Raw genomic sequence first — 57671 nt, forward strand, 5'->3', positions numbered from 1 at the left:
GAAATTACCAAAATGGACTGTCCTTCAGAGGAAAATCTAATCCGAATGAAATTGGACGGAATTTCAAGTATTGCGAATTTGGACTTTGATATTCCGAACCGAAAACTGACTGTTTTTCACAGCGGGGAAACCGACCAAATCGAAAAGTCCGTTATCGAACTAAATTTAGGCGGAAAGAAAATCTCGACCGAACAAACCGACCAAACGGAATTTAAAGAAAATGCAAACCAAAAAAAGTTACTTTGGTCTGTACTTGCCATAAATTTTGCCTTTTTCATAATCGAAATGACAACAGGAATAATCTCAAAATCAATGGGACTTGTTGCCGATAGTTTGGATATGCTTGCCGACAGTTTTGTTTACGGAATTAGTTTGTTTGCGGTTGGCGGAACATTGATTAAGAAAAAGCGTATTGCCAAACTTGCTGGATATTTTCAAATTACACTTGCAATTATCGGATTTGTGGAAGTTTTAAGAAGATTTTTCGGAGACGAGAAATTACCCGATTTTTCGACAATGATTATCGTTTCGATTTTTGCACTTATCGCAAACGGAATTTGTCTTTACATTTTGCAAAAGTCAAAGAGCAAAGAAGAGGCACATATGAAAGCGAGTATGATTTTCACCTCAAATGACGTGATTATCAATTTAGGAGTAATAATCGCTGGACTTTTGGTAAATTGGTTGAGTTCGAGCAAGCCTGATTTGATTATCGGAACAATCGTTTTCATTTTGGTAATTCAAGGAGCGTTTCGGATTTTGAAATTAAGTAAGTGAATAAAAAAGCACTACTTACAACAATGGTAACCGTTGCACAAGTCCCTGATTTGTAAGCTTCCCTTAGATAGAACTGCTTATTTTTCCAATTTCAACAGGGTTTGTATTTATTTTCTTCCCCAAAAATTCATATTGCACCAAAAAACGTTAAATTTTTTGTACCAAAATAAAAAAGTTTGGATTCTGTACCTATTCTGTACCCATGGCAAAAAAGAAAGGCCCCCGATTTCTCGGAGGCCTTGCCCGCTCTAGTAGCGGGGACTGGACTCGAACCAGCGACCTTCGGGTTATGAGCCCGACGAGCTACCTACTGCTCTACCCCGCGATGTGGACGGCAAATATACAAACAATTCACGATTCTATGCAACAGAAATTTAGTTTTGTTTTTGATTGCCTCATAATCAGCGATAAAAAATATAAATCAAGCAATAGGTAATATCATTATCCTTTAGTCAAGCTCAAGATTTGTAATCTGAGGGCTTTGTTTCGAGTAAAAAATACCTCGCCAAAAGCTCGTCCCTTCTCCTTGATATTTCCATACAACCTTAACTTGGGGAGTAACTTCCCAATAACCAAAATCCCCTTCACAAATTAATGTGTTTCCGTTGGGTAAACGGTATGCACCACTTATTCTTGGATGATAGAGAGCGTCATCCGTGAATTCGAAAATGAGGTTTGGATCTGATCCTATCAAAGTTAAGCCATTTATTTCCGGCAATGAGAATTCCATTGCACTTGATCTTTGGGCCATTTGATTGTTATTATAAATTAATAGACTAGTGCTGCCTTGATTTTTGACGAAAGTAGGATGATGGTTAAAATCAAAAATGTTCGTAGCGTTCATGTTTCCGAAAACTCTTTGATTTCCAAAACGATACAATAGATCACCACCTCGGCCAAATTGCCCTCCCGATCCTGTCTTTGCTTCTTCTGTTGTTGTGCTATGATCAATAATCCACACTTCGCTAAAGAAATTTATACTAAGTGCGATGATGTCTTTTTCTGGAAGATAATCCAAACCATTAGCGTGCATGATATCTCCGTCCTCAACAAATTGATGTACACTATTGTTGGCATATAGAATGTTGATTTTGTTCTTTAGTGTATCTGGGTCACCATAACTGGCTAAATTTTCATTGTAATTTTGAACAATATGTTCCCAACTTCTCCATTCCCATACGATGGAATCGGTAATAGGGTCTATTTCCACGATTTTTTCTGTAAATATATCTGTGGTATTGTTCAATCCGACTGCTGTTGCCTCCTCGTTGGATATGCGCTCCCATACCAAAACCAGGATGTTGCCATTGGGTAGTTGGGTTAAATCATGATGCGCGATTTCGTTCTCCGAAGCGAGTACATATTCCCAAATAAGTGTTCCTTCCTTGTCCAACATTCGTACCAATCCGCTCTGTCCTCCAAAACCGATTTGTGGAGATTCTACTTGAAACAAACCAAGAAGGTTTCCATCTGGAGTAATTTCGATGTCTTGACCTAGGTTTGCATCAAATTCCCAGTTGTATATTTTATTTCCTGAATGATCTAATAGATAACAGGTGTTCTGACCACTTTCTATGGCAAAAATATAGCCTGAGGTATCAACTAATTCTTCATCTAGTTCTAAAACGTTCTCATTTAAAGAGTTCTCTACTTCATTAAAGTTGGCATGAATTTCAAGAGCTTGGTCTATAGAAATGGCTAGGGTTGTTGTCTCCGAATTTAAATCCCCACTCCATCCGCTAAATTCAAACCCTTCCAATGCATAGGCAGTTATGGTAAGAGAGGTGCCTTCTAGATATTTCCCTGATGCAACATCAACCGTTCCTCCTTGATCAGAGGTGATTCTGAGGGTATGGTAAATTTCTTCAGGCGCATTATCATTATTGCAGGCAATAACTATCATCGCAGCAAAAAGACTAAGGATTTGGCTTAAATAATTTCTCACAAAAAAAAGTTTTAAATACTGAAAAGATACTTAAAAATGAGAGGTGTGTTATGATACTTATGTTAAGTTTTAGAGGGAGGCCTTCAATAGGTGATAGTTTAAGGATTCAGTCTTGACTCAAAATGCTTATCTTCGAAACTTTTCAGTTTATGGACGCAATCAACGATTTTATATCCTCACTTCTGCCCTATACTGAGTGGCCCATGTTTATTCTGCTTATTGGTGGCGGGCTGTTTTTGGCCTTTTATTCCAAATTTGCGCCCTTTCGTCATTTTGGACATGCCATTGCAGTGGTTTCCGGTAAATACGATGACAAAAACGCAAAAGGGGATGTAAGCTCGTTCCAAGCATTGTCCGCAGCAGTGGCCGCTACGGTAGGATTGGGAAATATATCCGGGGTCGCCATTGCCATTCACGATGGAGGACCGGGAGTGGTTTTCTGGATTTGGATGACCGCACTCTTGGGTATGGGCATCAAATTTTATTCAGGCAGCTTGGCCATCATGTATCGGGGCACTGATTCCGATGGGCACATGCAAGGAGGTCCCATGTTCTACATCACAAAAGGAATGGGCAAATGGGCAAGGCCCATGGCTGTTTTCTTTAGTATTTGTGGACTTTTTGGTTTTCTGGGCGTTTTTACAGCCAATCAGTTTACTGAAGCATTTATGGGCGTTGTACAACCTCATGAGACCCTTTTGGCCACAAGCGAATATAATTGGAAACTTGGAATTGGCTTTTTTCTGGCCATCATCACATCCATCGTGATTTTTGGAGGATTGACCAAGATTGCCAAGGTAGCTTCCGCAATAGTGCCATTTATGGTAGGGATTTACCTTTTGGCAGTGATTTTTGTGATGGCAAGTCACGCAGGCGAAGTTTGGCCCGCCCTAAAAATGATTCTGGTCGAGGCGTGGAACTTTGACACAGCAGTTACCGGAGGATTCTGGGGCTTGGTCATCGTCGGGGTGCGGAGGGCCATGTTCTCCAACGAGGCAGGTCTCGGTAGCGCACCCATGTACCACGGGCAATCCCGTAACGACGAGCCTGCAAAAGAAGGACTGGTGGCGATGCTCGGACCATTCATTGATACCATTTTAGTATGTACCTTTACCGCAGTGGTCATTATTTTAAGTGGCGCCTACCTAGAGGATGGTAGCGGAATTACCATGACGATGTCTGCTTTTGAGACCACATTGTATGGAATAGGGGATATACTTTTGATGGTCATCGTGGCCGCATTTGCATTGTCGACCCTGTTTACGTACTCGTACTACGGTGTGAAGAGCTTGTCGTTTTTGACGAATGCTAAAATCGGAAAATGGTACAATGTATTTTTTATCATCATGATTGTTTTTGCCGCAATCGCATCGTTGAAATTGGTAAAAAACTTGATTGACCTATCATATGCATTGATGGTCATTCCCAATATGATTGCAGTGTTGTATCTTTCACCAAAGGTAAACGCAGCATCCAAACAGTATTTTGAAAAAAGAAAGAAAGGTGGCTCATAAAGCAGGATTTGTAAATATTATCGGGAATCCCAATGTGGGCAAGTCCACATTGATGAATGCCTTCGTGGGCGAGAAACTGTCCATTATCACTTCTAAGGCGCAGACGACCCGCCACCGTATTTTGGGAATCGTCAACGGAGATGATTTTCAAGTGATTTTATCCGACACCCCGGGTATCATCAAACCAGCCTATGAGCTGCAAACCTCCATGATGGACTTTGTGAAATCGGCTTTTGAGGATGCCGATGTACTACTCTACATGGTGGAAATAGGGGAGAAAGCCCTTAAGGACGAGGGCTTCTTCAAAAAAATACAGAATAGTACGATTCCCGTGTTGTTACTCCTCAACAAAATTGATAAGTCCGACCAGGAGAAGTTGGAAGAGCAAATGCAATATTGGCAAGAGCAATTGCCCAATGCAGAAATCCATCCCATATCCGCTTTGGAGAATTTTAATGTGACCGAGGTTTTCAACCGTATTTTGGAATTACTGCCGGAAGCACCGCCGTATTATCCAAAAGACCAAATGACGGACAAACCCGAACGCTTTTTTGTGAACGAGACCATCCGTGAAAAGATTTTACTCCATTACAAAAAGGAAATCCCTTATTCCGTTGAGGTAGAGACAGAGGAGTTTTTGGAGGACGAGGACATTATCCGAATCCGTTCGGTAATTATGGTAGAGCGCAATACCCAAAAAGGGATTATCATTGGGCACAAGGGCAGTGCCATTAAAAAAGTAGGCGTTGAAGCCCGAAAAGACTTGGAGAAATTCTTTGCTAAGCAAGTGCACATCGAACTTTACGTGAAAGTGAACAAAAACTGGCGAAGCAATTCGCAGCAGCTCAAACGTTTTGGATATAATGGCTAGGTATCGCTATTGATACGTTCAAAAGGCGCAATGGTGTCCCGAACAAATTGTTTCAGCTGCTCCATTTGTGGTTTCCCTTTGGCTCTTCCCAAACGGCCAAAGGCATAAAGTACGAACCAAATCACTACCAATAAGAACATGCCCACCAACCAGAAGGTAATATCCTTGCCCAGGGAATAGTTGGAATAGGCAAAAATCCCCATAATGATAAAAATGGTGCCCACGCCAAAATGGAGGAACATAAAAAAGGTCCAGAGGGTAGGGTTGGGGCCAAAGACTCCACGAATATTGCTCACACCTTCTTCGAATGACGAAAGCTCCAAATGAAGCTGAGGCGTCCAAAAGGTGGTTTCCGTTTTTTTGAACTTGACAAAAATATGCTCGTCCATCCTTTTGATCAAAAAGGGATTGGTCGAAGCATGATCAAAAATGGACTCCAATTGTTCTAAATTTGCCTTCAGGGAGACACGAAAACGGGGCCGTAAAACTATCTCGTTGGTCAAGTCGCTCATAATCATTTGAAAATGATGAAAAAAGGTATCATTTTTTCTTCATAATAAATGGTATTTTTGCCAAAAATTAAACCTAATGGGAGCTATTGTAGCCATTGTAGGAAGACCCAATGTTGGGAAGTCCACTTTTTTTAACCGACTCATTCAACGCCGTGAGGCGATTGTGGATGCCGTAAGCGGTGTTACACGCGACCGTCATTACGGTAAAAGTGACTGGAACGGCAAAGAGTTTTCTTTGATCGATACCGGTGGTTACGTAGTGGGCAGCGACGACGTTTTTGAAAAGGAAATCGACAAACAGGTCGAATTGGCCATCGATGAGGCCGATGCCATCATTTTTATGGTGGATGTGGAATCTGGTGTAACGGGAATGGATGAAGATGTGGCCAAGCTCCTTCGCAGGGTGGATAAGCCTACTTTTTTGGCGGTCAACAAAGTCGACAATACCAAGCGTATGGCTGATGCCGTAGAGTTTTATTCATTGGGATTGGGCGAATATTACACCCTTTCGAGTATCAATGGAAGTGGAACCGGTGAGTTGCTGGATGCTCTTGTTGAGGTATTGCCCGATGATGTAGAAGAAGAAAGCGAATTGCCTCGTTTTGCTGTAGTTGGACGACCCAATGCAGGGAAATCATCTTTCATTAATGCCTTGATAGGGGAGGATAGGTACATTGTGACCGACATTGCAGGGACAACACGAGACAGTATCGATACAAAATACAATCGTTTTGGGTTTGAGTTCAATTTGGTGGATACGGCAGGTATCCGTAGGAAATCCAAAGTAAAGGAAGACCTGGAGTTTTACTCCGTAATGCGCTCCGTTAGAGCCATAGAACACTGCGATGTATGTATTGTTATGTTGGATGCCACTAGAGGTTTTGACGGACAGGTGCAGAATATATTTTGGCTTGCACAGCGCAATAACAAGGGAATCGTGATATTGGTGAACAAATGGGATTTGGTCGAAAAAGAGACCAATTCGGTAAAAGAGTACACCAAAGGCATCAAAGAAGTGATTTCCCCTTTTGAAGATGTACCGATTTTGTTTGTTTCCGTTTTGAACAAACAGCGTATTTACAAGGCCATTGAAACAGCCGTTGAAGTCTACAATAACCGTTCAAGACGCATCCCGACCCGAAAGTTGAACGATATAATGCTTCCTATTATTGAAAAAACACCACCTCCATCTACCAAAGGGAAATATGTGAAGATTAAGTTCTGCACCCAATTGCCCACACCATATCCGCAATTTGCCTTTTTCTGCAACTTACCGCAATATGTGAAGGACCCTTACAAACGATTTTTAGAGAACAAACTCAGACAGAACTTTGATTTTACAGGGGTTCCGATGACCATTTTTATGCGTAAAAAGTAATCACTCGCCCGAAGCAGAACGAACTTCCACTACCTGTTGAATACGATTCCCCTGATTGTCGACGGCCGTCAGCATATATTCTCCAGCATCGATGGGTAAGACAAGCTCATGAAAATTCTCGGTCTTGCCAATGAATAATTCATCCAAATACCAATAAATGATGGCGTTGGATTGTTGATGGGCCAGTTTGAGAATGATTTCCATACTTTTTTCACCCAAATCCTTCGGAAGCAGCACCGCTTCGTTTCTTTTGGGGTAGATAAATTCCATCAGATTGTTTTCCAAAGCAGAACAACCTTCCAAATAATGAGGTAAAGGCTTATAATTTGGATTCGAAGACGCATAATAATATTCCAAAATAGGAGGGAGCACCAACCAATTTTTGGCGACCATATCTTTCAAAGGATAGCATTCAGAATTTACTCTAAACCGTTCTGAAGCGTCCAAAAATACTTGTTGATGATAGGGGCAAGGACCACTTCGTGTTCCGTGTGTGGGCACCCATTCTTTTTTAATATCATCACAGTACACCGAAGCACGAAAACCACTTTGGGCACAAACTTCTAACTCCACAAGGTCATCAAAAGGTTCTTGGAACCAACCGCTTTGTGGAAGTGCGTCCAAAACATCAAAAAGAAGTGGAGCGGCCGCTGTGATTCCCGTAAGTCCGGGCCTGCCTTCGCCATCAGCATTACCTGCCCAAACCCCAATGGCATATTTTGGCGTAACCCCAACGGCCCATGCATCCTTAAAACCAAAACTGGTCCCTGTTTTCCAAGCGATGGGTTGGGAGGAGTCAAAAAACTGCCAATTTTCGTCTCCTTCGGGTCGGTTGACCTTATACATGGATTGAAACGTGCTATAAATGGAACCTGCGCCAAAAACCAAAGGGGCAAATTGTTCGTTGCCAAAGTCCTTGGTCTCGTTTTGCAAATAGGTAGCCTCCCCGAATTCTTGACTTCTGTACGTGCTGGAATGGGTCAAAAAATAATTCAGAGTGGAGGCCATCGAGGCATAGGTAGAGGTCACTTCCCAAAGGGAACTTTCCGCACCCCCGAGAATCAAGGATAGCCCATAATAGGATGAAGGTTTGTCCAAAGATTCCATCTTCATTTTGTGGAGCTTGTTATAGAATTTTTGAAGTCCATATTCCCGTAACAATCGCACAGCAGGTACATTCAAGGAACGTGATAAGGCCTTGCTTGCAGGTACGGCGCCCACGTGGTTTAAATCAAAATTTTGGGGATGATACCCGTTGATCAAGGTCGGAACATCCTCTACCAGACTATGCGGCAACAATTGGCCTTCGTCCAACAAAGAAGCAAACAAAAAAGGCTTCAAGGTACTACCCGTACTTCTTTTTTTTGTGATAATGTCCACATAATTGGCGTGTGTCTCATCCGAAGGGGAATTTCCCACATACCCAAGCACTTTTCGTGTTTCTACATCCAGCACCAAAATGGCCAGATTATGGATTTCATTGCTTTGCAATTGCTGATAATGACGTTCTGCCAAAAGATTCAATCGTTGCTGTAAAGGTCTTTGCAGCGAAGTGGTCACACGCTGGCCCGGATGTTCGTTTCGAATGTGTTCGGTAAGATGGGGTGCCACATCGGGCAGTGGAAACGGTTTTTGAGGTAGTGGTTCGGCTATGGCCAATTCATAGGTGGTTTCATCAATGACCTCTTTTTTCCATAATTTCTTCAATAATCGGTTTCGTTTTTCCAGAAAGGACTGTTCATTCCTTCCGGGAAAAATGAGGGCGGGGGCATTGGGCAAAACGGCCAAAGCAGCTGATTGTCCCCAGCTCAATTCGTGGGCAGGAATTCCAAAATAGCGCCAAGCCGCGGTTTCCAAACCCACAACATTGCCTCCGTAGGGGGTGTGGGAGGCGTAGAGCTTTAAGATGTCTTCTTTGGAGTGGCGAAGTTCCAAACGGGTAGCCATAAACACTTCGATGAGCTTTTCCCAGTATGTCCGACTTCGGTTCTTTCTGCTCAAGCGTATCACTTGCTGTGTGATGGTACTTCCGCCCCTTCGGGTATCTTTGGTCAGGTTGTGCCCAATTGCTTTGATGATGGAAATGGGGTTGAACCCAGGATGCTCATAGAAATACTCGTCCTCAAAAAGTAGAATACTTTGCTTAAAGCGTTCAGGAACGGAATCAATCTGGGGAAATCGCCATTGACCATCATCGGCAATACGGGCTCCGATAAGAGAACCTTCGGAACTGTCCACAACCGTTGATGTTGGATTCTCGAACAGATTTTTGGGCAGGCAAAACAACCATAAAATCAAAACGGCGAAAAATACACCGAACTTGATTTTATGGTTAATAAGGATTCTTTTTGCTGGCGATAAAAATTTACTCATTCAACATTACTGAACTATTTTCACCCACTGTCCTTTGTTTCGGGCTTGGTAATTGTTGTCATACATCGCTTCAGCCTGGGCCCCGGGCAGATAATAATCGCCCAAGAACGATGCATTCAATTTGATGGTAAAGACTTTTGATTTTTTAGTGTCCAAATCAAAATATAGATTGGTACGATCGTCCCGTGTATCCACATAATCCGCTTTGGATGCATTTTCATTGTCCCCGCTTACAAAAGAGGTGTCCACAATTTCCCATCCGCTGGGTACAATGTGCGTAAGGGCAACATTGTCGATATAGTCATCGGAACTGTTGAAAATAGTCACTTTTGCTTCAAACTCTGTTCCTTGTCGCAATTCGTTCACATTGACCGAATTACCGAGCGGGTCCACATAGTTGACAGACAATCGTAGGTTTTGCTGTTGTCCCAATTCCTCGCCCACCGGTAATTTGCCCGTTTGGGTAAGGGTAGCGTAAATGATGTTTCCTTGATTGTTTTTCACTTCGATTTCTTCTTTAAACGAAGTGACGGAAAGTTCTCGTTGTGCTATGGCCCGATCAGTTTTTACATTGATGCTTTTTCCATTGTTGGTAAAAGTAAGGTCGATGGACCTGCCGCCATTTTCCATTACCATTTTGGACATGGCCAAGAGCGCAAATGCAGTCTCTTGGGTGCTGTACCATCGTTGCGATGATAAATTCTTGGCCAAAGAAACGGCTAGTTCTCTTTGTTGTGCGTCGCCCAATATGACCATGGTTTCCAACGCCATGGCTCGGTTTCTGAATACGGAACCATAGGTTCTGTAATTGTAATTGTTGGCGGTAAAGTTGATGTTCGCCTTTTGGGCAATGGCTTCTGCCACCTCTTTTTTACCTACCAAGGCATAAGCGGCAGCCAACCGCCATTTGGCCTCGTTGCTGAGGTTTGCGGTTTCCCGTAAACGGTTCATTGCGGCCAGTTCGGGTTGCTGGGCCAAAGCCAAAGTGTACAAACGGTAGGCTTGTGAAACATCGTCGTTGTAATAAGTGCTTTGGTTGCTCCATTGACGTGCAGCATTCTTTTGGTATCTCAACCAATTGCTCAGGAAAGTCAGGGGAAGTTGATATCCTTCTTTTTTGGCTTCCAACATAAAATGTCCTGCGTATGAAGTTCCCCAATCATCCGCATTTCCGTAAGCTGGCCAATAGCTCAATCCGCCATTGGGAACTTGGAAATCGCCAAGTCGGTCAATAGCAGCTTTGATGTTTTTCTCAATCTCCTTCTTTTTATCAAAAGTGATATCCAATACATCTGCCAAGAATAATTGCGGGAAGGCCGCAGAAGTGGTTTGCTCCACACATCCGTGCGGATATCGCAACAGATAATCCATGCGTTTGGAGAAATCCATCGGTGGAAGCGTTGAGAATTCTATGAATGCCCCGTTGGTGCCCGATGTGCCAAAAGTTTCCATTGAAATGGACTGTGACGCATTTGGGTCGAGGGTGAACAGTTCACTTTTGGTAGTAACGGGATTTGGGTTTTCCACAACGATTTCGGTCTCGTTGGATGCGCTTTCCCCAGCGCCCGTAGCCGTAACTTTTATGGTTTGGAACGATGATGTTGGATTGACTTTAAACTCAAAATTGACGATTTGCTCCCCAACCGCATCGAAAGTGATGTTTTTGGATGTGCCGTTGATGGGTTCCAAAGCTTTTCCTGTATCAATATTGACCTGTACGTTTTTTACTTTGGGTTCCATGGCAAATACGGTAACTGGGATGGTCACGGTTTCGCCCGGAGATAGTTTTCGTGGAATGGAGGTCAATACCATCAAAGGCTTGCGCACGGGTGTGGTTTTCTCTGCATTGCCGTAAGCACTGTTCGGATTCCCTGCAACGACCATGGTTCGGACCGAACCTACATAGTTTGGCATATCGATGGTATGCGATGCCTTTTCTCCTGCCTTTAAGGTAAATGGCCCCAAATAAGTGACCACAGGTTTGAAACGTTGTGCCTTTCGGTTTTTGCCACCAGCACCAATTCCACCACCACCGATGGCGTAGATGTTGTCCACACTTACCGAGTAGGCTCCCATCACATCATCAAAAATGTCGAAGGTCTTTACGCCCAAAGCTTGTCTGGCATAGAAAGCACTGTGAATGTCGGGAGTATTGAAACGTGTCAGGTCCAAAAGCCCATCATCTACCACGGCCAAAGAATAGGTCATTGGTTTATTGTTGGCTTCAGACACCGTGACCTTATGTGATGTTTCTGGTTGCAGTACTTCGGGCATACTGATTTGCGGTTCCAAGAATGTCGCGGGATTTTCCACCAAGAGCGGAACAACCCCGTACAATCGGATGGGCAAATCATTTTTAACCTGACTATGCGGTTGCAACAAGGAAATGTTCACGTAGGCATTTGGTGCCATTTCCGCGGTAATCGGAATACTGGCCTGAGTTTCTTTGGCTGAGGTCTCCATCCATTGCTGGGAGAGCACCTCTGTACCATTTTCAATGCTGACCAAGGCACGACCGCCTTTGTCCGATGGAAAAGTTACGGTCGCTTCTTCCCCAAGGGTATATTTTTCCTTATCGGTGGCGAAAATCAAAATTTTGGAGCTTTCGGCATCAGCGGATGCAGGTCTACGCCACCAATTGCGATAAAAATAGGCGGTACGCCCTGTTGCGTGGCCCGAGACTTCGTCCATCACACGGATAAGGTAACGTCCTCCTTGCTCATCGGGAACATTGATGTTGAAATTGGCCTTTCCATCGCTTCCCGTAGTAACCTCCATTTCTTTGAAAGGTCGGTGGACGGTGGCATTTTCGTAGCGTGACAGGTTATCGTAACCACGGTTCCACCACCAACGCCATTCTATTTTGAATACTTGAACCTTTAGTTTTCGATTACCAGATGGATTTCCCTGCGCATTCACGGAAACTACGTCAAATGTATTGTTATCGTCCGTTAAAAAGGAACCATACCGTTTTGCTTCTGGCGAGCGTAGTCCCACAAAGTTGGAAAATGGCGCCAAATTTTTCGAGAACACATCAATGGAAAAGTCGCCGCCTCCTTCAAATACCTTTGTGGTAAAAGTTGCTTGCAGCATTCCAGGAGCGTTGCCGTTCACATCTATTTTTTTGTTGATGTTAAGCACACCATTGGCATCCAAATTTGATGAGATCCACTGTAGTTCCGTCTGGTTGAAGGTGCGAACAGGATCTTGGAAAACATAATCTTGATACTTTGGAAAGGCTGTTGAGGTCTCGCTCAAGGTGGCATTGATGTCAATCTTCAGATTACGTGCAGGAGCTCCGTGCAACCACTTTACTTCGGCTTTTCCTCGGTTGAAGGAGTTGGCCTCGAGTACCTCGTCGTCAAAAGCGAAATCCACTTTTAATCGATTGGGCTTTACCGTAGCTACTTTTAATGTTTTACTGAATTGTGCTCCTCCCACAATCACTTTGGCCGACCAATTTCCAGTAGGGGCTGTAGCTTCTGTTGGAATGGGGAAGTAGTAAAAATTCTTTTCTTTTTTGGCATATAAACCATCAGCAACGGGAATACTACCTCCTTTTGAAATAGTTCGCTGCACCAATTTTCCTCTTGCATCACTGACTTCCAAAGCCACGGGATGTCCTTGGGGCAAGGGATTGGCATTGTCATCCAAAACAAAGGTCAAATGGATGGCGTCTCCTGGTCTATGTACGCCTCTTTCGGTATATAAATAGCCTTGCAGCCCTTTTTGAAGTTGCTCTCCTGATACATCAAACTTACTGAGGGACAATGCATTGCCGTCCGCAAGTTTGGCGTAGGCAAAATTGTTGTTGTGCTCGGCCACGGCGAAGGCAATTCCCTTATCGCTATCGTAAACGGAAAGACCCTTGGCATCCGTAGTGGTCTCGCCAATGAGTTGTTGTTGGTAGTTATAGAGCTTTATTTTGGCGCCCGCTACGGGTTGAGTGGTAAGCAGATTGGTCACAGCAAAATGATGGGAGCGATTGGTTCCTTTTTTGACGATGAGTCCCAAATCGCTGCCCAGTAGATTTGTTGCCGCTATCCTATCATAATTGAAGTAGGCAGAATGGCAAGGATTGTCACGCTGTTCCCAATTGTAGTCGTAATTTCTGTAATTGTAGATTTCATTGTTCCAATAGCGCTCTTCTTGTGAGGCTTCATCAGAGCTTTGCTCCAAGGCATATTCGGTTGTGGATTCATCGGTTTCAGTGCTATCCCCACAATCGTAAGTGGTGTGTTCTTTTTTGAAACTGAACTCGACCCGATATAACGAACCTGGATTTATTTTAATCAATTCTGACAAATCGAGTCCGTGTGCCTGCCAATAGCTGGTGTTTTTGTTTCCATCTTCGGTCAAGGGAATTACTTTGTAAGCGACCCTGCGCCCAACGGGTCTAAAATCTGGATTGTAATTTTCGGTAAGGTCATAGTTTTGGAGGTATTGGAGCATGTTGTCCTGATACACTTGAATTACACGAACTTCAACGGCAGCAAGGTTGACGGTCTCAAAATAAAGGGGCGTTGAAGCCGCGTTGGGTAAAATGGTTCCCTTGGAAATCAATCGCACAGCCGGTTTCAGCTGTTCAAAAGAGACCAGTTCGGAGAAATTGTTCTTTAAAGTAAACCCATATTCACTTTTGATACCTTGAAAGGCATTGATGCGTACTTCGCCCAAAATCCGGTTGGATGGGTAGACCCTCAAAACATTTCCATTGATTTCATAACGAAGACTTTCAGCATTTTCAATGGTTACCAGACCATTGAGGTTTTGGTCTTGTTGCAACGGTTCGGAGAAGTTGAGGGTTAGCACGGCATTGGGTGCGGATGTGGTTTTGGCATCAACAATCACAAATTTGTTCTTGCCCGGTATGGGATAGGTTTCAGCGCCTTGGTTTTCAATATCGTAGTCATCGCCTGTCCAATTGATGGTTAGCTCGCTATCATCCGTTTTTCTGGAAATGCTATCAATTTTAAAGCTGAAGTATTGTGCGTTGTCCGACGTATTGTCCCATTTCACGGGAATACTTTTCTCTCCCTGCTTTACGGAGAGCACCGTTTTTATTTTTGATGCATCCAGGATGTCCGAAGCATCCAGGGTGCCCGTTAGGTATTGCCAATCTTTACTGTACGACTGTAAATCTCCGAGATTAATCCTGAAATTCGGTGCAATGGTCTTAAAACTGAAAGTATAGGTCCTGAACTCACTCGGGATTTCTTCGAAAAGTTTGTTGAGCTTCAGACTGATGGTGTATTCTGTATTGGGTTTTAAATATTCTGTTGGCTGGTAGGTAAGTGCCCTTCCGTTTTCAATGATCAATTCGCCATCTACTTTTGGTGAGATGTCCAAGTATTCCGAGGGAAGCTCTTGGGTCAGTTCAAACTGTTCCAATTGTTGGGCCAAGGCTATGGTAATGGGAGTGGAAATGCTTTGGTTGCCGTTGGTATGATAGCTGATATAATCCTTGAACTTGAAAAGATTATCGGTTTCGGAGTCGTTCTTTTTTTTACAGGATGTGACGAGGATCAGTAGTGCAATAGGTAGTGCTTTGAATAACCGGGACATAGAAAAAGGGATGTTTTAATTCATCAATGATAACCTAAAGCAAGATAGTTAAAATTGGCTTTAAAAATTTTTCAGTCTATGGGGTTGCACTGGGATATTTTTTAATATCTGAAAAAGATGTGTGATTTTGATAATTTTTTACAGATTTTTTGCTGAAAATTGATTTTCAATGATTTTTTTCTAAAAATTTAGTTAAACGACATGGGAGCGTTTTTTCAAAACAATACTTTGGTCCTCAATTCAACCTAATCAAAAAACTAACCATCAATTGAAAAGATTTTACGCTTACCTCATTTTTATTTCCCTATTTATTTCTTTTAACTCATACGGACAAGAATTTTTGGTCAAAGGTAAAATTGTGGATGCCGCTACGGGTTCGCCCATTGAGGCAGCGACTATTTATGCCGAGACTTTAAGGGATAGCAGTTTGATTACCTATACCATAACCAATGCCCAAGGAATCTTTGCTTTGGAAGGTAAAACGGCTTACAAGAAAGCCCGATTGGCTTTTTCTTCCAATGGATACCAATCGCAAACCAAGGAGGTTACCTTGGAGCCTGTGATTGAAATGGGTACCATTAAAATGGAAGAACAAGTGCAGTTACTGGAAGGGATTGACCTTATTGGCGAACGTGTTCCGATTACCATAAAGAAAGATACCCTTGAGTTTAATGCGGATTCCTTCAAGACCCGACCAGATGCGACTGTGGAAGATGTACTGAAGAAGCTGCCCGGTGTGGAAGTGGACAGCGACGGAACCATTACGGTAAATGGCAAAGAGGTCAACCAAGTATTGGTAAACGGCCAGGTCTTTTTTAGTACCGACCCAAAAGTGGCCACAAAAACGCTTTCCAAGGACATCATCAGCAAAATCCAAATCACGGATACCAAGACAAAGGAGCAAGAGTTCATTGGAGAAGAAGGCGATGGCGAGAACAAGACCATTAACTTGACCCTCAAAGAAGATAAGAACAAAGGGTATATGGGACGTCTTTCGGGAGGATATGGTACAGATGACCGCTACCAAGCCAATGGTTTGGTCAATTATTTTAACGATACCCAGCGAATAAGTGTTCTGGGAAGCTCGAACAATATCAATAATCCTGGTTTTTCCTTTGATGAAATCTATGAAATGGTGGGTAATGCCAGAGGTGGTGGAATAGGGTTTAACAGAAATGGAGGGTTTACCATAGGTAATATGTCCTTTGGATTTGGACAAGGAATCACTACATCCTCGACATTGGGTGCGAGCTATGCCGATCAGGATAAAGGAAAGTACCGAGTGGATGGCAATTACTTTTTCTCTTATAGTGACTCCTATAATGATGAAAAAATTTCCAGGGAGAATATTTTGCCCGATGGCAGATTTTTTACCGATACAGAAACCAGTTTCGTGGGAACTACCAACTCCAATCAAGGTTCAGCCAATTTGGAATTTGATATTGACAAAACCACTCGGATTACGGTTCAACCTAATTTGAGTGTGAACAATACGAATTCCACCAATGCGGAAAATACCGAGTCACGCGATGAGGATGGTAATTTGATCAACCAGAACAATTCCTTGGAGACCACAGATGGCTTCCGTAGAAATTTCAGCAATCGGGTTGAGTTGATGAAGAAATTGGATACGGTTGGGGGATATGTGAGATTGTATTTCAACAATAACAATAGTGTTAACGATTCAGAATCCTTTATCAATTCCCAGAGCAGTATTTTTGGCGATGACCCTAGCGAGCAGGAGTTGGAACAACAGACCATAATCGATAATTCGAATGACAGCTATGAGGTTGGAGCAGCTTTTCGCCAACCCTTGAACAAGGATTTGTACTTGGATTTCAGGTATAGCTACGAGAACAACGAGCAAAAGAATGAACGTTCCGTTTCCAATTTTGATGAAGTCAGTGGGGCGTACGTTTACAACTCCATGTTGAGTTCCGATTTTAATTTCAATACCAATAAGCATGCGCCCGAAATTAGATTTGGTTCCAACGGTAAAAAATTCCGCTTCAATGTAAGGGCACGATTGGAGCAAATAGCTTTGGACAATGAGGATTTTATCCAGTCCACCACTTTTTCAAAGGACTACAGTAAAGTGCTTTTAGGTTCGTTCTTCAATTACAATGTGGGAAGCAAACGATTGAGCATCCGGTATAACTCAAGGCTCAATTTACCTTCGGTAAACCAATTGCAGCCCGTGCCCAATGTGAGCAATCCGTTGAACATCATTGAGGGTAATCCCAATTTGGGTCCAGAAGTGAACCATAGTGTTTACATGAATTTCAATAACTATAACTGGAAAGACAGAACGGGCTTGTTTGCCTATTCGGGAATCAATTTTGAGCAGGATAAAGTGGTTTCCATTACCACTACGGACGAAAATTTCATCCGAACCACCACCTATGAGAATGTGAACGGCAATTACAATGGATGGATGGGCGTCAATTATTCCAAGCAGATCAAAAAGGATAGTGTCTATACATTAAAATATACCATAAGACCGGGAGCCAACATTAGCAAACAAGTAGGTTTTACCAACGGCAGAAGATTGGAAGCTAAGAACTTTAGTTTTAATCCAAGTGTTGGACTTTTGTTCAATTACAAAGAGATGCTCGAGATAGAGCCTGAGTATCGTATCGGAATAAGTTCTACGCGGTATAATCTGGACAATGTGGAGGATGTTGATTTTACAACCCACAATCTTGCGGTCAAGGTAACTTCGTATTGGCCCAAAAATGTAGTTTTTGGAAATGATATTACCTACAGCTATAATGGTAATTTAGGGGATGGATTTGACAAAGACGCTATATTTTGGAACATGAGCCTGGGCTTGCAAATGTTTAAAAAGAAAGCGACCTTAAAGGTATTGGCCTATGATTTGCTCAATCAGAACATCAATACGCGAAGGACTACTGGGCAAGACTTTATTCAGGATTTTCAAGGTACAGTTCTCAAACGTTACTTTATGGGCAGCTTAACCATCAAGTTTGATTCTTTTGGCGGTAAAGGAGCACCTAATAAAGGCGGCGGCCCTAGGTTTATGAGGCTTTAATCGAGATTTGGAATATAGACCGTACTGAAAATTGTAAGTGCGGAAGGTTCCACCAACTCATACGAGTAACCATCAATGTTAAAACTCTCCAAGGTTGTGTAGGGACCACAACATTCCCCCACTCTTGGGGAGGCTTGTTTCAATATCCATAGTAAATGAATCGGCTTCCTCAATAGCTATTGTGAATGATTGTTGCATGAATGGTCCCCTTGAGACAGGAATGGCCAAAAACATCCCCATATCGGGATATTCTTCAATTGTGAATGTTATTTCTTGGTTGTTTTGATTGAAAACCTCAATAAGGTTGGCATCGATGGCACCATTGTCCAATAAATCATCATCGTTTTCAGGATTTAAAAATCGAAGATAGATGGTGTCATCAACTGTTGCACAAAGTACTGTCGCACAATTTAAATCCATGGAATCATCATCCGATTTGCATGAGGCCAATAAAACCGGGATAAACAATAAAAAGAGCTTTTTTGGCATAGCGTCTTTACCAAAAAGATGATAACATGATGTTTAGGTTGCTTTACAACTGATTTACCATCCTCCTGAGGCACCACCGCCCCCAAAGCCACCACCACCGAAGCCGCCACTAAAACCACCGCCTCCGCCAAAGCTTCCACTGCCAAATCCACCGGAGGAGCCAGAACTACGGCCCATGTTGCTCAGTATGATCATGTCCCAAATGTCGAGTCCACTGCCCCTACGGCCACCTCGGCCACCACCGCCTTTGTTTTTGCGACTCCATAAAATAATGATGATGACAATAAAAATGATGATAGGGAAAAGGGCATCAACGGGAAATTTTTTGCCGTTGCTAAAAGAGCGGTCCTCTTTAAACTCGCCCGTCAATACCTTAAAAATGGCATCGGAACCTTTATCCAAGCCACCGTAGTAATCCCCTCTTTTAAATTCTGGGATGATTACGGTTTCAATGATGCGCTTTGACATTAAATCGGTAAGGCTGCCCTCCACACCATAACCTGTATTGATGGCGATTCTACGGTCGTCCCTTGCAAGGAGGACAAGTACGCCATTATCCTCGTCAGCTTGTCCAATACCCCACTTTTGGCCCCATTGTGCGCCTAGATAGTTGATGTTTTCCCCTTCGGTGGAACTGATTATGGCCACAACAATCTGAGTGGATGTACTATCGGAATACCGAACCAACTTTTGCTCCAAAGCATTGCTCTGCGGGGGCGATAACAAGTTCACATAATCGTAAACACTTGTTTCTTTCTGTGGTTTTTCGGGTATGTTGAATTGCCCCCAAGCTAGGGAGACACATAAAAAAAACAGTAAAAAACTAGCCTTTGGATATTGCATCGTTCAGTTCATTGGTGTCGTCGTGGTTCCAAGGGAAATGGGCTTGCAGTTCCTTACCTGCCATGAGAATACCTTCAACGATACCTTGTTTGAAATTTCCTTTTTTAAAGTGGGCGGCAATCACATCCTTGGTAGTGTCCCAGAATCCTTTGGGAACGGCCCTGTCAATGCCCTTACCACCATAGATAACAAATTTTCTATCATCCACTGCAACATAGAGCAGCACCCCGTTGCCCTCCTTGGTGTTGTCCATTTTCAGAAAATGAAATACCTGCTGCGCTCTACTAAAGTGGTCTATTTTTGAAGATGCTTCAATGTGCACCCGTATTTCGCCTGAAGTATTGTTTTCAGCTTCAACAATGGCATTGACAATATCACTTTCCTCCTCAGCAGTCAAAAACTCTTCTACGTGTGACATATTTAGTTGAATTCGAAGTTCACATCGGGAGCGTTTTCCGAACCAGGGTCAGCTTGGTATCTTGGCATTTCCTCAAAACCAAACCATCCGGCCAAGATTTTTCCTGGAAATTTTGTAGTGTGCACATCGTAAATGTTGACTTTTTCGTTATACCTGTCCCTGGCCACGTTGATACGATTTTCAGTTCCTTCTAATTGAGACTGAAGTTCCAAAAAGTTTTGATTGGCTTTTAACTCGGGATAACGCTCCACGGTAACCAGTAATCTGGATAGGGCGGAGGACAGTCCTGTTTGCGCTTGTTGAAACTCAGCCAACTGTTCTGGTGTGATGTTGTTTGCATCAATATTGGTGGATGTTGCCTTGGCACGGGCTTCGATAACATCCGTCAAAGTACCTCTTTCAAAATCCGCGGCACCCTGTACCGTTTTTACCAAATTTCCGATGAGGTCGTTTCTACGTTGGTAAGAACTCTCCACATTGGCCCAAGCTGTTTTGGCATCAGCTTCGTATTGTACGGCTGTGTTGTTAAAGCCCACTGCCCATCGGTACAGGGCGAAGACAATGACAACGACAATAATCAAGGGGATTAACCATTTTTTCATTTTGATATGGTATTAGCGTTTATAGTTGTTCTTTTATTTTCAGTAGTTCTGCTTTTACTTTTTGTAGTTTTTGAATCACCTCAAAATTGGAAAGGGCCTTTTGTTTCTCTTCTTTCAGATGGATTTTGGCACCTTCCAAGGTAAATCCACGTTCCTTTACCAAGTGATAGATCAGTTGCAGGTTTTGGATATCCTGTGGCGTGAACTTACGATTGCCTTTGGCATTCTTTTTTGGCTGGAGCACATCAAACTCTTTTTCCCAAAAACGAATCAGGGAGGTGTTCACTCCAAAGGCCTTGGCCACTTCGCCAATGCCATAATATCGTTTTTCTGGAAGATCTACGTGCATTTAATCCAGCGATTGGTTCTCTTGGTTCGCCAACCTGAGCATATTCTCAAATTCTTCAGCGGACAAACTTCCGTAGTAGAAGTTAATGGGGTTGATGCGTTCCCCATCCTTGAACACTTCGTAGTGTACGTGTGGTGCTTGGGAACGTCCCGTACTGCCCACAAAGCCGATAAGGTCTCCCCTTTTGACTTTTTGGCCCACGGTAACATTGTATTTGCTCATATGTCCGTACAAGGAAATATAGCCGTAACCATGATCGATACGAACGTGCTTTCCGTAACCTGAAGATCTATTGTCTGCACGAACCACTTTTCCATCGCCTGATGCATAGATGGGAGTTCCTCGCGGAGCTGTAAAGTCCATCCCCCAGTGCATCTTACGGGCTTTGGTAAATGGGTCGGAACGCCATCCGTAACCAGAGGCCATCCGCGTAAGGTCTTCGTTACTTACGGGCTGAATGGCTGGAATGGAAGCCAATAGTTTTTCTTTTTCTTCCGCCAGTTTGGCGATTTCATCCAAGGATTTGGATTGAATCACCATTTCCTTCTGGATGATGTCCAGACGTTTGGTGGCATCAATAATAATTTCGGAATTGTTGAAGCCCTCCAAGTCTTTATAGCGGTTTACCCCACCAAAACCAGCTCTACGCTGCTCTTCGGGTATCGGGTTCGCTTCAAAATATAATCTGTAAATATTGTTGTCCCTATCCTCGATATTGGCCAAAACCTGTTCCATTTGGTCCATTTTTCGGTTTAGGATATCGTATTGCAGTTCATAATTACGAACTTCACGCTCCAACGAAAGTTCTTTGGGCGTGTTTACCCATCTAGTGTTCAACAGGATGATCAGTCCAAGGAAGCCGAACAACGCGGAGCCCAGCAAGAAAAGGAATATATTCCTATATCTCTTGGATTTTTTTGGCTCGATCTTTCTGTACGAAAGTGTATCGGGATCGTAATAGTACTTTACTTTAGACATGAATGGATTTTATCCTATTTTTGCTCACTCATTTTAAACAGAACAAACAAATATAAAAATTGTTTTGCTTAAACTGTTAAATTTAAGAAAACCCTAGGAATTCAATGACATCCCAAGAAGTTAGAAACCAGTTTTTAAACTTTTTCAAAGAAAAGAACCACAAGATTGTACCATCGGCGCCCATGGTCATGAAGGACGACCCTTCCTTGATGTTCACCAATGCAGGTATGAACCAGTTCAAGGAGTACTTTTTGGGGAATTCCGTTCCAAAGAGCAAACGCCTTACCGATTCCCAAAAATGTTTGCGGGTCAGCGGAAAGCACAATGATCTTGAGGAGGTAGGGAAAGATACCTATCATCACACGATGTTCGAGATGTTGGGAAATTGGAGTATCGGGGATTATTTTAAAAAGGAGGCCATTGCGTGGGCATGGGAATTGCTTACCGAGGTATATAAAATAGACAAGGACAGTTTGTACGTTTCTGTGTTTGAGGGAAGCGAAGATGATGACCTGCCACTCGATCAAGAAGCCTATGATCTCTGGAAAGCGATTGTGCCCGAAGATCGAATCATCAAAGGGAACAAAAAGGACAACTTTTGGGAAATGGGCGATCAAGGTCCCTGCGGACCCTGTTCCGAAATCCATGTGGATATCCGCTCCAAAGAAGAGAAAGCCAAAGTTGATGGAGCTTCCTTGGTCAACCAGGATCATCCGCAGGTGGTGGAAATCTGGAACCTGGTTTTTATGCAGTTCAACCGTAAGGCCAATGGCAGTTTGGAACCACTTCCCGAAAAGCATATTGATACCGGAATGGGTTTTGAACGCCTTTGTATGGTGCTTCAAAACAAGCAATCCAATTACGATACCGATGTGTTTACCCCGTTGATTCGCGAGGTGGAAATCATTACCGGAAAAAAATATGGCAACAATGAAGAAACCGATATTGCCATTCGTGTAATTTCCGATCACGTGCGCGCAGTGGCTTTTTCCATTGCCGATGGGCAGTTGCCAAGCAACACGGGTGCAGGTTACGTCATCCGAAGGATTTTACGCCGTGCCATTCGCTACGGATTTACCTTTTTGGATACCAACAAACCATTTATCCACAGATTGGTTAGAGTCTTAAGCGAACAAATGGGCAAAGCCTTCCCAGAGTTGAAGGAGCAATACCAGTTGATTGAAAACGTGATCAAAGAGGAGGAAAGCTCTTTCTTGAGTACTTTGGAGCAAGGGTTGGTGTTATTGGATTCTGTGATCAAATCATCAAAAAATAAAACCATTGATGGGGATAAGGCTTTTGAACTCTACGACACCTTTGGATTTCCGATAGATTTGACCGCGCTTATTTTGGAAGAGAAAGGCTATCAATTGGATACGGAAGGATTTGAAAAAGCATTGAAAGCACAAAAAGACCGTTCCCGGGCAGCATCAGAAGTGTCCAAGGACGATTGGAACATATTGATGACCGATACCGAACAGGAATTTATCGGTTATGATAGTTTGGAGGCCAATGTGAAATTGGTAAAATATCGTAAGGTTACCAGTAAAAAGGATGGTGATCAGTACCAATTGGTGTTCAATCTAACTCCATTTTATGCCGAAGGCGGAGGTCAGGTCGGGGATAAAGGCTATCTGGAAGCTCCCAATGGCGATGTTACCTATATTGTGGATACCAAAAGGGAGAATAACGAAATCGTTCATTTTGCCAAATCGTTGCCCAAAGAGGATTCCGGAACCTTTAAAGCAGTGGTGGACGAAAGGCAACGTCGAAGAACCGAGAGCAACCATACCGCTACGCACTTATTGCATCAGGCATTGCGAGAGGTTTTGGGAACCCATGTGGAACAAAAAGGTTCCGCTGTTCATTCAAAATACTTGCGATTTGATTTCTCCCATTTTTCAAAATTGACCACGGAAGAACTACGGGAAGTTGAAAACTTCGTCAATGCCCGTATCGATGGACATCTTCCTTTGGAAGAAAGTCGCAATGTTCCCATGAAAGAAGCTATGGAACAAGGGGCCATGGCGCTCTTTGGAGAAAAATATGGAGATACGGTGCGAACTATCCGCTTTGGACAATCCATTGAACTTTGTGGTGGAACGCATGTGAAGAACACGGCCGATATCTGGCACTTCAAAATTGTTTCCGAAGGCGCAGTTGCCGCTGGAATCCGAAGAATTGAAGCCATTACTTCAGATGCTGTTAAAGAATTCTACTTCAACAATAACCGTATGCTTTTCGAGATCAAGGATATGTTGAAGAACTCCCAAGACCCTGTAAAATCAGTAGCTATTTTGCAAGAAGAGAATGCTGCACTAAAAAAACAGGTGGAGCAATTATTGAAGGACAAAGCCAAGGGACTCAAGAACGAACTGATTGCCGAACTGGAAGATTTGGGCGGTGCCAAGTTTTTAGCTAAAAAAGTGGATTTGGATGCAGGTGGCATTAAAGATCTTGCCTTTGAAATGGGCGGTCAAGTAGATAATCTATTCCTGTTTCTTGCTTCGGAAAAAGACGGCAAGGCCATATTGTCGTGCTACATTTCCAAAGATTTGGTAGCAGAAAAAGACCTAAACGCCGGGACCATTGTTCGCGAACTGGGCAAATATATCCAAGGGGGCGGCGGCGGACAACCGTTTTTTGCCACTGCTGGGGGTAAAAATCCTGATGGAATCCCCGAAGCGTTGGATAAGGTAAGGGCTTATGTGTCTTAATTAATTCCATCATTAACTCAGCCTCTCTTGAATATTATGTATGAAAAAAATCTTATATATATTTCTGATTTTTCAAGCCTGTGCTGAAAATGAGAGCAAAACAGAAGAGGTAAGCCTGTCTGAACCTGAAAAGGTTGTGTTATCAGCTGATGATTCAATAAAAATTGCAGAATATTGGCAAAAAGCAAATGAAGTCCCTGTATATTCTGTGGACAGGCAGCGCTATTTGGATTCTGCTTTGATGATTAAACCTGATTCAGCTTATTTCTGGCAGCAAAAAGCAATGCCATTATATAAGGAGCGTAAGTTTTCTTTAGGAAAACCTTTTTTGGAAAAAGCAGTTTTATATGATCCCAAAAGATATTTGGATTACAGTGGGTTTATGAAATGTCTTTTCTCCAATGAGTACCAAGAGTCAATTGATGAATTAAAGTTGGCAAAAAAAAAGTATGGGGATGGTTATGTGATGGACCATACGTATAATTTTTACATAGCGTTGGATTATTTGCAATTGAACCAATTTAAGAATGCTAAAAATTATCTCCTAAAAAGTAAAGAGCAGCAATTCAAAGATTTCCCTAACGACCCTCCTGAGGAGGCATGCCATTATATGGATTGGTTTTACATGGGAGTTGCTGAATATGAACTCAAGAATTACGAAAAGGCAATCGAAAATTTTGATATGAGTTTAAAGGTTTATGAAAATTTTGGAGACGCTTTTTATTATAAGGCCATATCACAATATAATTCAGGAAAAAAAGAAGAGGCTAAAAAAACAATTGAATTAGCATGGGAAAACAACCAAAACACAATCAATGAAGATCAAGTTTATTATGTTGTTTATCCTTATCAAGTCTTTCATAGATTAAGTCCAAGATCTAGAAAAAAATAGATACCAACCCATGGAACTACAAACCAAGATACCTTTAACACCAAGCGATAATCCTATCGATTATCAAAGTAAGTTGGTGCTGTTGGGGTCTTGTTTTGTGGAAAATATAGGGGCTAAGCTGGATTATTTTCAATTTCAACAATTACAAAACCCCTTTGGGATACTGTTTCATCCTCTGGCCATTGAAAATTTGGTGCAAAGAGCCACTGCAGGGGAAAATTATCAGCAAGAGGAAATTTTTGAACAGGATGGGATTTGGCGTTGTTTTGATGCCCATTCCGATTTGCGTTCAGATAATCCCGAAGCCTTATTGAATCTGCTCAATCAAAAGTTGAAGGAAACCAAAGAAAGTCTGGAGACTGCATCCCATATCATCATCACTTTGGGAACCGCTTGGGTGTACGAGTATAATTCTTCAGGGAAAATGGTGGCCAATTGCCATAAGGTTCCCCAAAAACAATTCACAAAAAAACTACTGAGTGTAGCTGAAATTGAATTGAGTCTTAAACACATAATACGCTTGATTCAAAGCGTGAATCCAAAAGCGCAAATCATATGTACGATTTCGCCTGTTCGTCATATCAAAGATGGCTTTGTGGAGAACCAACGGAGCAAGGCGCATTTAATAACTGCCGTTCACTCCGTTTTGTCATCTCGAGCGCAGTCGAGAGAGCTTGCTTACTTTCCATCTTATGAAATCATGATGGACGAACTGCGCGATTATCGTTTTTATGGAACGGATATGCTTCATCCCAATCAGTTAGCAGTAGATTACATTTGGGAAAAATTTAAATCTGTTTGGATTGCTTCAAATTCATATCCCGTGATGGATGAGGTTGACGCCGTTCAAAAAGGGTTGTTTCACCGTCCGTTCAATCCGGATTCCGAAGCCCATCAAAAGTTCAAAACATCGCTCCGTGCAAAAATTACGTATCTTCAAGAAAGGTATCCTTTCATGAAATTCAAGATGAGTTCTCTATGAAGAAAGTACTAGTAGGAGCGGTAATAGCATTGGCTTCGGTTTTGATTTATAAATCATGCACCGATGACCGTGAGCAAAAATCGATATTGGAAGAAAATTCCATGTTGATTCAGCAGGAACTTCGCAATGTTTCCAAATTGGTGGTTACCGAAGGTCATTTTGCCGAGGTGTACAACTACAAAGACTCCAAAGAGCTGTTCGGTCCAATGATTACAGCCCATAAAAAGGCGTTGGTTGTTGTCAATGCCGATGTGTCCATTGCTTATGACATGTCCAAAATAAACTACGAAGTGGATGAAGAGCAAAAATTGCTTACCATTACCCAGATACCGGAACCGGAGATTAAAATCAGTCCAGATTTTGAGTACTACGATGTGACCGCAGATTACCTGAACCCATTTAATGCAGGGGATTACAATACTATCAAACGAAACGTGAATGCATCTTTGATGAAAAAAATCGAGGCCTCTTCACTACGCTCCAATGCGGAAAATCGTTTGGTCAGTGAGCTTTCCCGGATATTGGTGCTGACCAACACCATGGGATGGACGTTGGTATATCACAATACTCCTGTAGAGAATACCGAACAGTTGAAAACTTTTTTGGATTAAGTTGTCACATTTCATGATTGGATGCGTCTATTAGATACATCAATCAATTGAAACCATGTTTAAAAGAGTCCTACTAACCGCCCTTTTAGCCACTTTTCTATTTTCCTGTCATCAACAACCCGAATCCGATATCAGCTACGAAATTGCTTCCGTAGTGGTCGACAGCATTCCACAACTCAAAATCACAATGACCTTGGAGGCCAGTCCAGATGGCATCACAACGCTATCTTTCCCAGATGATGCGTGGGGGGAGGAAGGATTGTACAATTCTTTGGGTAAGATGCAGCTGTTGAATGTGGAAGGAGCAGTGGAAAAGGATGCCGACAGCGGGCGCATTGTTTTGATGCATCCAAAGGATATGAAAGAGTTGGAGTTCGAATATTTTTTAAAACAGGATTTCGAAGAGGAGATTTCTACGGATATGGTGTACCGACCCATCATCAACCAGGAGTATTTCCATGTGTTTTCACACAATATGTTCATGGTGCCCGAAAATGCTGAGCCCTATCAGGACATTCTCCTCGACTGGTCATCATTTCCAGAGGGGTACACCATTCACAACAGTTTTGGCAGTCAAGAACGAGTCCAATTGTTGAAGGGTCAGGACATGGAGTTGTTTGGAAGTGCCATTTTTGTTGGAGGGGATTTTAGGGTCTTCAATGGCGAGATAGCGGGAAACGAAATCAGTTTGGCCACTCGGGGCGAATGGATTCCGTTCAAGGACGAAGCTGTTTTTGAGGTACTGGAAGAAACCCTTACGTATCAGCGTAATTTTTGGAACGACCATTCCCAAAACTACTTTACGGTGACCATGCAACCTTTTCCACAAGAGAATGGAAGCAGTTTTCAGGGAACGGGACTGACCAACTCCTTTGCGACCTCGGTTTCCAATAATGACCAGACTGAACTTGGTCAAATGGTCTATCTTTTTAACCATGAATTGATGCACAACTGGATTGGGCACACCATCCATAACGATAACGAAGAGGAACAGTATTGGTTCAGCGAAGGCTTTACGGAATATTACACCTTTAAAAACATCGCCAAGAACAAAATCAATGGGCTGGACGGTACTTTTTTTATTGATGAATTCAACCGGACCATTCGGGATCTCTACGCATCATCGGTCACAGAGGCTCCCAATTCCGAAATCAATTATGATAATTTTTGGACCAACTATGAGTATTCCAAACTTCCTTATTGGAGAGGGGCGATTTTTGCCTTTTACTTGGATCAGAAAATCCAGCAAATGAGTGAGGGCAAACAAAGTTTGGATGATGTGATGTATCAAGTCTATACTGATGCGACCACCAATGGTCAGAAACTGACCCATGACTATTTTATTGGAGTGATGGATACATTTTGGGATGAAGATTTTGAAGCCGTCTTCCAAAAGCATATCGAGGAAGGTCAAAAAGTGGATTTGGTGGCACTTTTTGATGAATTTGACTTGGAATACAGTCCTGAAAGCGATATTTACGAGTTGGGATTTGAGTTTTCCGAAGACCGAAAACAAATCGTTCAAGTTACCGAAGGCAGCAAAGCATGGAAGGAGGGCGTTCGCGTTGGGGACGAGGTGTACTCCCGAAGCATTTGGCAGGGCAGGATTGAACATGAAGTTGAACTGGGCCTGAGAAGAGACGGCAAAGAATTCAAGGTTTCTTTTTATCCTGTTACAAAAGCAGCAGTACCCCAATTAAAGTCCACAGCGGAAAATATCGAGAAGCTTGGCTTTTAGCCGACCATGGATGTATCCACTAGTTGCAGACCATCATCAATTAAATGGCCTACTTTAGGGTTATCCCGTTTGATATGTTCCAAGTGATCTAAAATCTCTTGTTGAAACTCTTGGTTGTTATCTTGTTTGGCGAGTTCATATAATTCCACGGGCAATAACCAGTCTTTGGGATGGTCTTTTTTAAGGGCTTGGAATACTTTATTCCGGGAAACCGTAGTGTTTTTACCTTCCCTAAAATGCCTTATTTGTTCATAGAACCGTTCCAATTGGACCCTTTTTTCGTCTTTCTTGGATTTTATGGTGCTTTCCGTAATCTGGTGGCTCATCAAATTGAAGCTGTTCAAGTCAGCAGGACCGTTATACGCTGAAACAATATTTTGGCCTACGGCCATGTGGTACAATCCCCATTCAGGCTGAAATAAAACTTTATCGTTATGGGTAACGGTACAATTTTCAAAAGTGATGAGAATGATTTTCCCCATCAGGTTTCGGGTGCCAGTCACAATGGTTCCTTCCACTTTGATGCCGCCTTCAAACTCCAAGGCAATTTGCTCGCCTTCATAAATTTTGTAGGCCTTTAGGTCACGGGGTCCCATATCCTCAATGGCAATGTTGATGCCCTTTAATTTCCCGATGGGGGAACCAAAACCATCTGCATGATGCGCAATACTGTGCCCTACCAATTCTTTTTCACGGTAGGCCAAAGCCGTTCCGCCTGTGGTTTGTATGTAAATGGGCTTGCCGTCACTTTCAATGACATTGCTGAACTCTCCGGAAATTTGCAGGCCTGTACTCAATTCGATGGTACCGAGTGCCTTGGAACCAATGAGTTTTTTAATCCCGGTAAGCCCTCCCGTTCGCACCGCCATGGTATTGGCAAAATCCTCCAATACCTGACTCAAAAAGGCAAAATCAGGGGTTACGAACAGTTGTGGTTGTGGTTTGGTAATGTCAAACTCCGTGTGTGCCGCTTCTATGGAGTACGGAATCTTTTTTACTTTGTCCGTCATGCACCAGGTACTTTCCCCGATGGAGGAAAGGAGTCCTGCGCCATAAATTTTTGGGTGGTCCACCATGCCTATCAAACCATATTCCACGGTCCACCAATGTAGATTTCGGATAAGGGCCATCTCACTGGGCTCCCCCATGTTTTCCTGCAGATATTCAATGTGTTTTTCAGCTTCTTCAATCTCGCTTTGCGGTGTGCCGTGTGCTTCTTTGATGATGGAAAGATGTCTCACTGCATTGTACAGTTCGTAGTCCTTGGCACTCGATATAGCTTTGCAGCCGATTTCCCCAAACCTACGCAGGTATTCCGCATATTCCGGATTGGCGATAATGGGAGCGTGCCCGGCTCCTTCGTGAATGATATCGGGGGCAGGGGTATATTCAATATTTTCAAGCTGGCGAATATCCGAAGCAATAACAAGCACGTTGTAGGCTTGGAACTCCATAAAGGCAGAGGGCGGAATAAAGCCATCCACTGCAACGGCTGCCCATCCAATTTCTTTTAGGATGCGGTTCATGCCGTACATATTGGGAATATGGTCAATGGAAATCCCTGTTTTCTTCAATCCATCCACATACGAACTATGGGCCACCTGGCTGAGGTAATCCACATTCTTGCGCATCACATAACGCCAAACGGCTTGGTCAATGGCCGTGTACTCTTCATAATTCTGAGGTTTTATGAATTGCTTGAGGTGCTTGGGTAATTTGTCCAGTATGGGATTGGATTCGTAGCTCATAAGTCAATTTTTTGTGCGACTTAAAGATACGAAATAGGGAGTGGAAATTTTCTTAAGGAAAGTTAAGTGAGGTAAAATGAAGTCGTCTAAACAGGTTTTTACTGTCAATTCGAGCGCAGAGAATTTAAGCATTGATACCTTAAAAAGGTTTCGACTGCGCTCAACCTGACATTTTTTATTTAGACGACGTCCTATGTATATTTAATTGGAGGCAACCGACATTTGTGGCGGATATTCTTCCAGAATCTGTGAAACGAATTCTTTGATGCGTTTCTCTTTTTTCTCAATGTTTTTGGTGTTGTTCAAGGTGCCTACGCCTCTACCTTGCCATACCAACTCTTTTTCATTGGCATCGATTACGTCAATATAAAGTGAGCCTTCGGTACGGGTACTTACATTGTTGCCATAACCCCAGCCCCAACCGGGACCCCAGGCCCATGGGCTATAAAAACCACCCCAGCCCCAGCCGTTATTGTTGTAGATGTCCACACGTTCACGTTCCTTGGTAAAAATGCTGATCAATACATCGGGATTGTCAGATTTCACAAACCCGCGAGCGCCCAATTCGGCTTCGATGGCCCGTAATATTCTTTTCTTGTCCAAATCCGAGATTTGTGCCTTATCGATTCCAGTCTTGTAAAAAGCATAGCTTTTATAGGTGTTGAAGTCAGCTTTTTGGTCGTAATCGGACACTACCCTGACCGAAGTACAGGAGGCCAATAATCCAAAGGCCAAGGCAATTAATGCGAAGTGTTTCAAACTTTTCATAGTACTATTTTTTAAATTCTTGAGATATAAGTAAATAAGTTACAAATATTATGCCGAACACTCATTTTCGGGTATTTGTCTTTGTGTTGTATCCATATGGGCAATGCCGACAACCACTCTCACAACAGTAACCACGTTTTAGGTGGTATTTCTCGGTAAAAACCCTGTATCCCTGTTCCGATAGGTAATAATCCCCCTCTTCCAAGGGTATGCGTTCTTTCATGTAGGGCAACTTTTTGCTATATAAATTTACGGTTTTCATGGCAAAAACACGAGGCTTTTAAGATTTTGGAAACAAGGTTGTCCACCGAAAATGTTAATCTTATTTTCAATTGCATCAAATTTTCAGCCTCTTTTGCTGTTATATTTGTACAGATAACCTAACCATTTGTCACTTTGATTGTTGTCTTCAAACATTTCTTCTATAAAAATTATGTGGGGCTTTCCCTATGGCCTTTCATTATCCTAAAAGAAGATTCACTAAAGACGGATGAAGTGCTCATCAACCATGAGCGTATCCATTTGAAGCAACAAAGAGAACTCTTGATTCTACCGTTTTATATGCTCTATATTTCGGAATGGTTGTTCAGGACCGTACTTTATTTGGACAGCTATCGCGCATATCAAAATATTAGTTTTGAACGTGAGGCTTATGCCAATGAAGAGGATATGCAGTATCTATCCAAGCGAAAAACCTTTGGTTTTTTACGGTACCTGACCCGTTGATTTTTTAGGATTGAACATACCCAATCAACATATAGACCTACCGCTTCTCCGCGAAAAGGGCATTCAGCTCTACTTGAAAAGGGAGGATACCATCCATCCGTTTATTTCCGGAAACAAATACCGAAAACTCAAATACAACCTGCTCGAAGCAAAAAAACAGGGTAAAGACACGCTGCTCACCTTTGGTGGTGCCTTTTCCAATCATATTGCGGCAACGGCCTATGCAGGTCGGGAACAGGGTTTGCAAACCATCGGTGTGATTCGTGGCGAGGAGTTGGTGCACAAATGGCAAAGCAATCCAACCTTGAAACTGGCCCATGAACACGGTATGCGCTTCCATTTTGTGTCCCGTAGTGATTACCGACTCAAAAATAAACCCTCATTTCTTCAAAATCTGAAGGAACGGTTTGGAGAAGTGTACTTGTTGCCTGAAGGCGGAACCAATGCATTGGCTGTAAAGGGCTGTTCGGAAATCTTGACCGAGGAAGATGCAACGTTCGATTACATTTGCAGTGCGGCGGGTACGGGTGGTACTGCAGCGGGACTCATCCATGCTTCGCTGCCCCATCAAACCGTTTTGGCGTTTCCAGCCCTGAAGGGAAATTTTCTATTGGATGAGATTCGTACCTTTGTGCAACATGAGCGTTGGCAACTCATAACTGACTATCATTTTGGAGGTTATGCCAAAGTGGACCAACAGCTGATAGCTTTCATCAACCTTTTTAAACATGAAACAGGGATTCCTCTGGATCCCATTTATACGGGAAAAATGCTTTTTGGTATTTTTGACCTTGTAAAAAGAGGTGTTTTTGCACCTGGAACCCAAATTTTGGCTATCCATACAGGAGGATTACAGGGGATAGAGGGGATGAACCGTATACTGAAAAAGAAAAATTTACCGTTATTGGAGATATGATCAGGCGAATAGGATATGTATTGATTGCGGCGCTTTTGCTCTCAAGCTGTGGTGCTAAAAAAAGAAGGTCTACCCAACGAAAAGGGGCTCCCGTAGTGGTAAACACGGAACGTCCGACCACCAGGCCCACCAATGATCTGGAAACCGAAGAGGTTCGTGATCTATACCCCATGCCCGAAGATACAGGGCGTTTTGAACGCTTCCCCATTTCGGATACGCGGGACTATATCGAGAATTTTGCTGAAATCGCCCAGTATGAAATGCGTGCCTTTGGCATTCCCGCCAGTATTACTTTGGCACAGGGTATTTTGGAAAGTGGTTCAGGTCGTGGGGAGCTTACCCTAAAAACCAATAACCATTTTGGAATCAAATGCCATACCGGTTGGGAAGGGGAGTTCGATTTCCATGATGATGATGCAAAAGGGGAGTGTTTTCGAAAGTACAACCACCCCATGTATTCCTTCCGTGATCACAGTATTTTCCTGTCCACCCGCTCACGCTATGCGTTTCTGTTCAACTACAGACGGGACGACTATAAAAAATGGGCACACGGTTTGCGCCAAGCTGGGTATGCTACCGACCGTAAGTACCCTCAAAAATTGATTTCCATTATAGAAAGCTATAACCTTCATGAATACGACGAAGCGGTAGTGGAAAACGGTTTGCCCACAGTGCGAAACACCAAACGGTACGAAGTGTTTACCCATGAGGTACAAAAAGGCGACACCCTGTATGCGATTTCCAAGCGCTACGATATTTCGGTGGACGAACTTCGCCGCCTCAACAATCTCAATGATAATATTATTTCCATCGGACAGGTACTCAATATTCGCGTGGCGCAATAGTCTTTGGGTTTTTTGATAGTTGGATGGTCTGATCTCTGGATGATTGGGTTGCTCGATAGTTGGATTTATTAAGTCGTACTTCATGCTTCCTACTTTGTACTTTTGTGTCGCATGGAGCACTTAATTGTCATCCCGAGCGCAGTCGAGATGTAGTGGCGTGTCGTTCTCGACTGCGCTCGAACTGACATATTATTTGTACCCTGAGCGGAGTCGAAGGGTATTGTACAAAATATAATAAAATAGATTCCCGTCTTCACAGGAATATCAACTAAGCATTCGCAGAAAATCCATTTCCCAAAAAGTTTTATCCTCATTACCTTTGCGGAAAACAGGTCGAAATCTATATGGCTTGTCACATCGAGCGCAGTCGAGATGTGGCGCCGTGTCGTTCTCGACTGCACTTGAACTGACAAACGTCAACTTGAACTCATTTCAGGTTCTCATTAGGAGTAAAAGCTGATTGGATGAGATGCTGAAACAAGTTCAGCATGACAAAAAAGAATTGATGAAAACAGATTTCTGTTGAAGTTTATGCTGAGCATAGTCGAAGTACAGGAATGACATAGAACACATATGATCTACCAACGAAGCAGCGCCCTGTTCGCAGAGGCAAAAAAATACATTCCCGGAGGCGTAAATTCCCCAGTACGAGCGTTTAAAGCCGTCGGGGGCGACCCTATTTTTATCAAGGAAGCCAAAGGTGCCTACTTGTACGATGAAGATGGTAACCAACTCATCGATTATATTGCTTCGTGGGGGCCGCTGATTCTGGGTCATGCGTACGAACCCGTGATCAATGCGGTGGTGGAGAAGGCCAAAAGGGGTACTTCCTTTGGAACACCCACCGAAATTGAGACCGAAATCGCCAAACTGGCGGTGTCCATGGTGCCGAATATTGATAAAATCCGTTTTGTGAATAGCGGTACCGAGGCCTGTATGAGTGCGGTGCGCCTCGCGCGCGGGTACACGGGCAAGGAGAAGATCATCAAATTTGCGGGTTGCTACCACGGCCACTCCGACTCTTTTTTGATACAAGCGGGGAGCGGTGCCGTTACTTTTGGTAGTCCCAACAGCCCTGGGGTAACGCAGGGCACGGCCAAGGATACGCTATTGGCTGATTACAACGATTTGGAAGGGGTAAAGGCCTTGGTGGAAGCCAATAAAGGCGAGATTGCTGCCATTATTTTGGAACCCGTAGCTGGGAACATGGGCTGTATTATCCCAAAAGAAGAATTTATACAAGGATTGCGTGAACTCTGCACCCAAGAAGGCATTTTGTTGCTGTTTGATGAGGTGATGACGGGCTTTCGCCTCGGAAAAGGAGGGGCACAGGAAGCTTTGGGTATTGATGCGGATATTGTAATGTTCGGAAAAGTGATCGGTGGTGGATTGCCTGTTGGGGCATTTGCGGCCCGAGCTGAGATTATGTCCCATTTGGCGCCCGAAGGACCCGTGTACCAAGCGGGCACTTTGAGTGGAAACCCTTTGGCGATGAGTGCCGGACTGGCCATGCTGACCGCCCTCAATGAAAAGCCTGAAATTTTTACCAGTTTGGCTGAAAAAACTGAGTATCTGCACAAAGGCATTGCCATGGTATTGACCAAAAAGGGCGTGACCCACCAGATTAACCGATTTGGTAGTATGATCTCCGTACACTTTACGGACGAGCCTGTAGTGGATTTTGCTAGCTCGGCGAAGGGGAATAACGATACCTTTAAAACATACTTCCATGGTATGTTGGAAAACGGGGTGTACTTACCGCCCTCTGCGTTTGAGAGCTACTTTTTAAACGACGCCCTTAGCTATGCCGATTTGGATAGGACCATTGAAGCGGTGGCGAAGGTGTTTTAAAACCGCATGGCCAGTCCAAAACCATTTTGGTTGTTTACGATGAAAAACTCTGGCTGGAACCTATAGCTGGATTGTTTAGCGACGGCAATATTGTAACTATCCACACCTTTGTTAATATTGTTAAATGCTTTGAACGAAAGATAAAAGGCAGCTATACCCAATGCGCCACCAAGATAAGCGAGTTCCCAAGTAGGGTCGCGATCAGCAGATTTTTGACCAAGGGGAATGCCGATTAATGCACCTCCGGTAAAAGCGAAAACAGAAGAAAAGGTATTTTGGGACCTTCCTCTTTTGATAAGCAAATGAGCCTCTTCGACCGAGGCTGTGGCTTCCAAAAGTTCTTTCCAGTTCAAACGCTCTCCATCTTTGAAGAAACGATACCCAAGCAAGCCTGCTTTCATTTCGATTTCGGGTTCTATGGTTGGTTTTTGGTTTTGTGCTAAGCTGGAACAAAGTGCAAAGCAAAAAAGGCACACGGCCAAGATGGATTTTTTCATAGTTGAAGTTGGATTTAGTGATTGAAAATAGGTTTTTGGTGGCAACAATGCAATTGAATTTGGTAGTTGAGATTTCTAACACTTCTTTAGCTCCCTCATATGCTCGGGACAATGGCTCGAAATGACTCCGTTTTTTTCCATTGGTTTTGATTGGTTTAAAGTTATTGCCGACTTGATTCTTTTGACATAGAACATTAATATGTGACTCCTAAAACAGGAGGTCACTAATACATTCATTAGTCTAATGTAAAAGCATAGCTAATCTCTGGAAAGAAAATAAGGGGCGGGGATTTGAGTTCAAGATATTAATTGTCAATTAATTGGAATTGCGGAAAAACCTTAAAAAAACTAGGGTTTTTCTGCAATTTGCAATAAACCGTTGACAATTGTCAATTTTTAGGGTTAAAGGTTAAGGGTAAAGGGGGTAGCTTTTACTTTTCGTCTTTTTGTTCGTTTGCTTTTTCCTGAACGTTTTTAAACTCGATATCGTTGTCCACGATTCCTTGAAACGCTTTGATCCAGGCATTCTTAAAAATATTGGTCACAGTAGGCCAGATTTTGGTGTTCACATTGGTTAGGTCGCCTTCCAAGGGTACTTTGGTGGCGAGCGTGTTCTCCTTGTGGTTCTTGAGGATAAACTTGAAAAAGCCTACAAAACCTTCCCAGAGGGTTTCCAAAAAAGCATCTTCCTTGCCAATCAGCTTGGCATCCCTGATAATGGGTTTTATATAGCCCTGCAGGTATCCATCGGCGATGGCCATTTCGCTATAGAGGTTGAAAATACCTTGGTCAAAATCAAGGCCTGCATAGTGGTCTGTAAAATCGTTGAGGGCAGTGGCGTTTGCATTTTCCAAGGTCAGGGCCAAGTCCATGTCGGGAATTTGCTTTACCAAGTCCATCTGGCCTTCTAAATGGAGGCTTCCCCCACCAAAACTCACGGCATCGGCGGAGAGGTTGCTGGGCAGTCGGGCTTCTTGCCGTACCACATTGCGCAGGTTGGTAGCGTAGAGCTCCAAACTGTCCAAATGCAGGTCAATGTTGGGGTCGGCCGTTAATTGCACAAAGGCGACCTTGCCCCCGTGTATTTCCAGTTGGTTGATATCGATGGGCACCAAATCGGTAAGTGCCTTGCTCCAATCCTCAGCATCGGCTTCTTCGGGTGTTTCCTTTTGTTGGTCCTCGAATACATAGATGAGTTCAGGTCGTGTCATGTTGATTTCGCTCACTACTTTCCCTTTAAAAAGGGAACTCCACTCCACGGAAATATGGGTCCGCTCAAAATGAAGAAACGGAATCTGTGAACCTGCATTGACCTTGTTCAAATACAATTCATCGATAATGTAGGCTCCGGTGAGCAAAGAAAGGTCAATGTCCTCCACATGGCCGTAGTGGCCTGGAATATCCACCAATACCTTGTTCACATAGTTTTTTACGATATAGGGCAGGGCAATCCGTAGTCCTATCAACAACAAGAGTATGATCAGGGGTACGAGGTATCGCTTACGTTTGTATATTTTCTTCTTTGTCATGGATCAGTCCCGTTTTTTACCACCTCCCGTCATGGTGTCGACCAAACCTTCTTTCAAGTTGACCCATAAATAGTTGAAAAAGGATTTGTCCTGGTTTCGACCCACTTTGAAGTCGCCGTGCCGGAAGCCGTCCTCATCTGTTTTCTCCCCGTTTTTGGTAAACAGGTTCACTACGGCCGTTAGGATTTTATTGACGCCCAAACCGTCTTTTTTGAGCACGGTAAATTCAAAGTCGTCGTATTTCATTTTTATATCGCCCTGCGATTCCAGCTCGTTCCCGTTGATGGTAAAATACATTTGCTGCATGGTGCCCTCGACCTCGGCATTGAGGTTGGTCTTTAAAAACGGGTTGATGCTTTCGGACTGGAAATTGGACAGTGAGCCTTTTGCCAAAAAGGTGTTGGCCTTGTTTTGGGGGTCAAAGCTCCAATCCAGGGTAAAGGGTCCATTGTCCATCAATTTAGCATTGATTTCCGCCGATACTTCGCCCTTACCTTTGGTATGCAGGTTGTTGATGCTGGCCTCGATATCTGAAAAAGTGAGGTTTTCGGGGTCCACATCGGCTTCCAAGCGTTCCCGATAGGTAATGAGTCCCTCCGAAATCTGAATGGAGTCTACCTGAAGGTCCATATCCAGCTCACGAAGTGCCTGATTGTAGAGCTTTTTGTGCGTGGTGTCGTCGGGCAATAGTTTGTCGCGGTACACATGGAAAATAGGTGTCCGTAATTCGAGTTCGCCCAAGTGGAAATAGGGTAGTTCGTTCCCAAAACCAAAATCCCAGTTGTTCAGTATGATGTGGTCAATGGTAAGGTCGTAATGGTCGTGCTCCACGGCCAATCTTCGGGAAAGTTCCGCTTTACTGTATTTGGTGCGCAGCACAAATTGTTGGAACTCGCCCGTATCAGGATTCAATTGCAGGCGCTCAAACTCGATGAACTCCAAAGGACTCATGTTGTAATGGCCTTTGTCGGTATTGAGTTCATATTCATCGTAGGTAAAAGGAATGCTTTCTTGAGCCGTCTCTTTATCAAATTTGATATTGGATAGGGTAAAATCGATGCCCTCTATTGTGGCTGTACTGTCGGATGTGGTGTTCAGCATAATGAAACGTCCGTCTTGGATGCTGAAGTTTTTGACGATATATGTGTTGGACGGAGATTTTTTTTCCTTTTTGGAAGTAGTGTCTTTTTCGGTTTGATGATAGATGACCTCTGGCGCTTCAAGTAGAAGCTCATTGATGGTAATATCCCCATTTTGAAGCAGGGGAATGTAGTTGAGACCGGAAACGGTCACGGATTTTGCCTCAAAATCGATGTTTTCCTCCGAATTATTGGCACTGACATCGCTAAGGCTGATTTTCCCCATAAGCACATTCGTACTTACATTACCATAGGTAAGGTTAAGTGAAGCGGGTACTTTCTCTTGAAGAGCTGTCTCCACTTTGTTGGTAAATATGATTTGGGCCACAACAGCAATCAAAATCAGCGCAAGGATGATTCCGACCGTGATTTTAATGTAGCGTGAAGCGTTTTGTTGTGGCATAAGGGTGTTAATGGTGTGTTTAGTGCGTATGGGAGTAGTGGATTAGTCTTCGTCTTCCAAAAAGACCATGACCTCCGAAGGGGTATCAATTTGAACGGCTTTATCTCCATTGATCAGGATGGGCTGGGTAACTACCTTGGGGTTGTTTTCCAATACTTTGAGCCAATCGTTATCGCTATGCAACTCTGGATTTTTACCATATTGATTAATGAATTCCGGGTGCTCGGTATTTATGAGTTCCTTAATGGGTTTGCCCAATAGCTTGGCCAATTCTGCCCATTGGGTTGCGGTTACCTTAACCTCGTCCAAGTTTACGTCCAATACCTTTTTATTGGAGGATTTGAGGTAGGCCAAGGTTTGCATGCCTTTATTGGTTTCTGCGTTGTAGAAAAGTTTGATTTCGCGTTTGTTTGTTGCTATTACTCCCATGTCGTCCTTCATTAAAAAATCTTTTACCATAAAATAACGTATTTATGATAGTTTGGCTTGACGCAATCCATTTTTTTAGTGTCGTGAACGGGAATCATTAAAAAAGCGGGACCAATGGCCCCGCTCCTCACACAAACTAACTCAAACCGAACCACTCAGGTTGATGGGATAACAAAAGGCATGGTGGGTCGAGTATTGAGCATCTGAATAAATGAATCGTTATAAGCGTTCGTAGGTAAACTGATAGTGTCCTCTTTCACCTTCGGTGCTGGTAAAATCCGTAAAATCGAATTTGTAGTAGTTGCCATCTACATCTTTTAGCACGTAGTACACATCTTCGTTGACCACACCGCCAAAGGCATCTCTCCAGCCACTGCCTACAACAGCTCTGTTGTCGAACACAAATGCGGATTCGTCCACATCGGACATGGTAAAGTTGGCATAGGTAGGAACATCACCTTCTATGGTTACTTGGTAAAGCCCCGTTCCGCCCAAGGTGTTGTGCAATACGTAATCGGAATAGGTAAGACCTGCAACCAAGCCGCCCGAGTCTCCATAATAAGAGAACACGCCGCTCAAGTTGATATCCCACTGCTCTTTGGTTGGTTCTACGCTTACGGTTTCGCCATTGGTCATACTAAAAGCGGTAAGGTTATAAGCGGCATCCTTGGCAACAGTCACTTCATTGTACGAGTCGGTTTCGGCCAAATCCGCATATTGAACAGTGTAGCTGTTTCCATCGCTCAATACTCTGACTTTAAAAAAGCCTCTTTGGTCGCCTGTGGTTGCGATGCTACCTACTTCCGCTGGTTCTGTTGGGATTTCGTATCCCAGACTAACAATGTACACGTAATTTTCCTCTGCAGTGGTGGGTACTTCAGAAAAAGCAGTTCCTTCCAAAGTACCTTCGGCATTGTCGGTAAAGGAGATGCCTTCTTCCAAATTTCCGTACTGATAATAGCCTACGGGCAAGCCTTCCAAAAGTTCGGATACAGTGCTCACATTTACGGCTTCGGGCTGGAACATGGCATTCAAGCCGGTCAATTCCATGGGTTCTGGAAGGTCGCTGCTCTCGGTAATACTGAGCAAGTCGGTTACTCCGGTAATCTCAACTGCCGATACCGATAGGGCAGGGTTCAGGAACACACGGTTTTCTGTTCCATTATAGAATGCAATTTCCCAAGTGTCCCGTTGCACAGCAGTCTGGGTTGCAGAGCTGAAATCAAAATACACTTGATTAGGGATATTAGACCCCCCATTTTCGGTATCGATTACACCATTGGTTGCGGCAATAGGGGTAAAGCTTACTAAAGTGGATGCTGTGGCCCCTTGTGACCAGTCCGTATTATCCAACCCATCAATGGAAAAACTCACGGATTTAGTGGAGCCTTCGATGGCATTGGTCAATTTGTTAAAGGTAAACGAGGCACTTTGGTCTCCTTCGGCTATGTTAACGGCTATGGTTCCCGATGCTCCATCGGGTGTTGTGGTAAAATCCGTTCCATATTCGGCATTGGTCCCTGTATAAGCTATCGAAATGGTTCCCGCTTCCGATGCAGGTCTTGAAAAGTTCAGCTGTACTTCTACGGCACTGTCTTCCTCGTTCGTGCTTACGGTCTCACTATTGAAGTTTACCGTGAAGTCTATCAGGTCTTGGCCTTCATCGTCGCTACAGGAGCTAATGATGAGCAAGAGTACGATTGCTTTTAAAATGATTGTTTTTCTCATTGGTTTTAATTGAAATTTAGATTGTACAATAGTTTTAGGTAATACGATCTTCCATTGCCGAACAAACGGCTCGGTGAGCTGCCACTTCCATGGGCTCCCGTAGGAGTAGTCGAGGCATTTACCCGTACAATGTCGAAGATGTTTCGTGCGCCTAGCGTAAGGCTTAAATCTTTGGTAATATGGGTCCGTGCCGAGGCATCCATCCAAGTAAAATCATCGGTCTGGCCTACTACGGCGCCATCTGTTCCGCTCTGCACAATCTGGGTTCTTCCCGTGTATTTGAGTTGGGCCGATAGGGTGGTGTTGATGGAAGGGAACGTATAGCTCAAGGCTGATTGTAGATTGAAACTCCATAGATAATCACTGTTGTCATCCACAGATTCATCCACCGTGGTGGAAGAACCCAAATAGGTCATCCCCAAGGAAGCCTGCCAGCGGTTCATGATGAGCGAGTTCTCTAAAGAGAAACCAAGGATTCTGGAGCGGTCTACATTATCAAAAGTGAACAGGTTACGGTCTTGCTCGTCGACATCGATTACGGAAGCTATTTTTCCATCAATATCGAAATAGTAGGATTTGAGGGCGGTTTTGAGCATACTTGCGTCGGACAGCCTGAATTTTTCTTCCACATTCAAGAAAAGTGAGATGCCATCTTCGGGCTCTAGGTTGGGATTCCCCTGAACATTATGGTTCGAGTCCACAAAGTAGAAGAACAATTCCTCAAAATTGGGCGCCCTAAAGGCTGAACCGAACACACCTTTGATTTTAAAGGTATTGCTGATGTCGTAGGTAGAGGAGAGGGACCAAATCAACTTGTTTCCGAATTGGGAGTTGTTGGTAAATCGCGCTCCTGGAAAAATGGAGAACCTATCGGTAAGGTTGAAGTCAGCCACCCCGAAGAAATCGTAGTTTTCCAAAGTGTTTTCCACGACATCGCTGGAATATTCGCCTGTGGCAATGGCATCAAAACCTGTTTGATGGTTGAACTCGTACCCCAACTGAAGGTTGAAGAAGTTCGAAGTTGGAACCATATTGCTCACAAAGCCTTTGGAATACCAAATTTCACTGGATTGACTTAAATCGTCAGAGACCACGGATTCAATTCCCTGTTGGAGAATATTGTAGACATACTGTTTATAATAGCGCTTCTGGGTTTGATGGGACAGGGACAAGTTGTACACCGTAGACCCTTTGATGGGACCTGTAATGTTAAGGTTGTTCATAAGGCGCTCCGTGTCAAAATTCTCGTCCAAGGCTGTTGGGTTGACCATGCCCGTATTACTGTCCAGCCTACCGTTCACATAATGATTGTACACCGGTACGGATTCATCGTAATATTGGATTTTGTAAAAGATGTTGTGTTTGCCCAGCGACGTATTCAGGTTTCCATAAGCGGTCAACTGCTCCTTCGGATTCCATTCCATGCCCCTAAGACTGTCGTTTACCACGGCATTATCCTGAATGTTCACATAGTTTTTTCCACGGTAGCCATAAAAAAAACCAGCATTGTCGTTTCGGGAACCCCCGATGGCAATACTGGTCTTATCACTCAATTGATGGCTGATTTTTGCATTTTGGATGTGTCGGCCTTCATCAAAAAGGGCATATTCGCTGCCTATAGTTTCTTCTTGTACGGATAACTGCAGTTGCCATTTGTGGTTGTTGTCCAATCCGCGCTTGGTCACAATATTAATGACGCCGGCCACGGCATTGTCTCCATACAGCACGCCCATGGAACCTTCCACGATTTCAATCCGTTCCACATCCTCCAAATTTATTTGGGTAATGTCAATGTTGTTGCCCATCCCGTTGTCGCTGGCCATGGGTATGCCGTCGATAAGCACTTTTACGTACTGTCCGTCCAATCCGAACATACTAATGGTAGAACGACCTGTGGATGGGTCCGGGGTAACGGTTATGTTTAGGTTGTAGTTGAGAATGTCGGCCAAATTGTTCCCTGCTACCTTGGCTATGTCCTTTTGGTCCAACACGCCGACGGCGAACAATTTTTTGCTGAGGGACATCACTTTGCTCTCGCCGGTCAGTACCACTTCGTCCAATTGTTGCATGGACAATGAGTCTTTTTCAGTGGTTTTTGATTCTTGGGCAAATCCACATAAGGATAAAATTAAGGTTAAATATAGGAGGTTGGTATTTTTATTTAGACTCATTCTACTTAAATTTGGTGACAAATATATATTTTATTTTTATTCAATCTAAATAAGTTTAGTATTTTTGACCAGGACTTTTTTTAAAACAATCTAACAGAAACCGATATGAAGAAATCTATTTTACCCTTACTGTTTGTGGCTTTGGCAACTACTGGTGCAACATCACAAGAAAAAAAAGAATTGGACCGCGAGGCTATTTTGGACATGTGCGGATGCTACGAAGTCAGTTTTGAATACACGGAGACATTTGCTCCAGAGATTGATTACGAGAAACATTTGGACTATACATCAAAGGCATTGGAACTTGCATTGCCTATTGAAGACAAGGACAATAAAATTTCGTTGCAGCACTTGTTGGTACTTAACGATACCATGGTCATCAAACACTGGAGACAGGATTGGTTGTATGAAAACCAGAAGATATTCCATTACGACAAGGACAATAATTGGGTGTTTACCGAGCTTCCTGCAGACGAGGTTAAGGGACAATGGACACAAAAAGTGTATCAGGTGGACGACAGCCCACGATATGCCGGTTCTTCTACTTGGGTGCATTATGATGGAAAGCATTACTGGGAAAATCAAAGTGATTCCCCTCTACCGCGAAGAGAGTATTCCAAAAGGAGCGATTACAATGTGATGAGCCGTGGAAATAGACAAGAAATTACATCCACGGGTTGGGTGCATGAGCAGGACAATGATAAAATCATTCGTAAAGATGGCCAGGAAGATGTTTTGTTGGCCCAAGAGAAAGGGTACAATACCTATGTTAAGGTTGCCGATGAACGCTGCAAAGCTGCCAAGGATTGGTGGAAGAAGAACAAAGACTTTTGGGCAACGGCTAGGGATGCCTGGGATGAGGTCTATGACCGCGAAGGGGATTTGACGCTTGCCAAGCAGGTCGATGGCCAACCCTTATTCTTGCATTTTTATGGGTTGGAGAAGAAAGACGCCAACAAGGCAGATATTTTGGAGACCATCAACAAATTTGTAACTGACAAAACCACATCACATGTTGAAGGGCAGTAAGCTTCAATTTTTTAGTTGGGCCGTGATGGTTTCTACCTTGTTGCTGTTTGGATTCAAGGTTGACAAGATATCGGATAGGCTTCAGGAAAAAATCAATAGTGCTATTCAGGGGACGTATGAGGTAGAGGAGTTCTCCATGGACTTGCTAGCGGTATCCTCTGATTTGAACGGACAAACACCTTCGGAATTGGGAGGGGAAAACCTGTTCGAGATTACTGCTGAGGGGGAAAGATTGGGCTATGTTTATGTGGGCGTTGCCCCTAGTTTAAAGAAAACCTTTGATTATGTGGTTTTGCTCAATCCAGACCTGAGCGTGAAAAAATCCAAGATATTGATTTATCGTGAAGACCATGGGCGCCAAGTGGGAAGCCAGCGCTGGTTGAAACAATTTATCGGAAGGAAATCTGGAGAGAAGTTGGTTTACGGTGTAGATATCGACGGGATATCCGGGGCTACGGTTTCTGCAAAATCCATGACCCTTGCGGTAAGCAACGTTTTGGAAAGTATTCAAGTTTTAAAAGATGCCAATCTATTTTAACTAAGTGTTTTCGATTCATTAGTCAGAAAGGGCCATTCTTTACAGGATGGCTTTTTCGTTTTCTGGTAGTGGCTAAACTTGTTCGGCAAGATACAGATAGCACATACCCGAAAGTATGGCCAGGCCAAAACTCAATAGGGTACCGATAAGGACATATTCGGTCAGTTTACGGTTTTTCCCCTTGTTGAGGTCCCCGAATCGGAACACGGACTTGGCTGCGATCAACAGACCTATGGCTGCCCATTGCTGCATCAGAATAAACCCAAATACGAATAGCCGTTCCAACATGCCGATATAGGTTCCTGCATTTTTGAGGGAACCGCCTTCGCTGGAGGCATCGTCCTTGGCAACTTCATCAATATATGGGGCCAACAACATGCGCATTACAATACCCGATACGTAGGTAACAAATATTAAAAAAGTAATCAGCAGCAAGGTTTTTGTGGTGGACAAGGCGCCGAAATCCAATGGGAAGGGTTGTATCCAGTACAGTACACCACCGAGAACCAAAAGATGCAATACTTGATCCCCGACAAACAGCCAGCGATAGTTCTTTGAATTGCTCAGGGATAATTTACCCAAATCGATAAGAAAGTGGGTCACTACAATGACCGCAATGGGCAGTATGTATTCAAATTGCAGTATGATCAAGAGCGCCAATAGATGTACCCCGATATGAAAGTACAGGTACTTGGACCGTCCCTTTTTTGCCAGTTTGTCCTCGACCCAATGCGCTGGTTGGAGTACGAAGTCTCCAATAAAGTGGGCGAGTATGAGTTTTAGGGCCAAAAGCATCATAATTGTGCGAGTTGAGCCTTGTAAAAATGGATCATTTTTTTGACTTCGTCAAATCCTGCCTTGTTCAATTCTTCGCTAATGTTCCCTTGTGATTTATTGAGGATCGATGCCAGTTCTTTTTGATTCATTTCTGGATTGTCCATGGTACACTGTACAGTTCTGGAGATTGCGGGGGTCCAGTCGTCCATGGTCAAGAGGGCCAATTCCAGCAGTAGATTGATTTGCTCATCGAACTTCTCGCTAGGGGTCCTAATGCCCAGGTTTTGTTTTTTGAGATTCTCAAAACGTTCACCGGAGTTTACAAAAGCAGGACCGTTGGACTCGGTGATTTTGGGAGCGTCGTGATTTTTTTCGCCCAATCCAATAGCTATCCGAACATCCAAGTGACGAATTTGTTTGATGCTCGCTTTGATGTAGATGGCAGCTTCCAATGCGTTTTCTGGCTTGGTTTGCAGTTGAAAACTATCACCACGATAAATTTCCCAATCCTTGGGTTCCTTGCCGTATTTGGCCAATGAATCCTTTAATAGTGGCAACCATTTATTGGCCTTGTGTTCCGAGGAGTTTTTGATGTCCCCTGTGAGTATGGCTATCATGACAATGACTTTTAATAAAATCTGTTAATTAACAGATAATCAAATATATCTGTAAAAAAGCAGATAATCAAATATATCTGTAAAAAAGCAGATAATTTTAATTGTCATTAAAATAAAGGATAAAAAAAGAAACCGCGACCATGGCTGGCGCGGCTTCTTAAATCAACAAAAAACACTATCCTCTTCTCCCTCTCTCCTGCATTTTTTTCTTGCCATGATGCTTGGATTTTCTGCTGTTGGAGAATTTTTTCCAAGTTTCATACTGATTTTCATCCAGTATGTTCCTCATTTTTTCCTGCATTGCGATTTGACGGTCCAAACGTGCGTTTTCCATTTCATATCGCTCTTCGGATGTCGGCCTTTCCCATTCGCCGCTATCCTTCAATGCTTTGATTTCGTCCCATTTCTCTTTTCTGAACTTGGCATTTTCCAATTGGATGTCGTAAATCTTATTCTGCTGTGCCTCGGTCAAATCCAACGCCAAGGTCATTCGTTTTGTTTGCAATGTGGCCATTTCTTCAACGCTCATGTCCATGTTGGGACCTTTGCGCATTCTTTGGCCATCGTTTCTTTGGGCGGTCATGCCAATACTGATCAGCATAACCATTACTACTGCTATTCGCTTCATAACGTTTTAATTTTAATGATTTGTTCTTTGGACATGAATAGCATCCAAAGGTTTAACCATCGCAACATGGTTTATGAAGCTTTTAACAGTAAAAGGATGTTTTAGGAAAAATTATTTGATTTCTTCTTCCAAATCGTCTTCTATGGAATCATCGGCATAACTGTCGGCATCCTCGAAATGGGTTTCGACGTAGTTTTGCGAATTGAGTTGATTTTGGAATTCGTCGTGTTGATCTATCAAATAATATGATACTGAAGCAGCCACGAAACAGGAAAAGTAGATTAAGCTTTTTGTTTTGTAGTTCATGATGTGAGATTTGGGATTACTAAAGTAATCATTCCGAATGGGAATCTCACTGATATGTTGTGAAACGGCTTTGTTTAGATGTGTAGATAAAAAAAAACAAGGTGTGATCGATGAATGTATCGGTCACACCTTGTCATATATTACTTTTCTTAAAAAGAAGGCCTATTTGGCGGGTTCCAATATAAGGTCTATGCGTTCTAGGGCATCTTGCAAATGGTAACGGCTCATGGTGTCCGAAATCCTAGCAAGACCGCTTCTGATGTCTCTTTTTAAGTTATTCAGTTCAGCACGTGCCACCGAACGGATATCCGATTGGCTTGTATTGATAGGTGTTGATTTTCTGTAACCTCCAAAATCTGGTTGCTTTCTTTGACTGTCTGCGGTCATCAAATACCCCAAACGGTCAATATGCGCTTTTTGAAGATTTCTTCGGTAGGTATCGATGGTTCTACCACTTCGGGTCTCCGACCAGATTCCTCTTCGAAGGTCTCGCATCATTTCCACTAATCCGTAAGCTTCATCACCATTCAGTGTCTCGTTTTCAATGATTCTAGCCAATTTGCCCAATTGTAGCATGGTGTTCAAATAGCTTTCTTGTGTGGCACGGATACGCTCTATGGAACCGGAATATTCAATTTTATTGAAAATGTTTTGGTCTATCAACCATTCTGGGGTTTCAAACAGTTGTTCCTGCATGAATTCCATGGCATCTTTTTGGTGTTCCTTGTTTACGTAGGTATACACGGCACCTTCTTGATCAGCGGTTTTATGGTATTCGTAAACACCTCCAATGTTGTTGGATACATGTCCCATATATCTGCGGAACTGTGATACCACATGCCCGTACATGGTTTCCAGATCATCATAGTTTTCACCGTCTTCCGTAGTCCATTCGATTAATTTGGGAACGATACGCTTTAGGTTTTCGATACCGTACAAGCTGGCTTTGATGGCATCATCCCCCAAATCCTCGGTCTGTGAGCTTGGGTCGTGAATGTCTCCCACTTGCTGATGACCAAAGCGGTACATGGGGTCTCCTGCGTGCTCCAAAATCCAATCGTTTAGAATGGGTTTTTCTTCTTTGGCTGTTTTGTCCAAAATAGGTTTGTATCCCCATTTAATGGCGTATTTGTCGTAAACGCCGATGTTTGGCATCAAAGCGACACCTTCGTCCCCTGGTTGAGCCACATAGTTGAAACGGGCATAATCCATAATGGACGGTGCTGTTCCGTACTTTTGGGTAAAACTAGCTGAGCGCAAAGAATCCACAGGGTAGGCAACGCTGCTTCCCATATTGTGAGGAAGTCCTAGGGTGTGACCTACTTCGTGGGAGGATACAAAACGTATCAAGCGCCCCATGATTTCTTCCTTGAACTCGGTTTTTTGGGCTTCGGGGTTTATGGCTGCGGTTTGTACAAAGAACCAACCGCGTAGCAAGCTCATTACATTGTGGTACCAGTTGATATCAGACTCCAAAATTTCACCACTTCTTGGGTCACTTACGTGGGGTCCGTTGGCATTGGGTATGGGAGAGGCCAAATAACGAACTACAGAATATCTCACATCTTCAGGAGACCATTCGGGGTCTTCCTCGGGAGAGGGAGGGTCTTTTGCGATAATGGCATTTTTGAAACCAGCAGCTTCAAAAGCCACTTGCCAATCCTCGATACCTTGTTTAATATAAGGTACCCATTCCTCCGGTGTGGCACGATCTACATAATATACAATTGGTTTCTTGGGTTCCACCAATTCGCCTGCTTTGTATTTTTCGATGTCCTCGTCCTTAACCTCCAATCTCCAACGATCTAGATAGGTAACGGTTTTACTTTCTTGTGCATCCAATCCGTAATCCACTTGTCCTCTGGCGAACCATCCGACACGCTCATCAAAATAGCGACGTTTCATTGGTTCTTTGGGTAATAGAATCATGGAATTGTTGATTTCCAACGAAATGGAGCCCAAACTGGAATTACTAGGAGGCTCACTGGACAAATATGTTTTAACGTGGCGAGCTTCTATGTTCAAAGGATAACTTTTGATGGATTCGATATAGCTACGGTCCCCGTCCATCCTTGAAACTTTGTATCTTTTTCGGTATCCATTGGGAAAACCAAGAGCTTTTACATCATCTGTGAACAGCGGGTCTATTTCGATTACCGTGGCTGGGTTCAAGGAATCTTTTTTGTTGATGGCCTTGATATCGAAAGAAAACAGTACGGGCTCAAAATTGGAGTTGACAACCGCTTCGTGCACAGGAAGGGAATCAGCCGCTACATTTTCATAGGAGGCTACCCGCACCAATACTTTTTTATCTTTTTTCTCCCAACGCAGCACTTGGGTGTTGATTTTTCCGCCACCAAAACCAATGCCCGTGGCAGTTTTGGAGATACGGCTTACCATGAGCATTTCACGATTGAACAGGGAATCCGGAATCTCGTAGTAATGTTTGTCATCGACGGTATGAACACTGAAGAGCCCTTCGTCGGTTTTTGCTTCCTTGGTAATAACCTTATCATAAGGTTTTATATCGCCAGGTTTGGACTTGTCGTCCTTTTTTTGTTCGGTTTCTTTCTTTTTCTTTTTGAAAAGTTGTGCTTCCGCTGATTGGAAGGCACCCAATAAAATAATGACTAAAAGTAGTCGAGGTAGTAAATTTTTGATCATTATAAGTCAGTTTGAGTAACTAAGAAGATTCAAAGAACCTAAAATTCAATAAGATTAACTGTTAAATAAATATTAACAACGTTTTTTTTAACGGAATGCATCAACCTTTGGGAGTCCTGCGTTTTACTGATGGTTTGGAGTGAATCGCCCCGTATAGCTGGGCTCAACGGGTCTTTCTTTTTCGTAAAAAAATCCTAAAGACTGTAACGTTTTGTGTTTTGGATAGTCTTATAGGCATAACATCAATCACAAAATTCAATCAAAAAATGAACAAGTTATTATTAATTTATGGAAGTGTATTATTAAGTAGTACAGCCATAGCAAACGACCAACAAAATACCAAGGTTGTCCAGGTTCAATCCGAGACACCGGGTAGTTTAGAAAACAGTTTAACCACACTTAACATAGGTGCAGAGTTAAACAATTCAACTTCGGAGGTGGAATATGCATCATATGAGTTGAATTTGAACGAAATAGTGTATTTGGAAGAAGAACCTGAAGTGGATTTGGGTTTTGATACCGCCGATTATCTGCCAGAAGGCTTTGATCCGTTTAAAAGCTATTTTGATTTGAATTCCATCATATACCTCGAAAACAAAGTTGAACCCGCATTAGGTTTTGATACTCAAAAGTACTTGCCGGATAATTTTGATCCTTACACGGATGTGGTGGATGTACATTCCATCAATTACATGGAGGATGAGGATATGGACCTGGGTTTTGATACCAAGGATTACTTGCCAGCGGATTTTTCCCCTTACGAGGCGTATGTAGATTTAAAATCAATCACGTACATGGAGAATGAGCCTGAGCTGGTATTGGGAATCAACAGCAAATATTTGTTGCCAGCGGATTTCAACCCATATACTGATGTAATTGCAGTTTCTTCCATCAACTACATGGAAAACGAAGAAATAGATTTGGGTTTTGATACATCCAAGTATCTCCCAGAAAATTTTGATCCCTACAAAAGGGTCAACTAGTAGGATGTTTTAGTTATCATTTTACAAATTTTTGAGTTAGTTAGTAAAAGCCCTCTTCTGAGGGCTTTTTTGTTTGTTAAGAAAAACCTATAAACAGCTGGTTAACAAAAAAATAACATAGAGGCTGGACTCGCAAAAATTTTTAGAAAAACGCGTTTGACCGTATCATTTATTCAGTTATTTACCCGTTTTGATATGGTTTTCGTATCGTTTTGATAAAAGCTTTGAAAAACGAATTGTCTTTATGGGCCAAACCTATCGTTAACAAAAAACTAATTACAATAATATTCACAAAAAAGGGTTATAAGTTTGTACCTAACAAAGAGTTACGTCTCGCTTGCACAAAAGCAAGTAGCGTTAGTTAAGTTAGTTTCTTACATTTTTTTGAGTTAGTTAGTTTGTGAAAATGCCCTTCCGCTAGGAGGGGCATTTTTGGTTTAGAACAGTAGTGGAATCACAAACTGAAATACCAAAATGAGCAAAGCAACCGCAATCAGGTTTAAAATGACGCCAACGCGTGCCATTTGCGGAATCTTTACATAGCCGCTAGCAAATACAATGGCATTGGGAGGTGTGGCCATGGGAAGCATAAAGGCACAGCTACTGGCAATGGTCACAGGAATCAATAAATGCAGTAGAGGGATGTCGAGACCAATAGCGATACCGGCAACTACAGGTGCCAATACGGCCACCAGCGCAACGTTGCTCATCAGCTCGGTCATAAATAGCATAAGAAAAATCAATAAGGTCGCAGTGAACAATATACTGATTTCACTTTGCGCAATCCCGTTTGCCACTAAATCCACGATTCCGCTTGTGGACATGCCCTGTGCCAGTGCAAGTCCCCCGCCAAACAACACTAATATACCCCAGGCCAGTTTCGAAGTGTCTTTCCAGGTAATAATAAAGTCTCCTTTTTTTATGTTGTATGGAATGGCGAAAAGGGCAACGGCCGCGAAAATACTGATCATGGTATCCGTTAGGCCCAGATTTGGAAATATATTGTTGATCAAGGTCCTGAAAATCCAAAGGAACACAGTAACCGCAAAAATGACAAGCACCATTTTTTCCTTACCCGAAGTGGGTCCCAATTTTTCCAGCTCCACCTGAATTACCTCTTTTGAGGCACTGAACTTTAGGTCTTTGTTCGGGAACATCCATTTAACGAGCACTAAATAACAAATGCCTATCATAATGATAGAAAACGGTAAACCGATGGTCATCCATTTTAAAAAGGAGATTTCGGTGTTGTATTCATTTTCCAGTAAACCTATCAAAACGGAGTTTGGAGGTGTGCCGATTACAGTGGCTATTCCCCCGGCATTGGCACTAAATGCGATACCCAGCATAACACACAGTGCAAAGTTTTCATCGCTCTTGGTAAATCCATCTTCGTCATTGATCAATAAATTGATCACGGAAATGGCTATGGGCAACATGACCACGGTACTGGCTGTATTGCTGATCCACATGCTCAATGTGGCTGTAGCGATCATAAAGCCCAAGATTACTTTGTTGGGAGTGGTTCCGGTTAGCTTGATAATGTTCAATGCGATTCTACGGTGCAGATTTACCTTTTCCAGAGCCAAGGCCATTACAAAGCCTCCAAAAAACAGGAAAACGATAGGACTACCATAGTTGGCGCCAACTTCGGCAATGGGCAAAATTTTTAAAATGGGAAGCAAAAGTAAGGGGAGGAGCGCTGTTACAGATATGGAGACCGCTTCGGTAATCCACCAAATCAACATCCAAGCCGCAACGGAGATTACAGGATCTCCTTTTTCGGATACCATTTCAAATGGCAACAGGTTCAGTATAAGGAAGACAACCGGTCCGAGGACCAGCCCAATTTTTTTGCTTAGTTCCATTGGGGTTCTAAGCTAGGATTTTTTGTTAAAAGATAAAAATAAAGAAGCCCCATCACGGGGCTTCAGTATCAAATAGTTGAAAAGTGATGGGTGCGTTGGATTACCCTGTATACTTTACCAAAAGGTCGTTTTCCGTTTTCTCTACTTTAATCAGGCCATGTTTGGTAAGCCCCTTCGTGCTTTTGTCCCATTTTTTGTTGCTCAAACCTGCTTTTTCCTTTAAGTCTGGCAACGACATCTCACCTTGTGGTTTTAGAATGTCCAAAATGATTTTTTCCTCTTCGGTAAGTTCCACCTGCTTTTTCTCGGGTCGCATTTGCGGGAAGAACAGCACCTCTTGGATGGATGAATTATTGGTCATCAACATGACCAAGCGGTCGATACCAATACCGATTCCCGAAGTAGGGGGCATTCCGTATTCCAAAGCACGCAAGAAGTCCTGATCGATGAACATGGCTTCGTCATCTCCTTTTTCTGAAAGTTTCAGTTGGTCTTCAAAACGCTCACGTTGGTCAATGGGGTCGTTGAGCTCGGAGTAGGCATTGGCCAATTCCTTGCCGTTTACCATCAATTCAAAACGCTCAGTAAGTCTCGGGTTGGTTCTGTGTTCTTTGGTCAACGGACTCATTTCCTTAGGGTAATCGATAATAAACGTTGGCTGGATGTAATGGTGCTCACATTTTTCGCCAAAAATCTCATCGATCAATTTACCGATGCCCATGGTCTCATCCACTTCAATGTCCAATTTCTGGGCCACTTCGCGAAGCTTTTTTTCATCCATTCCGGCAACATCGTATCCCGTATGGATTTTAATGGCTTCCAAAATGGGGATCCTTGGGTAAGGAGCTTTGAATTCAATTTCGTGATCGCCCACTTTTACCTTGGAACTGCCTGTGGCATCAATGGCCACTTTTTCCAATAGTTTTTCGGTGGTGTCCATCATCCAGTTGTAGTCCTTGTAGGCTACGTAGAGTTCCATTACGGTAAACTCCGGATTGTGGGTACGGTCCATGCCTTCGTTACGGAAATCCTTGGCAAATTCGTACACGCCGTCAAATCCACCAACAATCAGTCTTTTTAGATACAATTCGTTGGCGATTCGCAGGTACAAAGGCACATTCAATGCATTGTGGTGCGTTAAAAACGGACGTGCGGCCGCTCCACCTGGAATGGGTTGTAGAATCGGGGTCTCCACTTCCAAATATCCCTTTTGGTTGTAGAATTCCCGTATACTGTTGGTAATTTTTGTTCTTTTGATGAAGGTGTCCTTCACATGAGGGTTCACCACCAAATCCACATATCGCTGGCGGTATCTCAACTCTGGGTCGTTAAAGGCGTCATACACTTTACCTTCGTCATCTACTTTTGGTAGCGGCAATGGTTTTAAACTCTTGCTCAACAGTGAGAAGTTTTTTACCATAACGGTTTTTTCGCCTACTTGAGTGGTGAAAAGCTCTCCCTCTATGCCAATGATGTCCCCGATGTCCAGCAATTTTTTGTACACATCGTTGTAGAGGGTTTTATCATCGCCGGGACAGATCTCATCACGGTTAAAGTAGACCTGAATGCGTCCTTCGCTGTCCTGAAGTTCGGCAAAAGAGGCCTTTCCTTGAATTCTTCGTGACATCAATCTACCGGAAATCACTACTTTTTTTCCTTCTTCAAAATCATTCTTGATGCTCTTTGAAGTGGCATCAACAGGATATAATGCTGCTGGATATGGGTTGATGCCCATTTCCCTGAGTTTGGTCAATTTTTCCCTTCGAACGATCTCTTGTTCCGATAGTTGCATAGTCTGTAAAAAATTTAAAGCGCAAAATTACACTTTTGCGCTTTAAATCCTCGTCTTGTCCAAACTTAATATGCATAATTGGGTACATAGTCCTTTTGAAAAACAATTTGAGCGATGTCCTCTTCCAAAGTTTCCAAAGGACTTTCCACAATTCGGTTGATCTCTTCGCCATCTTTAAAAAAGATAATGGTAGGCACTTTGATAATGTTCAATCCCTTTTCTTCGTTTGTGGGACTTGTTTTGTAATGTCCCTTGCGATAATCCAAAGCAATGATTTCCAATTGATTCATGGGAAAATCCGCAGCTTCCAATATTTTGATCAATTTGGGGCTTTCCCGCTTACTGTCCCCGCACCAGGTTCCCAAGAACAGTTTAATGTTGTATGCTGAAAGTTTTTCTTTGAACAGGGCAACCATGGATTCGTCCGGATGGTAGCTCTCGTATCTATTTTGGAACCAGTTCCCGTAGGGTTGGGATTGTAAGCCATCTAAATTGATTTGACCTACTAACAACTGCAAGCCATTTTCGGTAGTGATTTCCTTGTTGAATTGTTGTGCCGATGCACCGATGATGCAAAGCAAGAATAATAATGTGAATACTCGTTTCATGATTTTACGTGATTTATGGTTTGATGGCCAAATTCACTAAAATCAATGGCTGAATCGATTTTGAAGCGTTGGAAATCGGTACTAGACCGGGGGTTGAATTTTACTTTTTGAAACGGAGTGCCATCTCTTCGCGGGAGGTAATACCTAACTTTTTATACAAATTGTTGATGTGTGTTTTTATGGTGCTGACACTCACAAAAAGCTCTGAGGCAATCTCTTTGTTCGTCTTGTTTTCCAGCATCAGGTTGACGATTTTTTGCTCTTGGGGAGTAAGTTTTTCAAGTAATTGTGAGCTGCTGTCTTTTTTCCTTTTGCCAAGAAAGAAAAGCACATTGCCCAATAGCGATACCGCCAAAAGTGCAATGATCGTACGGTTCCATTTACTGGATTTAGGCCTGTTGAAACTCGCCAATTCCTTGTCTGTGGTTATTTCAGCTTGGTATTGCTGTGTAAATGATGCTTCGGGATAATCGATGGCCAATCGTTCAGAGAGGCTTTCGTAGTAGTCGTTCTTGGTAAGGTCTTCCAAGTAAAATTGAAAGGTTTCGTTCCTTTTGTCGGACAAGAAATCATAGATGTAAAGTTCTGCCAAAGGTTCATTGGTGTCTTTTCCAAAACCATGCAAGTTTGTGAACCACTTGTCCAGATTCAATTTTTTGTTGGCCTCACTGGGATAATCGGCAAAATCATAAGCCATATGCTCTTTTAGTCCGTCAATTTCCAATAATAGACCTGATTTTGGGTTGGTGGAGTTAATGGTACATAGCGATTGGTCTTCGAAAGAGGTGGGGAACTCCAAGGTGTCCATGTTGTTTGCGATAAAGAGCACATTTTTGCTGTTGTTGCATTGTCCTAAAAAATGATTGCTCCCTGTATTGTCTGAACAGCCATCCAAATGGATGCGATAAATGCGATTTTGCCCACTTAGATTATTACCTTCAAAGGAAAAATGGCCCAGAGAGTCCACTTCCGTTTTCTGAACAATTTGATCTAAATAAACCCGAGAGGATTTCCGATAGTCTTCCACCAAGGATAAGTAAATGGCATTGCCCGCATTTTCTTGGGAAACTTGCCCTGAAATATGGTATTGTCCAAGGAGGACATTCGAGTTGATAACGAGTAAGATAAGGACGAAAAACCGCATTTTTTACCGGATTCTGGTTAAAAATAGTGGTTTTCTGTAACAAAACGGACATTTTAACTACCTATAAGTATCATCAATCAAATCATATCATCAATGAGTTTCTGGAGAGTTTTATTGGCCATATTGTTCCCCCCTTTGTCCGTAATTGGTAAGGGCTGTGGTTCTATTCTTATCGTTTTTTTATTGACCCTTTGTGGGTGGGTGCCTGGCGTAATCGCTGCTTTGGTCATCTTGAACAACCCCAATTAGATGAGGCTAATCTTCACGCTCCCAGATTAAGGTGGTTTGGGAAGCATCAAATGTGCGCAAGATCAATTCCGTGCTGGTGAGCTTTAAAATTTCGTAGTCGGGATTCATGGAAAAACCGGTATCCCCAGAAATGGAAATGCCCGTTGGGTTGGATTGAAATGTATAGGTCACTGTTTTAAGGCCACTGGAGCTGCAGTTCGATTCATACCACTCCGTTAAAATATCTTCCTCATTTAAAAACTCTATAAAGGAAAACAGTTGACAGTCTTCCAAATTGACTTCGGTCCCATTGGTGGTTGCATTGGTCAAATACCATTTGCCGACGAGCAATTCTTCTGGGGAAAGCTCAGGTCCGGGATTGTTGTCATCGGAACTACAGGAGGCCAAAAACAGGATAAAGAAAACGAAAAGGAGTTTTGATTCTTTCATGAGGTTGGTGTTTGATTTGTAGTCTGTTAGTGAGTCAATATAACGCAAAAAAGCGGTTTTTATGATGATGTTCGGACCATTCATCCAAAATAAGCTTGTCGCATTGTGGATATGTGCCGATTATGGTACTTTTGATGCTGTTACCTACTGTAATTAAAATTGAAACACACTAAACCATAAGCACTACATCATGAAAAAATTACAATTTGCATTCATTGCTGCAATTATCTTTTTGGCCGCTTCCTGTAATTTTACCGAAGAGATCCATTTGGAAGGAGATGGTTCTGGAAAACTCTCTATCAATTTTGACGGTTCCGAGATGATGGATATGGCGGGAGACGAATTGGCAAAGACCAACGAAAAGCCTATCGATTCCATAATTTCCTTCAAGGATTTTTTAGAGGAGAAAAAGGATAGTATTGCCCAACTGCCAAAGGAGGAACAGGAAAAGTTGAAAAAGTTGGAGCCCTTTAACATGCGCATGGTAATGGACCCGGAACAAAAGGTGATGAAGTTTGATCTGTTCAGCGAGTTTAAAAATGTAAGCGAGGTAAACGATGCCTTCGGGGCTTTCCAAGATGCCAGTTCCATAGGAAATAACTCCAACCCGCAACAAGGTCAAATGAAACCCGCCGAACAGCCGACGGAGGTGATCTATTCCTTCAATAAAAATAAATTTACCC

48 protein-coding genes and 1 tRNA gene (1 of these 49 running past the window's edge) are annotated in these 57671 nt (G+C 43.0%); 19 read left to right on the forward strand and 30 right to left on the reverse strand.

The genetic code is table 11. From position 1 onward, the window contains the following. The coding region (locus tag EO132_RS08725; RefSeq protein ID WP_205780340.1) for a cation efflux transmembrane domain-containing protein at window positions 1-777 on the forward strand (777 nt) is incomplete at its 5' end. A 252-nt stretch (window positions 778-1029) separates the two neighbouring features. Here EO132_RS08725 and EO132_RS08730 read toward each other — a convergent pair. Together EO132_RS08730 and EO132_RS08735 are read right to left on the reverse strand one after the other, a co-directional pair. Continuing rightward, window positions 1030-1102 (reverse strand) — tRNA-Met (locus tag EO132_RS08730). A gap of 123 nt (window positions 1103-1225) precedes the next feature. Further along, window positions 1226-2722, reverse strand: a complete 1497-nt coding sequence (locus EO132_RS08735; protein ID WP_127137494.1) for an aryl-sulfate sulfotransferase — start codon at window positions 2720-2722, stop codon at window positions 1226-1228. A 149-nt stretch (window positions 2723-2871) separates the two neighbouring features. On the opposite strand from EO132_RS08735, the gene EO132_RS08740 reads away from it, so the two are divergent. Beyond that, window positions 2872-4236 carry an alanine/glycine:cation symporter family protein gene (locus tag EO132_RS08740; RefSeq protein ID WP_127137495.1) on the forward strand — a complete coding sequence of 455 codons (1365 nt, stop codon included), beginning with the start codon at window positions 2872-2874 and terminating at the stop codon, window positions 4234-4236. Next, entirely contained in the window at window positions 4226-5107 is an 882-nt protein-coding gene (era, locus tag EO132_RS08745) for a GTPase Era (RefSeq protein WP_127137548.1), read from the forward strand. The genes EO132_RS08740 and era overlap by 11 nt, the downstream gene beginning before the upstream one ends. Here the strand turns inward: era and EO132_RS08750 are convergent. Continuing rightward, window positions 5104-5619, reverse strand: a complete 516-nt coding sequence (locus EO132_RS08750) for a GTP-binding protein (RefSeq protein WP_127137496.1) — start codon at window positions 5617-5619, stop codon at window positions 5104-5106. The two genes, era and EO132_RS08750, sit on opposite strands and share 4 nt — an antisense overlap. Before the next feature lie 76 nt (window positions 5620-5695). Between EO132_RS08750 and der the strand changes: the two genes are divergently transcribed. Further along, window positions 5696-6997, forward strand: a complete 1302-nt coding sequence (gene der / locus EO132_RS08755) for a ribosome biogenesis GTPase Der (protein ID WP_127137497.1) — start codon at window positions 5696-5698, stop codon at window positions 6995-6997. Here the strand turns inward: der and pbpC are convergent, their stop codons facing one another. Both pbpC and EO132_RS08765 read right to left on the reverse strand, forming a co-directional pair. Then, the gene (gene pbpC / locus EO132_RS08760) at window positions 6998-9370 is read right to left on the reverse strand and encodes a penicillin-binding protein 1C (RefSeq protein ID WP_127137498.1); all 2373 of its coding nucleotides are present in this window, start codon (window positions 9368-9370) and stop codon (window positions 6998-7000) included. A gap of 6 nt (window positions 9371-9376) precedes the next feature. After that, a complete protein-coding gene (locus tag EO132_RS08765; RefSeq protein ID WP_127137499.1) occupies window positions 9377-14935 on the reverse strand; it encodes an alpha-2-macroglobulin family protein in 5559 nt (1852 codons plus the stop codon). A 268-nt stretch (window positions 14936-15203) separates the two neighbouring features. On the opposite strand from EO132_RS08765, the gene EO132_RS08770 reads away from it, so the two are divergent. After that, complete coding sequence (locus EO132_RS08770) at window positions 15204-17987, forward strand: outer membrane beta-barrel protein (RefSeq protein ID WP_235856418.1); 2784 nt, start codon at window positions 15204-15206, stop codon at window positions 17985-17987. A 78-nt stretch (window positions 17988-18065) separates the two neighbouring features. Here the strand turns inward: EO132_RS08770 and EO132_RS08775 are convergent, their stop codons facing one another. The 6 genes from EO132_RS08775 to EO132_RS08800 form a co-directional block, all read right to left on the reverse strand. Continuing rightward, a complete protein-coding gene (locus tag EO132_RS08775) occupies window positions 18066-18407 on the reverse strand; it encodes a hypothetical protein (protein WP_205780341.1) in 342 nt (113 codons plus the stop codon). 123 nt (window positions 18408-18530) lie between these two features. Continuing rightward, complete coding sequence (locus EO132_RS08780; protein WP_127137502.1) at window positions 18531-19319, reverse strand: TPM domain-containing protein; 789 nt, start codon at window positions 19317-19319, stop codon at window positions 18531-18533. Next, window positions 19300-19737, reverse strand: a complete 438-nt coding sequence (locus EO132_RS08785) for a TPM domain-containing protein (RefSeq protein ID WP_127137503.1) — start codon at window positions 19735-19737, stop codon at window positions 19300-19302. Before EO132_RS08785 ends, EO132_RS08780 begins: the two co-directional genes overlap by 20 nt. A gap of 2 nt (window positions 19738-19739) precedes the next feature. Then, window positions 19740-20339 carry a LemA family protein gene (locus EO132_RS08790; protein WP_127137504.1) on the reverse strand — a complete coding sequence of 200 codons (600 nt, stop codon included), beginning with the start codon at window positions 20337-20339 and terminating at the stop codon, window positions 19740-19742. A gap of 19 nt (window positions 20340-20358) precedes the next feature. Beyond that, window positions 20359-20688, reverse strand: coding sequence for a MerR family transcriptional regulator (locus tag EO132_RS08795; protein ID WP_127137505.1), 330 nt, complete (start codon window positions 20686-20688; stop codon window positions 20359-20361). Then, on the reverse strand, window positions 20689-21666 hold the full coding sequence (locus EO132_RS08800) for a M23 family metallopeptidase (protein WP_127137506.1): 978 nt from the start codon (window positions 21664-21666) through the stop codon (window positions 20689-20691). Between the two features lie 104 nt (window positions 21667-21770). Here EO132_RS08800 and alaS point away from each other — a divergent pair, with 104 nt between their 5' ends. Genes alaS through EO132_RS08825 form a run of 5 tightly spaced genes read left to right on the forward strand, consistent with a single transcriptional unit; the run spans window position 21771 to window position 28606 of the window. Next, window positions 21771-24383, forward strand: a complete 2613-nt coding sequence (gene alaS / locus EO132_RS08805; RefSeq protein WP_127137507.1) for an alanine--tRNA ligase — start codon at window positions 21771-21773, stop codon at window positions 24381-24383. Window positions 24384-24423: 40 nt separating this feature from the next. Further along, window positions 24424-25275, forward strand: coding sequence for a tetratricopeptide repeat protein (locus EO132_RS08810; protein ID WP_127137508.1), 852 nt, complete (start codon window positions 24424-24426; stop codon window positions 25273-25275). Window positions 25276-25285: 10 nt separating this feature from the next. Further along, the gene (locus EO132_RS08815; RefSeq protein WP_127137509.1) at window positions 25286-26257 is read left to right on the forward strand and encodes a GSCFA domain-containing protein; all 972 of its coding nucleotides are present in this window, start codon (window positions 25286-25288) and stop codon (window positions 26255-26257) included. Beyond that, window positions 26254-26868, forward strand: a complete 615-nt coding sequence (locus EO132_RS08820; RefSeq protein ID WP_127137510.1) for a DUF4230 domain-containing protein — start codon at window positions 26254-26256, stop codon at window positions 26866-26868. The genes EO132_RS08815 and EO132_RS08820 overlap by 4 nt, the downstream gene beginning before the upstream one ends. A gap of 55 nt (window positions 26869-26923) precedes the next feature. Further along, window positions 26924-28606: a M1 family aminopeptidase gene (locus tag EO132_RS08825; protein ID WP_127137511.1), complete on the forward strand. Its 1683-nt coding sequence runs from the start codon at window positions 26924-26926 to the stop codon at window positions 28604-28606. Here the strand turns inward: EO132_RS08825 and EO132_RS08830 are convergent. From EO132_RS08830 to EO132_RS19240, 3 genes are all read right to left on the reverse strand, one after another. After that, window positions 28603-30354 (reverse strand): aromatic amino acid hydroxylase, encoded by a 1752-nt coding sequence (locus EO132_RS08830; protein WP_127137512.1) that lies wholly within the window; start codon window positions 30352-30354, stop codon window positions 28603-28605. The genes EO132_RS08825 and EO132_RS08830 overlap by 4 nt on opposite strands. A 201-nt stretch (window positions 30355-30555) precedes the next feature. Beyond that, a complete protein-coding gene (locus tag EO132_RS08835) occupies window positions 30556-31122 on the reverse strand; it encodes a DUF4136 domain-containing protein (protein ID WP_127137513.1) in 567 nt (188 codons plus the stop codon). A 61-nt stretch (window positions 31123-31183) separates the two neighbouring features. Beyond that, complete coding sequence (locus EO132_RS19240) at window positions 31184-31345, reverse strand: DUF5522 domain-containing protein (RefSeq protein ID WP_164732306.1); 162 nt, start codon at window positions 31343-31345, stop codon at window positions 31184-31186. 173 nt (window positions 31346-31518) lie between these two features. On the opposite strand from EO132_RS19240, the gene EO132_RS08840 reads away from it, so the two are divergent. From EO132_RS08840 to hemL, 4 genes are all read left to right on the forward strand, one after another. Then, on the forward strand, window positions 31519-31848 hold the full coding sequence (locus EO132_RS08840) for a hypothetical protein (RefSeq protein ID WP_127137514.1): 330 nt from the start codon (window positions 31519-31521) through the stop codon (window positions 31846-31848). A gap of 10 nt (window positions 31849-31858) precedes the next feature. Then, window positions 31859-32764 (forward strand): 1-aminocyclopropane-1-carboxylate deaminase/D-cysteine desulfhydrase, encoded by a 906-nt coding sequence (locus EO132_RS08845; RefSeq protein WP_127137515.1) that lies wholly within the window; start codon window positions 31859-31861, stop codon window positions 32762-32764. Beyond that, the gene (locus EO132_RS08850; protein ID WP_127137516.1) at window positions 32761-33609 is read left to right on the forward strand and encodes a glucosaminidase domain-containing protein; all 849 of its coding nucleotides are present in this window, start codon (window positions 32761-32763) and stop codon (window positions 33607-33609) included. Before EO132_RS08845 ends, EO132_RS08850 begins: the two co-directional genes overlap by 4 nt. A gap of 573 nt (window positions 33610-34182) precedes the next feature. Continuing rightward, window positions 34183-35460, forward strand: a complete 1278-nt coding sequence (gene hemL, locus EO132_RS08855) for a glutamate-1-semialdehyde 2,1-aminomutase (protein WP_127137517.1) — start codon at window positions 34183-34185, stop codon at window positions 35458-35460. On the opposite strand, the gene EO132_RS08860 is transcribed toward hemL, so the two are convergent. The 6 genes from EO132_RS08860 to EO132_RS08885 all read right to left on the reverse strand — a co-directional run bounded on the left by EO132_RS08860 (window position 35457) and on the right by EO132_RS08885 (window position 43356). Further along, window positions 35457-35957: a hypothetical protein gene (locus EO132_RS08860; RefSeq protein WP_127137518.1), complete on the reverse strand. Its 501-nt coding sequence runs from the start codon at window positions 35955-35957 to the stop codon at window positions 35457-35459. The genes hemL and EO132_RS08860 overlap by 4 nt on opposite strands. 431 nt (window positions 35958-36388) lie before the next feature. After that, window positions 36389-37486, reverse strand: coding sequence for a DUF748 domain-containing protein (locus EO132_RS08865; protein WP_127137519.1), 1098 nt, complete (start codon window positions 37484-37486; stop codon window positions 36389-36391). 3 nt (window positions 37487-37489) lie between these two features. Beyond that, window positions 37490-39028, reverse strand: a complete 1539-nt coding sequence (locus tag EO132_RS08870) for an AsmA family protein (RefSeq protein ID WP_127137520.1) — start codon at window positions 39026-39028, stop codon at window positions 37490-37492. A gap of 42 nt (window positions 39029-39070) precedes the next feature. Continuing rightward, the gene (locus EO132_RS08875; RefSeq protein ID WP_235856419.1) at window positions 39071-39487 is read right to left on the reverse strand and encodes an arsenate reductase family protein; all 417 of its coding nucleotides are present in this window, start codon (window positions 39485-39487) and stop codon (window positions 39071-39073) included. Window positions 39488-39676: 189 nt separating this feature from the next. Next, the gene (locus EO132_RS08880) at window positions 39677-41185 is read right to left on the reverse strand and encodes an HmuY family protein (RefSeq protein WP_127137521.1); all 1509 of its coding nucleotides are present in this window, start codon (window positions 41183-41185) and stop codon (window positions 39677-39679) included. 5 nt (window positions 41186-41190) lie between these two features. After that, window positions 41191-43356: a TonB-dependent receptor plug domain-containing protein gene (locus tag EO132_RS08885; protein ID WP_127137522.1), complete on the reverse strand. Its 2166-nt coding sequence runs from the start codon at window positions 43354-43356 to the stop codon at window positions 41191-41193. A 105-nt stretch (window positions 43357-43461) separates the two neighbouring features. Here EO132_RS08885 and EO132_RS08890 point away from each other — a divergent pair, with 105 nt between their 5' ends. Next, window positions 43462-44385: a DUF6607 family protein gene (locus tag EO132_RS08890; RefSeq protein WP_127137523.1), complete on the forward strand. Its 924-nt coding sequence runs from the start codon at window positions 43462-43464 to the stop codon at window positions 44383-44385. Beyond that, complete coding sequence (locus EO132_RS08895) at window positions 44369-44923, forward strand: FMN-binding protein (protein WP_127137524.1); 555 nt, start codon at window positions 44369-44371, stop codon at window positions 44921-44923. Before EO132_RS08890 ends, EO132_RS08895 begins: the two co-directional genes overlap by 17 nt. A 72-nt stretch (window positions 44924-44995) precedes the next feature. Here EO132_RS08895 and EO132_RS08900 read toward each other — a convergent pair whose 3' ends face one another. From EO132_RS08900 to EO132_RS08920, 5 genes are all read right to left on the reverse strand, one after another. After that, a complete protein-coding gene (locus tag EO132_RS08900) occupies window positions 44996-45721 on the reverse strand; it encodes a DUF3307 domain-containing protein (RefSeq protein WP_127137525.1) in 726 nt (241 codons plus the stop codon). Further along, entirely contained in the window at window positions 45718-46317 is a 600-nt protein-coding gene (locus EO132_RS08905; protein ID WP_127137526.1) for a transcriptional regulator, read from the reverse strand. Before EO132_RS08905 ends, EO132_RS08900 begins: the two co-directional genes overlap by 4 nt. A gap of 175 nt (window positions 46318-46492) precedes the next feature. Continuing rightward, window positions 46493-46945 (reverse strand): hypothetical protein, encoded by a 453-nt coding sequence (locus tag EO132_RS08910; protein ID WP_127137527.1) that lies wholly within the window; start codon window positions 46943-46945, stop codon window positions 46493-46495. Window positions 46946-47056: 111 nt separating this feature from the next. After that, window positions 47057-47251, reverse strand: a complete 195-nt coding sequence (locus EO132_RS08915; RefSeq protein ID WP_127137528.1) for a hypothetical protein — start codon at window positions 47249-47251, stop codon at window positions 47057-47059. Window positions 47252-47413: 162 nt separating this feature from the next. After that, the gene (locus tag EO132_RS08920; protein WP_127137529.1) at window positions 47414-49915 is read right to left on the reverse strand and encodes a zinc-dependent metalloprotease; all 2502 of its coding nucleotides are present in this window, start codon (window positions 49913-49915) and stop codon (window positions 47414-47416) included. Window positions 49916-50181: 266 nt separating this feature from the next. Between EO132_RS08920 and EO132_RS08925 the strand changes: the two genes are divergently transcribed. After that, window positions 50182-50898, forward strand: coding sequence for a hypothetical protein (locus tag EO132_RS08925; RefSeq protein ID WP_127137530.1), 717 nt, complete (start codon window positions 50182-50184; stop codon window positions 50896-50898). A 437-nt stretch (window positions 50899-51335) separates the two neighbouring features. Here EO132_RS08925 and EO132_RS08930 read toward each other — a convergent pair whose 3' ends face one another. From EO132_RS08930 to EO132_RS08945, 4 genes are all read right to left on the reverse strand, one after another. After that, window positions 51336-52766, reverse strand: coding sequence for an SLC13 family permease (locus tag EO132_RS08930; RefSeq protein WP_127137531.1), 1431 nt, complete (start codon window positions 52764-52766; stop codon window positions 51336-51338). 100 nt (window positions 52767-52866) lie between these two features. Next, complete coding sequence (gene lysS / locus EO132_RS08935; protein WP_127137532.1) at window positions 52867-54558, reverse strand: lysine--tRNA ligase; 1692 nt, start codon at window positions 54556-54558, stop codon at window positions 52867-52869. Window positions 54559-54623: 65 nt separating this feature from the next. Then, complete coding sequence (locus tag EO132_RS08940; RefSeq protein WP_127137533.1) at window positions 54624-55166, reverse strand: thioredoxin family protein; 543 nt, start codon at window positions 55164-55166, stop codon at window positions 54624-54626. Between the two features lie 100 nt (window positions 55167-55266). Continuing rightward, entirely contained in the window at window positions 55267-56310 is a 1044-nt protein-coding gene (locus EO132_RS08945) for a response regulator transcription factor (RefSeq protein WP_127137534.1), read from the reverse strand. A 93-nt stretch (window positions 56311-56403) separates the two neighbouring features. Here EO132_RS08945 and EO132_RS08950 point away from each other — a divergent pair, with 93 nt between their 5' ends. After that, the gene (locus tag EO132_RS08950) at window positions 56404-56559 is read left to right on the forward strand and encodes a YqaE/Pmp3 family membrane protein (RefSeq protein ID WP_090291467.1); all 156 of its coding nucleotides are present in this window, start codon (window positions 56404-56406) and stop codon (window positions 56557-56559) included. 6 nt (window positions 56560-56565) lie between these two features. Here the strand turns inward: EO132_RS08950 and EO132_RS08955 are convergent, their stop codons facing one another. Then, window positions 56566-56988 carry a lipocalin-like domain-containing protein gene (locus tag EO132_RS08955; protein ID WP_164732307.1) on the reverse strand — a complete coding sequence of 141 codons (423 nt, stop codon included), beginning with the start codon at window positions 56986-56988 and terminating at the stop codon, window positions 56566-56568. Window positions 56989-57178: 190 nt separating this feature from the next. Here EO132_RS08955 and EO132_RS08960 point away from each other — a divergent pair, with 190 nt between their 5' ends. Further along, window positions 57179-57671, forward strand: the 5' portion of a protein-coding gene (locus EO132_RS08960; protein ID WP_127137536.1) for a hypothetical protein. The gene runs 245 nt beyond the window's last position; 493 of the gene's 738 nt are visible here — the first part of the coding sequence; it begins with the start codon at window positions 57179-57181; its stop codon lies beyond the right edge, outside the window.

It is taken from the genome of Flagellimonas oceanensis (assembly GCF_003992595.1).
In the GTDB taxonomy this organism is placed as follows: Bacteria; Bacteroidota; Bacteroidia; order Flavobacteriales; family Flavobacteriaceae; genus Flagellimonas; species Flagellimonas oceanensis.

What these genes read in the sequence shown, in the direction of transcription:
- EO132_RS08740 (WP_127137495.1), top strand. Translation starts at nt 2,872, where the DNA reads ATGGACGCAATCAACGATTTTATATCCTCACTTCTGCCCTATACTGAG.
- EO132_RS08750 (WP_127137496.1), bottom strand. Translation starts at nt 5,619, where the DNA reads ATGAGCGACTTGACCAACGAGATAGTTTTACGGCCCCGTTTTCGTGTC.
- der (WP_127137497.1), top strand. Translation starts at nt 5,696, where the DNA reads ATGGGAGCTATTGTAGCCATTGTAGGAAGACCCAATGTTGGGAAGTCC.
- pbpC (WP_127137498.1), bottom strand. Translation starts at nt 9,370, where the DNA reads ATGAGTAAATTTTTATCGCCAGCAAAAAGAATCCTTATTAACCATAAA.
- EO132_RS08765 (WP_127137499.1), bottom strand. Translation starts at nt 14,935, where the DNA reads ATGTCCCGGTTATTCAAAGCACTACCTATTGCACTACTGATCCTCGTC.
- EO132_RS08775 (WP_205780341.1), bottom strand. Translation starts at nt 18,407, where the DNA reads ATGGATTTAAATTGTGCGACAGTACTTTGTGCAACAGTTGATGACACC.
- EO132_RS08780 (WP_127137502.1), bottom strand. Translation starts at nt 19,319, where the DNA reads ATGCAATATCCAAAGGCTAGTTTTTTACTGTTTTTTTTATGTGTCTCC.
- EO132_RS08785 (WP_127137503.1), bottom strand. Translation starts at nt 19,737, where the DNA reads ATGTCACACGTAGAAGAGTTTTTGACTGCTGAGGAGGAAAGTGATATT.
- EO132_RS08790 (WP_127137504.1), bottom strand. Translation starts at nt 20,339, where the DNA reads ATGAAAAAATGGTTAATCCCCTTGATTATTGTCGTTGTCATTGTCTTC.
- EO132_RS08795 (WP_127137505.1), bottom strand. Translation starts at nt 20,688, where the DNA reads ATGCACGTAGATCTTCCAGAAAAACGATATTATGGCATTGGCGAAGTG.
- EO132_RS08800 (WP_127137506.1), bottom strand. Translation starts at nt 21,666, where the DNA reads ATGTCTAAAGTAAAGTACTATTACGATCCCGATACACTTTCGTACAGA.
- alaS (WP_127137507.1), top strand. Translation starts at nt 21,771, where the DNA reads ATGACATCCCAAGAAGTTAGAAACCAGTTTTTAAACTTTTTCAAAGAA.
- EO132_RS08810 (WP_127137508.1), top strand. Translation starts at nt 24,424, where the DNA reads ATGAAAAAAATCTTATATATATTTCTGATTTTTCAAGCCTGTGCTGAA.
- EO132_RS08815 (WP_127137509.1), top strand. Translation starts at nt 25,286, where the DNA reads ATGGAACTACAAACCAAGATACCTTTAACACCAAGCGATAATCCTATC.
- EO132_RS08820 (WP_127137510.1), top strand. Translation starts at nt 26,254, where the DNA reads ATGAAGAAAGTACTAGTAGGAGCGGTAATAGCATTGGCTTCGGTTTTG.
- EO132_RS08825 (WP_127137511.1), top strand. Translation starts at nt 26,924, where the DNA reads ATGTTTAAAAGAGTCCTACTAACCGCCCTTTTAGCCACTTTTCTATTT.
- EO132_RS08830 (WP_127137512.1), bottom strand. Translation starts at nt 30,354, where the DNA reads ATGAGCTACGAATCCAATCCCATACTGGACAAATTACCCAAGCACCTC.
- EO132_RS08835 (WP_127137513.1), bottom strand. Translation starts at nt 31,122, where the DNA reads ATGAAAAGTTTGAAACACTTCGCATTAATTGCCTTGGCCTTTGGATTA.
- EO132_RS19240 (WP_164732306.1), bottom strand. Translation starts at nt 31,345, where the DNA reads ATGAAAGAACGCATACCCTTGGAAGAGGGGGATTATTACCTATCGGAA.
- EO132_RS08850 (WP_127137516.1), top strand. Translation starts at nt 32,761, where the DNA reads ATGATCAGGCGAATAGGATATGTATTGATTGCGGCGCTTTTGCTCTCA.
- hemL (WP_127137517.1), top strand. Translation starts at nt 34,183, where the DNA reads ATGATCTACCAACGAAGCAGCGCCCTGTTCGCAGAGGCAAAAAAATAC.
- EO132_RS08860 (WP_127137518.1), bottom strand. Translation starts at nt 35,957, where the DNA reads ATGAAAAAATCCATCTTGGCCGTGTGCCTTTTTTGCTTTGCACTTTGT.
- EO132_RS08865 (WP_127137519.1), bottom strand. Translation starts at nt 37,486, where the DNA reads ATGACAAAGAAGAAAATATACAAACGTAAGCGATACCTCGTACCCCTG.
- EO132_RS08870 (WP_127137520.1), bottom strand. Translation starts at nt 39,028, where the DNA reads ATGCCACAACAAAACGCTTCACGCTACATTAAAATCACGGTCGGAATC.
- EO132_RS08875 (WP_235856419.1), bottom strand. Translation starts at nt 39,487, where the DNA reads ATGGTAAAAGATTTTTTAATGAAGGACGACATGGGAGTAATAGCAACA.
- EO132_RS08880 (WP_127137521.1), bottom strand. Translation starts at nt 41,185, where the DNA reads ATGAGAAAAACAATCATTTTAAAAGCAATCGTACTCTTGCTCATCATT.
- EO132_RS08885 (WP_127137522.1), bottom strand. Translation starts at nt 43,356, where the DNA reads ATGAGTCTAAATAAAAATACCAACCTCCTATATTTAACCTTAATTTTA.
- EO132_RS08890 (WP_127137523.1), top strand. Translation starts at nt 43,462, where the DNA reads ATGAAGAAATCTATTTTACCCTTACTGTTTGTGGCTTTGGCAACTACT.
- EO132_RS08895 (WP_127137524.1), top strand. Translation starts at nt 44,369, where the DNA reads ATGTTGAAGGGCAGTAAGCTTCAATTTTTTAGTTGGGCCGTGATGGTT.
- EO132_RS08900 (WP_127137525.1), bottom strand. Translation starts at nt 45,721, where the DNA reads ATGATGCTTTTGGCCCTAAAACTCATACTCGCCCACTTTATTGGAGAC.
- EO132_RS08905 (WP_127137526.1), bottom strand. Translation starts at nt 46,317, where the DNA reads ATGATAGCCATACTCACAGGGGACATCAAAAACTCCTCGGAACACAAG.
- EO132_RS08910 (WP_127137527.1), bottom strand. Translation starts at nt 46,945, where the DNA reads ATGAAGCGAATAGCAGTAGTAATGGTTATGCTGATCAGTATTGGCATG.
- EO132_RS08915 (WP_127137528.1), bottom strand. Translation starts at nt 47,251, where the DNA reads ATGAACTACAAAACAAAAAGCTTAATCTACTTTTCCTGTTTCGTGGCT.
- EO132_RS08920 (WP_127137529.1), bottom strand. Translation starts at nt 49,915, where the DNA reads ATGATCAAAAATTTACTACCTCGACTACTTTTAGTCATTATTTTATTG.
- EO132_RS08925 (WP_127137530.1), top strand. Translation starts at nt 50,182, where the DNA reads ATGAACAAGTTATTATTAATTTATGGAAGTGTATTATTAAGTAGTACA.
- EO132_RS08930 (WP_127137531.1), bottom strand. Translation starts at nt 52,766, where the DNA reads ATGGAACTAAGCAAAAAAATTGGGCTGGTCCTCGGACCGGTTGTCTTC.
- lysS (WP_127137532.1), bottom strand. Translation starts at nt 54,558, where the DNA reads ATGCAACTATCGGAACAAGAGATCGTTCGAAGGGAAAAATTGACCAAA.
- EO132_RS08940 (WP_127137533.1), bottom strand. Translation starts at nt 55,166, where the DNA reads ATGAAACGAGTATTCACATTATTATTCTTGCTTTGCATCATCGGTGCA.
- EO132_RS08945 (WP_127137534.1), bottom strand. Translation starts at nt 56,310, where the DNA reads ATGCGGTTTTTCGTCCTTATCTTACTCGTTATCAACTCGAATGTCCTC.
- EO132_RS08950 (WP_090291467.1), top strand. Translation starts at nt 56,404, where the DNA reads ATGAGTTTCTGGAGAGTTTTATTGGCCATATTGTTCCCCCCTTTGTCC.
- EO132_RS08955 (WP_164732307.1), bottom strand. Translation starts at nt 56,988, where the DNA reads ATGAAAGAATCAAAACTCCTTTTCGTTTTCTTTATCCTGTTTTTGGCC.